Below are 56160 nucleotides of genomic sequence, written 5' to 3' on the forward strand. Positions count from 1 at the left end.
CTGCGGTTAGCGGGTCGGGTGGTGCGTAGTGCCGGGTCGTGGAATAGCGGACCGAGCGGCAGTGAGGGAGCATATGCCGCGAAAGCCCGGAACGGAGCACCGCCCGGCCCGCTACAATCTCGCCGCCCAGGAAGCCCAGTCGGCGTTCGCGATCACGTGAGTGCGTGGAGGGGCGTCGCTGATCCAGCGGAGATAGGTGTTCCACGGGTCCCGGCTGGCGGCGACCTCGGTGGTGTGTGCGAGGAGTTCGGGGCTGGCAGTGAACCACTCGCCTCCTTCGCGGAGGTGGGTGAATTGTTCGTGGCGGTTGTGTTCGACGTGCGGCCGCCGCGTTCGAACGCGAGAATCTCCTCGTGCCGGTCAGTCGGTCGTGAGGGCCATGAGATCTCGAACGAAGCTGCGGCGATCGGCGGTGGGGTCGGTGATAAGTTGGCGGATCCGGTCGCTCAGGCCACGGCGGTGTGGGAGGAACTGGTCGCCGAGGGGCTCGACGCACCAGTCGATGTCTTCTTGGATGCTGTAGCCGGGTTCTTCCTGGTGTTTGGTGGGGTACCAGGAGAATGCCGCCACGGCGGTGCGGTAGATGACGGCTTCTGCGTCTGCGCGGTCAAGCATGGTGGTATGCCTTCCTGGTTGTCTTCAGTGTCACAGCCCGAGGCCTCTCCCCGGTGTTGCGGGTCCGGCGTGGGGGCCTAGCGCGTCGGGTCGGCGATTGGGGAGGCGCGGTGTGTGGCGGAGAGTGTCGTTGACGTTGCGAGCGATCTCATCCAGCCGGGCATCCTCCGCAGCCTGTGCGGCGTCCCTGCGGGCCTGCTCGCGTTCACGAGCGATCCGTCGAAACACCTCCTTATCCGTCGGGTCCACGAATTTGTGTCCGATCGTCGGTTGACCGGCCAGGTAGACGTCAGCGCGAGCCCGTTGGCAGTCCCGTTCCCAGGCCGCGATCATCGCCGTGCTGACCGCACATTCTTCCTTTAGTCGCGCGATCTGTTCCGGAGTGCGCGGGGTGGTGAAGAACGCGGTCGCGGAGGCGCGGTTCTCCGCGCGTTCCGCACTGCTGGTCCCGTGCAGTCGCTCAGTGGGCAGCCCGCCCTGTTGGCGGTTCTTCTCCCGCCGACGCCACGCCGCCGCCGCCGTTTTCGCTCGTTCCTTGTTCGCCTGGTAGCGATCGCGGCTTTTCGCTTTCACCTCATCTTTGTGCCGTTCGTAGTAGTCCCGTGCGGCAGCTCGGCGGGCGTCGGGGTTGTCACGGTGTGCGTCGCGTTTCGCGGCAAGTCGTTCCTCGCGGTGCCGCTGATAGTCCGCCGCGTTATTCGCGCGGCGCCGCTCGCGAAACCCGTCCGGGTCCTCCGCCCGTTGTCGAGCGACGTATGCGCGGGAGTATCCGACCCACTTGTCCTTATTCGCCGCGTAGTACTGCCGGGACTGCTCCGCACGCCTCGCATGCTTCTCCTCCTCCGCGCGTCTCCGCTGCGCCTGGGCGCGCATGTATTCGCGGTTGTAGGTGCGGACGTGTTCCCGGTTCCGCTCCTTATACGCCGCCTGCAACTCCCGCCGCCTGTCCCGGGTGAGTTCCCGATACCACTTGCCCTTCTCGCGCTGATACTCGGGGCCGTGGATGGGCAGGCCGTCGCGTTCACGCTGGTCCTTCCACTCCTGCAACTCAGGCGATTCCTTGCTCCGGACCCGCCGGGGTACGCGCGGTCGTTCGTCGTCGGTCATGACATGCCCATCCCTGCGGTGACGGAGGCCAGCGCAACGCCGGGACCATGTGGTGCATTCCGCGTCAGCTGGTTGAGGGATGCGAGGTGGTCGATGCGGTCGGGGCGGAAGCCGGACCAGTGATGTTCGGGCTCACCGTCGACAATGACCACGGGTGCTTGGCTGTAGCCGAGTTCGTCGGTGACGTAGTCACGGGCCGCGGCGTTGGCGTCGAGGGTGAGATCGATCTCCGTGTAGCGGATACCCGCTTCGTCGAGGCGTCGGCGAGTGAGCCGGCACTGCACGCACGCCGGCCCCGTCGTGTAGACGGCGACGGTGACCATCACGACACCTCCCCTATCGCTCCCCCGCCCGCGCGGTGTGCGGATGTGCTGGAGTCCGTGAGTCCGGTGGTAACGGAGCGTCGGAGAGCTTCCTCAGTGGACCCGGTCAGGAGGTGCTGGTGGGTGAGGAGCAAATCGATCGCGACACGGATGAGGGTGTTCTCCGTGATCCGTTCTGCCCGCACTGTCCGGCGGCGCATCAGCGTTCGCGCGAGGGCGGAGAGCGCGGCGTACTGGTCTTCCCGCACGCGTGCTTCCTTGCGGGTCAGCCGCGCGAACATCGGCACCGACGGATCCGTGTCCTCCGCGTGTGCCCAGGTTCGGGTGTCGGTGAGGGTCGCGGCGAGGTCGATGCGCGGCATGGCACTCACCAGCTCCCCACGGGTGCGGGCTCGAGCATCCCGGACAGTTCGTGGCCGAGTCGGGTGACGTCCGCGATGACGCCCGCGGTGGACCGGTTGTCGCGAAGCGTTGTCACGACCTGTCCGAGTACGGGTGCGTCGGCGTGGGTTTTGTATTGCCGCAGGTGGGTGTCGAAACGGGGGATGCCCCACGTGAAGTCCAGGAGAGCCTGCCATGTGGACAGTTGGGTGGGGATGCGCGGATCGATCCGGTTCAACACCACGGCGTGCCGAACATGCCGCGGTTCGATCAGCGTCGTGATCGTCCGAATGGTCGGTTCGACCGCGAGCGGCTCCGGCGTGAGCGGGACGATGGCGAAGTCTGCCGCATCCAGGACCGTCTCCACCGGCTTGGTGTCCTCCAGCATCCTGGGGGTGTCGACCAAGACGACGCCGTACGTCGCGTGCAGCTCACGCAGCCGAACGAGGACGTTCGGATGCTGCCTGCCCGCGAAATCGAACGGCAGCCCGGCGCGGGCATTGCCTGCCCACCAGACGCTGGACTGCTGCGGGTCCACATCCACCACCAACACCCGACACCGCCGGGACAGGGTCGCCGCGAGTTGAATGGCGATAGTCGACTTCCCCACCCCGCCCTTCTGGTTCACGACCGCAACGATGCGCAGGGACTGGTTAGCGTCCACGAGAGCCTCCGGGGAATGTGTGGCTGGCCACCCACGACGTCAGCGGCTCCAGCGGGTAGACGACAGTGCGGCCGAGACGGCAGAACGGTGGACCCTGCCGTCGGTGCCGCCAGATCGCGAGCGCGTTCTCCGTCACACCGGGGAGCTGCTCTGCGACCTGCGCGGGCGTGAGGTACACCTCGGGAAGCCCGATCGTGGGCCGGTCCGCTGTCATTGCCATCTCTCAACCTCTCCTGCATTTCCAACAGTGGGATTGACAAGAGTGTTGTACTTAGATATTCACTTAGTCAAGGGGTTCTCGTGAATCCGTAGCGCGGTAAGGCAAACTAAGGAGGTGAAGGTCGACGTGAAGACACCCAACGGCGACACCATGACCGCCCTGGCAGCGACACTGCCCGTCGGGTCCGCGCTGCGCATAGCCCCCCAATTCATCGCCACAGCCGTGAACCAGGACACCGGAATCGAAACCGCGATCGAAGCGAAATACGTCCCCGACGCCGGCCGATACGTGATGACCACCGTCGTCAACCGGGCCGTCGGAGACGACTTCGACGAAACCGCACTACGCCGCGTGGTAACGCAGGCAATCCTGCAAGCCGCGATCCCGCACTGCATCGCCCTGCAACTGTCCGATTCGGATGATGGGGCGTGGATCACCGTCGCGGATCTCACCGCAAGCGACGGACGAGTCATCCCAGAATGGATGGCCGAAGCAGTCGTCAAGCGCGGCATGAAAGCCGAACGCCTGGACGTCATCGAAATCCTCTACGGCACCGCAGCCCTCGCCGGACTACCCCCCGTCAAAGCCGTCCAAGTCGAACTCGGCGTCCCCCACCGCACCGCCGCGGACTGGATCTACAAAGCCCGCGCCGCAGGACGCCTCGAAGGAATGAGCTACACGCCCGGCCGACAGGCGGATGGGTAGCGTCCACCCTTACAAGACGAAAGAAGGCAAGCGGTATCTCGTCCGCTTCAAGAAGCCCGATGGCCGCCAAGGCAACAAGCGCGGCTTCCGTACCAAGTTCGACGCCGAAGAGTTCCTCGCAACTGTCACCGTATCGATCTCAAGCAGCCAATTTATCGATCCGGTCGACGGCAAGATCACGATCGACGAGCTCGGCACAACCTGGCTGCAGGACCAGGCCGCGGTACTGAAGCCTTCCTCCTACCACCCACTCCAGTCCGTGTGGCGGGTCCACGTGCAACCGCGCTGGGGCCGGGTGCAGATCGGTGCCGTGCGCTACAGCGATGTGCGGTCGTGGGTCACCACGCTCGCCGGCAAGCGGGGCGCGACCACCGTCATCAGGGCGTACGGCATCCTCTCCTCGATCCTCGACATCGCCGTGCGCGATCGGCGCATTCCCGAGAACCCCGCGCGCGGCATCCGGTTACCGAAGAAGCGCGCGAAGCGGCGGGTTTACCTGACTCACACGCAGGTGGACCTTCTCGCCCGCCAGTCGTTGTACCCGGAGGTCATCTACTTCCTCGCCTATACCGGCCTGCGGTGGGGAGAAGCGACGGGTCTGCGGGTAAGAGATGTCGACATCAGCCGTGGCCGCGTGCAGGTGCAAGAGAATGCCGTGATGGTCAATGGCACGATCCATACAGGTACTCCCAAATCACACGTCACCCGATCAGTGCCCTACCCCGAGTTCATCGAGCCAATGCTTCACGCCAAGATGATCGGCAAGTCTCAAAGCGATCTCCTGCTCGGCGATGGCGCATCCCACATGCTGTTGCCGAACTCGCAGGACGGATGGTTCGCTGGGGCGGTCCGCCGCGCTGGTGCGATCGACCCCACCTTCCCTCATGTCACACCGCACGACCTGCGCCACACCGCAGCCAGCCTTGCTATCAGCGCCGGAGCGAACGTGAAAGCCGTCCAGCGCATGCTCGGACACGCCTCCGCCGCGATGACCCTCGACACCTACGCCGACCTCTTCGACGACGACCTCGACCTCGTCGCACACGCACTCAGCCGCGCACGCGACGCACGCACTGTCACTCTTCATGAGTCGCCGAGAACCTCGCCGAGCGACCCGCACGCAACAGGCCCGTACATCCCGCCCGGAATCGCTCCAGGCAGCTACAACCCTGCCCGCTAAACGACACCTCGAGCTGTTCTCGCGCGTCGTTCCGGGCGCCCGGAACGCTCCGAATAGGCCGCTGGGAAGCACGTTCTTTCCCAAATCTTTCCCACAAGCCGAATTCGTGAAAGACAGAAGCCCCGCGATCCCAGTGTTTCCAAGGGTTCGCGGGGCTTCGACGATGGCGGTGACGGTGGGATTTGAACCCACGGTAGGGGGTTACCCTACACAACTTTTCGAGAGTTGCACCTTCGGCCGCTCGGACACGTCACCGCGGAATAGCTTACGTGCCCACGTGTCGCGCCGCCAATCGCAAACGACGAGGACCGTCGTTCCCGGCTACGTGCGCGTGTCACACCGCCGCCCAACCGCCGTCGACCGCGAGGATGGCGCCGGAGACGTTGGAAGCGTCGTCGCTGAGCAGCCAGGTGATCGCCGCGGCCAACTGCTCGGGCTGCGCGACTGCGGGTATGTTCGTCTGCAGCAACGGCCCGATTCGCTGTGCTGCCCACTCGGAGCGGAACGGGGCCTCGATGCTCGTCGCGACGGGTCCGGGGGCGACGACGTTGCAGCGGATTCCCTTCGGGGAGTAGTAGAACGCGGTGCTCTGGGAGAAGCCGTTCACCGCATGCTTCGACGTCGTATAGGGCGTTCCCGCGGCCGAACCCCGCTGGCCAGCCTCGGATCCGACGTTGACGATACTGCCCGCACTTGCCTCGAGCATCCTCGGCAGCACCGCACGGGTCAGGCGCATCATCGCGGTCACGTTTACGGCCATGACCCGCTCCCAGGTCTCGTCCGCGATCTCCGCGGTCGGCTCGAATCCGTCCATGATCCCCGCGACGTTCGCGAGCCCGTCGATGCGGTCGCCCGCCACCTCCACCACTCGGCGCACCGTCTCTTCGTCCGTCAGGTCGCCCGCGACGGTGACGACGTCTCCGCCGACCTCGGCGGTCAGCAATTCCAGGCGGTCGGGCGAGATGTCCACCGCGACGACCCGCCCGCCCTCGCGTGCGAGCCTCTCGACCGTAGCGCGGCCGATTCCGGCTCCTCCCCCCGTGACGATGACGGTGCGACCCTCGAAGCGTGCCGTGCTGTTGGTCATGATGTCTCCTCTTCTCGAGGTCAGTCCAGCGGCAATCCGCGCGGCCACACAGGGTCGTTGGTCCCGTCACGCATCGCGGCTCAATGCGGACCCGCACCCCCTGGTCGCGGGCTAGGTTGGCCCCATGGCCCCCACGATGACGACACAGCAGCGCCTGGTCCTGGCGGTCGCGGTGCTCGCGTCGTTCGTGGCGTTCCTCGACGGAACCGTCGTCACGGTCGCACTACCCGCGATCGACCGCGAACTGGGGGGTGGCCTCACCACACAGCAGTGGGTCGTCGACGCGTACCTCATCACACTCGGCGCGCTCATCCTGCTCGCGGGGTCGGTGAGCGACGCGTTCGGGCGCATCCTCGTGCTGCGGATCGGGCTGATCGGCTTCGGCGTCGCCTCGGTCGCGATCGCCCTCGCACCCGACCCGGTCGTACTGATCGTCGCCCGCGCGATCCAGGGCGCGGCCGGGGCGTTCCTCGTGCCCAGCTCTCTGGCCCTGATCACCTCGACCTTCCGCGACGCCGCACAGGGCCGGGCGATCGGTATCTGGACCGCCCTCACCACTTGCGCGATGCTCGCCGGACCCGTCATCGGCGGCCTCTTCGTCGACCTGCTTTCCTGGCGCCTGGTGTTCCTGATCAACGTCCTGCCGATCGCGGTCACGCTGTGGCTGCTGACACGCCTGACGCACCGCGACGTGCGACGACCGGATGCCTCGATCGATTGGCTCGGCGCGGCGCTCTGCACGCTCGGGCTCGGCGGTTTCGTCTTCGCACTCATCGAACAACCGAACCTGGGCTGGGGCTCGCCCATCATCCTCATCCCCGGCATCGCCGGGCTCGCCATGTTCGTCGCGTTCCTGTTCCGTCAGCGCACGGCGACCACGCCGATCCTCCCCCTCGGCCTCTTCCGCGTCCGCAACTTCTGGACGGGCAACGTCGCGACCGCCTTCGTCTACGGCGCACTGAGCCTCAACGGCTTCGTCGTCGGGGTGTACCTGCAGCAGGGCGCCGGCCTGAGCGCGACGCTCGCGGGGCTCGCGAGTCTGCCCGGCACGGTCCTGCTCATCCTGCTCAGCTCGCGCGTCGGCGCTCTCTCGGGACGTTTCGGCCCGCGGTTGTTCATGACCGCCGGGCCGCTCGTGATGGCGGCGGGGGCGCTCCTGCTGCTGACCGTCCGCGACGACTTCTCGTACTGGACGCAGGTTCTGCCGGGCATCCTGGTATTCGGCCTCGGCATCTCGCTCACCGTGGCGCCTCTGACATCCGCGATCCTCGGGTCGATCGACACGGAACGCTCGGGCATCGCCTCCGCCGTCAACAACGCCGTCTCGCGCGTCGCCGGGTTGATCGTGATCGCTCTGCTCGCGACGATCGTCGGCGGATCGCTCGACCTCGACGGCTTCCACCGCGCCGCGATCGTCACGGCGGCCCTCATGGCGGTCGGCGGGCTCGTCTCTTTCGCCGGCATCCGCAATCCGCCGCGCGCCGCGATGGCGAAGGCCGAACCGCGGTCGGCGAGCGAGAACGATCGTTAGTTCTGGCGCCGCTCTCTGCCCTTCCGGTCGGCCCCCTGCGAGACTGGCCGCATGAGCGCAATCGAGAACGCGAAACTCACCGTGGTGGGCGCCGGAAGTGTCGGTGCCAGCGTCGCCTACGCGGCACTGATCCGGGGATCCGCACGGCACGTCGCCCTGTACGACATCGCCGCCACGAAAGTCGAGGCCGAGGTGCTCGATCTCGCCCACGGCACGCAATTCACGGGCGCGAGCGACATCACGGGCGGCAGTGACATCTCGGTCGCCGCGGGATCGCACGTCGTGGTGATCACAGCCGGCGCCAAACAGAAGCCCGGGCAGTCGCGCATCGAGCTTGCCGAGGTCAATGCGGGCATCCTCCGCTCGATGATGCCGGACCTGCTCGCGGTTGCTCCCGATGCCATCTACGTGATCGTGACCAACCCGTGCGACGTCCTGACGGTCCTCGCACAAGAGGCTACGGCGCTGCCGCCCGAGCGCATCTTCGCCTCGGGAACCGTGCTCGACACGTCGCGTCTGCGCTGGAAGCTCGCCGAGCGCGCCGGGGTCTCGACGTCGAGCGTGCACGCGTACATCGTCGGCGAGCACGGTGACACGGAGTTCCCCCTCTGGTCCAAGGCCACGATCGGTGCGGTGCCGATCCTCGACTGGGTCGCGCCCGGACACCCGCGGATGTCTCAGGACGAGCTCGACGCGATCGCCGTGGATGTGCGGGATGCCGCATACAAGGTCATCCTCGGAAAGGGCGCGACCAACTACGCGATCGGGCTCTCCAGCGCGCGGATCGTCGAGGCGATCCTCCGGGATGAGCATGCCGTCATGCCGGTCAGCACGGTGCTCCATGACTTCCACGGCATCGACGGGGTCGCCCTCTCCGTGCCCTCGATCGTGAGCTCCCACGGCGCGGTTCCGATCCGCGAGACGGTCTTCTCGGACAGCGAGCTCGGTCTGCTCCGCAGCTCGGCGAGCGCCCTGCGCACGGTCGCGGATTCGCTTCGGACCTGAAACGAACAGAGCACGCCCTGCACGATTCGCCTTCGATATCGCACAGATGCACATCGGGCTTCTTCCCCGGCAGGGGAGCCAGTACGTCGCGCCGCCCCGAATGCCAGGATGGGACGCAACTCACGGCGGGAGGGATCAGGCATGGTCGATGGAGATCGTGACGACGAACGCGCTCGCGCGGCTCTGCGCGCCGCTCAGATGTACTACGTGCAGGACCTCACGATGGAGGCGATCGCCAGCGACCTGCACACCTCGCGCTCGACCGTGTCGCGGTTGCTCAGCCATGCGCGCTCCAGCGGACTCGTCGACATCCAGATCCGCTCGCCCTTCGACGCCGCGACCGAGCTCGAGCGCGATCTCGAGGCGCGCTACGGGATCGCCGTCCACGTCGTCCCCTGTCCCCAGAACATCAGCGACGTCGACCGACTCGACCGCGTCGCTCTCACCGCGGCACGCCTACTGGCCCGATTCGTCGACTCGAACATGACGTTGGGGGTCGCGTGGGGCTCCACCGTCAGCGCGATCAGCAGGCACCTGGTCCCCAAGGACACGCACAATGTCACCGTCGTCCAGATGAACGGTGCCGGAAGCTACCTCACGACCGGGATCGACTACACGAGCGAGATCCTGCGCCGTTTCGGTGATGCTTATGGCGCGAAGGTTCAGCAGTTCCCCGTTCCCGCGTTCTTCGACGACCCCGAGACCCGGTCGGCGCTCTGGCGCGAGCGCAGCACCCGTCGCGTCCTCGACATCCAGTCCCGAATGGACCTGGCGTTGTTCGGTCTCGGCTCACCCTTCGCGGGAGTTCCGAGCCAGGTATACATCGGCGGGTACCTGGACGAGGCCGACTTCGCGAGCCTGACCGAAGACGAGATCGTCGGCGATGTCGCGACCGTCTTCTACCGCGCCGACGGGAGCTGGACGGATGTCGCGCTCAACCGCCGAGCTACGGGCCCGGCCTTCGACGAGCTGCGGCGCGTCGCCCGCCGCATGTGCGTCGTCGCGGGTGAGCAGAAGGTGCCGAGCCTGCGGGGCGCGCTGGCCGCCCGCCTCATCACCGATCTCGTGATCGACGAGGCTGCCGCCCGCAAGCTCGCGGCATCGTGATCGCACCTCGGCGCACGTTCGTGCATCGGCTGGCAGAAGGCGTGCACGCCTCCGTAATCTGGTCCCGGCCCACTGACGGGTTCCGACGACGAAGGAGTACACGTCGATGACATACATCCTCGCCCTGGACCAGGGCACGACGAGCACCCGCGCGATCGTCTTCGACCACGCGGGCGGCCGTGTGTCGGTCGGCCAGCTGGAACACCGGCAGATCTTCCCCCGGGCCGGATGGGTCGAACACGACGCCCTGGAGATCTGGCACAACACCCAAGAGGTGATCGGCGTCGCGCTCGCCCGCGCCGACATCACCCGCCACGACATCGCCGCCGTCGGCATCACCAACCAGCGCGAGACCGCCATCCTCTGGGATCGGCGCACCGGCACACCCGTCCACAACGCCATCGTCTGGCAGGACACCCGCACGCAGGAGATCGTCGATCGGCTGGCCGCGGACGGGGGCGTCGACCGATTCCGGGCTCGGACGGGCTTGCCCCTCGCCGCGTACTTCTCCGCGACGAAGATCGCCTGGGTGCTCGAGAACGTCCCCGACGCGCGTGAGCTCGCGCACGAGGGGCACCTCGCGTTCGGCACCCCCGACACCTGGCTGCTGTGGAACCTCACGGGTGGTCCCGAGGGCGGCGTGCACGCCACCGATGTCACGAATGCGAGCCGTACCCTGCTGCTCGACCTGGAGACGCTCGACTGGCACCCCGAGCTGCTCAGCGCCTTCGACATCCCCGCGTCGATCCTGCCCGAGGTGCGCTCGTCGTCGGAGATCTACGGCACCGTCGAATCGTCCAGCCTGCTGCGCGAGGTACCCATCGCCGGAATCATGGGCGACCAGCAGGCGGCGACGTTCGGGCAGGCCGCCTTCGCTCGCGGCGACAGCAAGAACACCTACGGCACGGGCAACTTCCTGGTGATCAACACGGGAGACACCCCCGTCATCTCCCGCAACGGGCTTCTCACGACCGTGGCCTACCGGCTCGGATCCGGCGAGACCGCCTACGCGCTCGAGGGCTCCATCGCGGTGACCGGGTCCCTCGTGCAGTGGCTACGCGACAACCTGGGCATCATCTCGTCGGCGAGCGAGGTGGAAGACCTCGCACTGGCCGTCGACGACGCGGGCGGCGTCATCATCGTCCCGGCGTTCTCGGGCCTCTTCGCGCCCCACTGGCGCCCGGATGCCCGCGGCGCGATCATGGGCCTCACCCGCTTCTCCGACCGCCGTCACATCGCTCGTGCCGCGCTCGAGTCCGTTGCCATGCAGACGCGCGAGGTCGTCGATGCGGCCGCCACGGACACCGACGCTCCGATCACCGAGCTGCGCGTCGACGGCGGCATGGTCGCGAACGACACCCTCATGCAGATGCAGTCCGATGCGCTCGGCATCCCCGTCGTTCGCCCCGCGATCTCCGAGACGACGGCGCTCGGAGCCGCGTTCGCTGCCGGGCTGGCGGTCGGCTTCTGGTCGGGCCTGCCCGAGCTGTCCGAACTGTGGCAGGAGGATCGCCGTTGGGAGCCGCGGTCGTCGGAGGCGGAGCGGACCCGGATGCTGGAGCGCTGGCAGAACGCGGTCGCACGAACGCTCGACTGGCCCCAGGAATAGTCCTCGCCGCTCAGCGCGAGGCGCGCCGTCGCTGCCCGGCTCGCTCCGCCACCGCGCGCGGCGCGACGCCGTGAGCGACCCGGAGCTCGGCGAGCGAGCGGGAGCGCTCTTCCTCGATGCGCGCGGCATCCCATCCGGCAGCGTCCGCGAACGCGGCGAGCGTGTGTTCGAAGACGTCGTCGGTGAGGTCGCCTGTGTAGGTCACGTCGGTGCGCCGCAGAAGGACGTCGTTCAAGCGCGTGGCCTTCTCCTGGTCAACGAAATAGGCCACTTCGCGCGAGGACAGGCGGTCGCCGAGGATCGGCTCGTCGTGTGCCAGGGCGAGGAAGTTCACGACATCCCGGGCCTTGGTCCCGTAACGCTCCAACAGAACGCGCCCTCGCTCGCGCGACACGCCACCCAGCTCGGAACGGATCCAGGCATCCTTCGCATCCGGCCGCGGATAATCACGACCCCCGCCGATGGGGAGGTCCTCGGTCGACACGCGGCGCTCGCTCTGCAGCAGCGCGAGCACGCGGTCGGTCAGCTGCTCGCCGAGCGCCCGGAACGTGGTCCACTTGCCACCGACCAGGTTGAGCATCGGCGCCCCGGGACCCTGCGTGTCGACGACGCGGTAGTCACGCGAGACGAAGCCCGGCACCATGTCGTCGTGACGGGGCAGGGGACGGATGCCCGAGAACCGGTACACGATCTGCGAGCGGTCGACGGTCACGTCGGGGAACACCTGAGCGACGAGTTCGAAGAAGTAGTCCACCTCTTCCTCGGTGCAGACAGCGGGTTCGCCCGGGTCCGCGTCGAGGTCGGTCGTTCCGACGAGCACGCGTCCCTTGAGCGGGTACACCAGCACGATTCGGCCGTCCTGGTGCTCGAAGAAGATCTCGCGCCCGCCCGTCGCGGCGAGCAGCTCGGGGTTGTCGAGAACGATGTGTGATCCCTTGGTGCCACCCATCAACGTGCTCGGCTGCCCGAGGGCACGGGCCGTGAGGTCGGTCCACGGCCCGGACGCGTTCACGATCACGCGTGCCGTGATGATCTGCTCCCTGCCGGTCAGGACGTCGCGCACCATGACGCCGTTCTGGTCGCCCCCGACGGCCTCGACGTAGTTGAGTGCCGTGGCATCGCCCGCGGCTTCACCATCGAGCGCGACGTCGAGGGCCAGGCGCTCGGGGTCACGCAGCGATGCGTCGTAGTAGGTCGCGGTGAAGCGGAAGTCCGGGGCGAGTTCGGGTAGCTCGCGACGCGACGCGCGACGCCCACGGAAGCGGTGGCGCGGAACGGAGCCGCCGTCGCGCGAGAAGAGATCGTATATCGTCAGGCCGATCTTGATGAGCACAGCGCCACGGGCCTTCGGCGTGCGTTGCTTGTGCGTCAGGAAGCGCAGCGGTGCCGCGAGGATCCCCGACAACACGCCCTGGATCGGGATCGTGGTCGCCAGGGGAACGACGTGATGCGGGGCGATGCGCAGCAGACCGTTGCGCTCGCGGACCGACTCGCGCACGAGACGGAACTCACCGTTCTCGAGATAGCGGATGCCCCCGTGGATCATGTGACTCGACGCCGCGCTCGCGCCCGAGGCGAAGTCGTTGCGCTCGACGAGCAGCACCCGGACGCCCTGCAGGGCGAGGTCGCGGAAGGTGGCGAGACCGTTGATTCCTCCGCCGATGATCACCACGTCATAGTCGGGACGTTCGAAAACCTCTCGCACTTCCGGGCGCACGGTCATGGGCTTCCTTTCTCCTCGTCCAGGCTGGCCGGTGCGGAACAAATGCGCAAGCTCTCTGCACTAACGTGCACCGTGCTTCCGTCGACGCACACTCGCCCACATCGGCCTCCGCGTCGAACCCACGACGCACGCGTCCTTCGACGGCGGATGTCCGGGCCCGCACGTACGCTGAGGCCATGGCAACCCGCAAACCCAGCACGGCCTACCGCTGCACGGAATGCGGGTGGACGAGCGTCAAGTGGGTGGGGCGCTGCGGCGAATGCCAGCAGTGGGGCACGGTCACCGAGGTCGCGGAACAGACCGGCATCCTGCGCGGATTCACCCCGCACGCGCCGACCGCCGATCGCGTCGCGCGTCCGATCACGGATGTCGCGACGATCGAGGCACCGCGTCGCCCGACGGGCGTGGGGGAATTCGACCGCGTGCTCGGCGGCGGGCTCGTCGCGGGCGCGACCATCCTGATCTCGGGCGAGCCGGGCGTCGGCAAGTCGACCCTGCTGCTCGAGGTCGCCGCGCGCGCCGCCCGTTCCGGCCGACGCGTGCTGTACGTGAGCGCCGAGGAGTCGACGGCGCAGGTGCGGTTGCGTGCCGAGCGCACGGGCGCCCTGCACGACGAACTCTTCATCGCGAGCGAGACCGACCTGGCGACCCTCGTCGGGCAGATCGACCAGGTCGTCCCGACGCTGCTGATCGTCGACTCGGTGCAGACCGTGTCATCCTCGCTCAGCGAGGGCCTTGCGGGGCATCCGAGCCAGGTCCGCGAGGTCGCGGCAACGCTCGTGCGCATCGCCAAAGAGCGCGACCTGCCGGTGTTGATCGTCGGGCACGTCACGAAGGACGGCTCGATCGCGGGCCCGCGCCTGCTCGAGCACCTCGTCGATGTCGTCTGCCACTTCGAGGGTGACCGCCAGACCGCCCTGAGGTTCGTGCGCGCCCTCAAGAATCGGTTCGGACCGACGGACGAGGTCGGATGCTTCGAGATGACGGGCGACGGCATCGCCGAGGTTCCCGACCCGAGCGGTCTGTTCCTCGGGCACGGCACCCCGGTCAGCGGCTCGTGCGTGACGGTCGCACTCGAGGGTCGTCGCGCCCTGCCCGTCGAGGTTCAGGCCCTGGTCAATCCGAGCTCGACCCCCAACCCGCGACGGGTCGTCAACGGCGTCGATTCCTCCCGCGTCGCGATGATCCTCGCCGTCCTCGAGCGGCGCGCGGGGCTCAAGCTGAGCGCCCTCGATGTCTATGTCTCGACGGTCGGGGGCGTGCGCCTCACCGAACCCGCGGCCGACCTCGCCATCGCACTGTCGATCGCGAGCGCCCTGGGCGAGTTCGCGATCCCGCACGAGGTCGCGGCGGTCGGCGAGCTGAGCCTCTCGGGCGAGATCCGAGCCGTCGCTCAGCTGTCGCAGCGCCGCGGCGAGGCATCCCGTCTCGGGTTCGTCCACTTCGTGGATGCCGCGTCGAAGCACCTGCCGGCGGCGCTCGAGACGGTGCGTGCGCATGCCGACCGCGCGGCGCGTGGCGGGCGCGGGCCGCTCGACCGTCAGGGCCGCGGACCTCGCGACGTTCCGGAGTTCTGAGCCGGCTCCGGAGACGCAGCCCGCACCCCGCTGCGTGCTTCAGTCGGCGAGCGCGTCGATCAGATCAGCGGGCGAGGCCTGCATCGGGTGCGGTCCGGCGATATCGAGGAACACCGTCGTGATCGCATCGCGATGCGTACGGAGGAAGGCGAGCAGCCAGCCGGGCGACTGCAGACCGATCGCGGGAGGCAGGTTCTCGGGTTTGTTGGCCGCATCGCTGAAGAGCAAGAGCGCGATCTCACCCGTGTCCGGGTCGCGGTACGTCCAGACCTCGCCGACGTCCAACGGATTGTCACGGTTCGTCGGCGCCATCAGCGGCACGACCGTGTTGCCGTTGCGGAGTGCCAGCGCGACCGCGGCCATATCCTGCTTCTCCAGCGCCTGCGCGAGCGCCTCGGATCGGAACATCGCGGCACCCGCCTTCTTCACGCGTCCGTCGGACGTGCGCCGCTTGCCGCTCTCACCGCTCTGCCGTGCCACCCTTCCAGGGTAGCCGGGCGTCAGTAGAGCAGGATCTGCCGCGAGGTCAGCGAGGGGATGCCACCGATCGAGACGTCCAGGTGGTAGGACGCTCCCCCGCCCGTCGCTCGCGGACGGTCACCCTCGCAGGTATCGACGGACGAACGTGTGCGGTCCCAGGCGATCGGTGCCGAACTCTCCACGACCTGTCCCGCCGCGAGCGTCACGACCATGTCGCTCGGTGCCGCCTGGCAATCCGTCGAGCGCCACCAGACATCGCTGCCGCTCGTGATGGTGAAGCTCTGCTGGGTGGTTCCCACGTTGATGGTGCACGGCGTGGCGCTGGTGTTGGTCAGTCGCATGCTGAGCTGCGGCTGCTCGCCGGACGCATAGGACTCTTTGTCGGTGAGCGCCTCGACCAGCACGCTGTCGGCCGTGCAGGCCTCGGGGGTGAGCCCGGCCGCCGTATCCGTCGTCGCGGCTTCTTCGGGCAATGCGTCCGCGGGATTGGAGCCGCCCGTCGCAGCCGGGTCCGGCAGAGTCGGCGTCGTACTGCTCGGCGAAGCGGACGACGACGCCTGCGCCGGCGGATTCGCTGCGTCGCCCGACCCGCGCCACGGCTGTGCGATCAACAACCAGACGATCAGCGCCACGACGAGGAGCAGACCCACAAGCACGACAGCGCGTCGCCGTCGGTACACCGCGGGCGACGGGCGACGTCGACGCGGGCCTTCGCTGCTCATATGTCCAGGCTAAGCGCGTCTCGGCGCGTCCCCACCGCGGCGCGCCCGGCACGACTGTAGGAGGATTCCGCGCCCACCCCTTCCATTCGGCACCGAGTGTCATTAGCATCTTTTACACCCGCAGGGTGCCGACACAGATGTCCGCCCATAAGGAGCATCCGATGGATATGCAGACGACATCGTCAGAGATTCCCGATCGTCTCTTCGCTCCGCTCGGCGCACGCAACGAGTGCCCGGTCCACGGATCCGGAGGCGCCCGCACCGTCTGATCCGTCCCCGACTCCCTCCGCGGCGCGCTGACGCGCCGCCCTCGGTCTCGTGAACCCACAACCGAAGAGAGACCCGCCGACGCGCGGGAAGAGAGAGGAGTACGCCATGGGAAGGGTCGAAGGCAAGGTTGCCTTCATCACAGGAGCCGCACGCGGGCAGGGACGCTCGCACGCGGTTCGTCTCGCACAGGAGGGCGCCGACATCATCGCGGTCGACGTCCTCGAGGAGATCCCCGGAGCGCCGTACGGACCGGCGACCGAGGAAGACCTCGCCGAAACCGTCGCACAAGTCGAGGCTCTGGACCGTCGCATCGTCGCCCGTAAAGCGGACGTGCGCGACCAATCGGCACTGACGGCCGCGCTCGACGCGGGCGTCGCCGAACTGGGCCGACTCGACATCGTCTGCGCGAACGCGGGGATCTCGACCTCGATGGCCCCGGCGCAAGACCTGCCCGAGGAGATCTGGCTCGACATGATCGACGTCAACCTCAGCGGCGTCTGGCGCACGTGCAAGGCCGCGATCCCGCACCTGAAGGCCGCGGGAGGCGGGTCCATGATCCTGACGAGTTCGGACGCGGGGCTGTTCGCGTTTCCGAACATCGCGCACTACGTCTCGGCGAAGCACGGGGTCGTCGGTCTGATGCGCACCCTCGCCCTCGAGTTGGCGCCGGACATGATCCGCGTCAACAGCGTCCACCCGACGGTTGTGGACACCCCCATGGTGAACAACGAGGCGACGTTCCGGCTGTTCCGGCCCGACCTCGACAACCCGGGGGTGGAGGACTTCAAAGAGGCCGCCACGATGATCAACGCCCTGCCGATCCCCTGGGTCGAGGCGGTCGACATCTCCAACGCCGTGCTGTGGCTCGCCTCCGACGAGGCCCGTTACGTCACGGGTGTCGCGCTGCCGGTCGACGCCGGCGCGTACGCGAAGTAACGACAGAAAGGGAAACATCATGGGAAGACTGGACGGCAAGGTCGCCTTCATCACGGGAGCTGCGCGGGGCCAGGGTCGCTCGCACGCGATCCGGATGGCTCAGGAGGGCGCCGACATCATCGCGGTCGATATCTCGCGCCAGATCGAAACGGTGCCGTACGGCATGGCGACGGCCGACGATCTCGCCGAGACGGTGCGCCAGGTCGAAGCTCTCGACCGACGGATCGTGGCGAGCGAGGCCGACGTGCGCGATTACAACGCGCTGAGCTCCGCCGTGGACGAGGGCGTCGCGCAACTCGGGCGACTCGACATCGTCAGCGCGAATGCCGGGATCTTCTCCAGCGCGACCGCGGACGAGCTGACCGACACCGCGTGGGACGACATGATCGGCGTCAACCTCACCGGCGTCTGGCACACGGCCAAGGCGGCGATCCCCCACCTGAGGGCAGCCGGCGGAGGGTCGATGATCCTCACGAGCTCGACGGCGGGGATCAAGGGGTTCCCGAACTTCGTGCACTACGTCGCGGCGAAGCACGGGGTCGTGGGAATCATGCGCACGCTCGCACTCGAGCTGGCGCCCGACTTCATCCGGGTCAACTCCGTCCACCCCACGAGCGTCGACACCGACATGATCCAGAACGACTCGCTCTACGCGCTCTTCGCGCCCGACCTTCCGGTTGAGGAGCGCACGCGCGAGACGCTGGGCGGGCGGTTCCAATCACTCAACGCGCTGCCCATCCCGTGGGTCGAGCCGGTCGACATCTCGAACGCGGTGCTCTGGCTCGCCTCGGACGAGTCGCGCTACGTGACGGGCATCATGCTGCCCGTCGACGCCGGGTCTACGCAGAAGTGACGACGAACGAGGTCGCGACGGCGCCCACGGACCCCGCTGGACTGCAGCGCAGCCGCGAGCGCATCGCTCGCCACCTCGTCGGCCGCGAGCGTGAGTTGGAGCTCACGCTCGCGGCCGTCGCCGCGGGGCGCGACATCGTGCTGGAAGGACCGCCGGGCACGAGCAAGACGACGATCCTCGGTGCGATCACCGAGGAGTGGGGCATCCCGCTGCTCTTCGTCGAGGGCAACGCGGATCTAACGCCCGCAAAACTCGTCGGGCACCACAACCCGGCGAGGGTACTGCGCGAGGACTACTCGGCGGACAACTTCGTCCCGGGCCCCCTGGTCGAGGCGATGCAGCGCGGCGGTTTCCTCTACATCGAGGAGTTCAACCGCGCCCCGGAGGACACCCTCAATACGCTCCTGACCGCCATGGCCGATCGTTCCCTCGCGATCCCGCGGGTCGGCCGGATCCGGGCCGCACCGACATTCCGTGTCATCGCGTCGATGAATCCGTACGACAACGTCGGCACGACGCGGCTCTCGACCAGCGTGCACGACCGCCTCAACCGCCTCGCGGTGGACTACCAGGACGCGGATGCCGAGGAGCGAATCGTCATCCTGCGCACCGAGGCCGACGGCGAACTCGGTGCGCGCCTCGTCCGTGATGCGGTCGCCGTGACGCGGGCGACGCGCGATCACCCGGACATCCGGCAGGGTTCCAGTGTTCGCGGCGCGATCGACACCGTGCTCGTGGCCCTCCGTCTCGCCGCGTTGCGTGACCTCGATGACCCGGACTCACCCGGCTACCCCGAGCTCGTCTACGACGCGATGATCGTCGCCCTCTCCGGCCGTATCCACCTCGACGAGGCGGTGGACGCCACCCCCGAACGCGTGCTGCGCGAGATCTGGGAGGACCACTTCGTCCTCGCGCCGCACCGCGCCGATCCCGGCTGAAGAGAGGTCGCGGCCGACACACCCATCCGGGGTGGACGACGCGAGACGTCGACGCGCGGGGCTCCCCTGCGCCGGAAACCGAAGCTCCTGGACGAGCCGCCCACGCTCTTCGACGCGTCGACGGGCGCGGGCGGAATGGTCCTGCGCGGGGCCGGGCCACCCCGCAGCGCCGGCGCGTCGCGTCCGGGTGGCACCGCCCGAGGGGAGACGGACGAGGTCGGCGCACTGGTCCCGCTTCCCGACGAGCCGAGCGAGGTCGATCCGTCGGTGCGTGCGCGTGCACGCGAGATCGCGGCGCGGCTCGCCGTGCCGCGCGCGCGCCGTGACGCGACCGCGCACCGCGGGGTCGGCGACCTGGCGAGCCTGCCCTACCGCGGCGCCTCCGACGACATCGATCTGGACCGAACCATCGAGGTGCTCGCCGAACGCCCCGTGCCGGAAGACGAGGACATCGTCGTCCGCGAACGGGTGCGCGCACGCCGCTCGGTCGTACTCCTCGTCGACGTCTCGGGGTCCATGCGCGGGGAGAGGATCAAGACGGCCGCGGCGACCGTGGGTGCGTTGTCGGCGGAACTGTCCCATGACGACCTCGGTGTCATCGCGTTCTGGTCCGACGCGGCCGTTCTGCTGAGGCTGGGCGCGCCGGTCCGACCGGGCGAACTCGTCGACGCCATCCTCCGCCTGCCTGCCCGCGGGCTGACGAACATCGGCTTCCCCCTCGAGCTCGCGGCTCGCGACCTCGCGCGCGTTCCGGCACGGGATGCGCGGGTCATCCTGCTCTCGGACTGCGTGCACAACGCGGGTCCGGATCCGCGTCCCCTCGCGGCGCGGCTCCCCCGGCTCGACGTGCTGCTCGACGCGACCGGTGAGAAGGACGTCGAACTCGGCCGAGAGCTCGCCAAACGGGGGCACGGCCTCTGTCGCGTCATCCACGATCATCGCGATGTGGCGCCCGCGATCGGGCGGATCTTTCGCTCGTAGCTTCTTTCTGCACCTGGTGCCATAATCCGAGGGACGGCCCGATGACGAGCCTTCGAAATCTGACAGGGAGGTCACAACCATGACTGGTCGACTGCAGGGAAAAGTGGCATTCATCACCGGCGCGGCTCGAGGGCAGGGCCGGGCGCACGCCGTCAAGCTGGCGCGCGAGGGCGCGGACATCATCGCCGTCGACCTCGCCGGTCACATCGACTACGTGCCCTACGACTCCCCCACTCCCGAGGACCTCGCCGAAACCGTGCGACTGGTCGAGGCGGAAGACCGACGGATCGTCGCCACCATTGCCGACGTGCGTGACGGCGCCGCGCTACGGACGGCCGTGGACGAAGGTGTCGCCGCCCTGGGCGGCCTCGACATCGTCGTCGCCAATGCCGGCATCTGCATCCCGGAAGCCTGGGACGCCATCACACCCGAGACGTTCCGCTTCACGATGGAGACCAACGTCGACGGAGTGTTCAACAGCGTCGTCGCGGGAGCTCCGCACATCATCGCGGGCGGCCGCGGCGGCGCGATCGTCCTGACCAGCTCGTACGCGGGCAAGAAGATGCAGCCGTTCATGGTGCACTACACCGCCAGCAAGCACGCCGTCACGGGAATGGCCCGCGCCTTCGCCGCAGAACTCGGGCGCCATAACATCCGTGTCAACAGCATCCACCCGGGTGGTGTGAACACGCCCATGGGTTCGGGGACCATGGTCGAGGCACTGACGGCGGCGGGCGAGACGTCGCCGTCGCTCAACGGCATGGGAACCCCCTTCCTCCCCGTGTGGGCCGCCGAGCCCGAGGACATCGCCAACGCCGTGGCTTTCCTGGTGTCCGATGACGCTCGCCTGATCACGTCCGAGCACCTCAGCATCGATCAGGGCATGCATACCTTCTGATCACTGAGTTCGGTGGCGCCTTGATCTCGGTGCGGTCATGCTTCGGCCTCCGCGAGTTCCTCGATCAGAGGTACCGGAGAATGTCGTCGACTCTTTCCTTGGCGTCGCCGAAGAGCATCTGGGCGTTTTCGCGATAGAACAGCGGGTTCGGCACGCCGGCGTAGCCGGATGCCATCGACCGCTTGAAGACGATCACGTTGTGCGCCTCCCAAACCCGCAGCACCGGCATGCCGGCGATCGGGCTACTCGGGTCCTCCGCCGCAGCGGGATTGACGGTGTCGTTCGCCCCGATCACGAGCACGACGTCAGTCGTCGCCAGGTCGTCGTTGATCTCGTCCATCTCGAGCACGATGTCGTATGGCACCTTCGCTTCGGCCAGCAGCACGTTCATGTGACCGGGAAGGCGGCCCGCGACCGGATGGATGCCGAACCGCACATCCACGCCGCGTTCGCGGAGCTTCTGAACGAGATCGGCGACGCCGTGCTGGGCCTGCGCGACAGCCATGCCGTATCCGGGGGTGATCACGACGCTGGACGCCGAGACGAGCATGTCTGCCGCGGACTCCGCATCGATTTCACGGTTGTCGCCATAGTCCTCGTCGCCGGTGGTCGGCGCCTCGATGCCGAACCCGCCCGCGATCACCGACAGGAACGAGCGGTTCATCGCCTTGCACATGATGTAGCTGAGGTAGGCGCCGGACGAGCCCACGAGCGCACCGGTGACGATCAGCAGGTCGTTGTTCAGCAGGAAGCCGGCCGCGGCCGCAGCCCAGCCCGAGTAGCTGTTGAGCATTGAGACGACCACCGGCATGTCGCCGCCCCCGATCGAGGCGACCAGGTGCCAGCCGAGCGCGAACGCGAGCACCGTCACCAGCACGAGCAGCCACAGCTCGGGCGTGATCACGTACCAGACGGTGAGAGCGACGAACAAGACCAGGGCGCCGAGATTGAGGACATTCTTCCCGAAGAGGACGAGCGGCTTGGATGAGATACGTCCGGAGAGCTTGAGGAATGCCACGATCGAGCCGGTGAAGGTCACGCCGCCGATGAACACGCCGATGAATACTTCGGCGTGGTGGATGTCGGCCAGAGTTCCCTCGAGCCCGATGTCGTAGAGCGCTCCGTTCCAGCCGACGATCACGGCGGCGAGGCCGACGAATGAGTGCAGCAGGGCGATGAGCTCCGGCATGCCCGTCATCTCCACCACGCGCGCCCGCCACAAGCCGATCGCTCCGCCGACGAGTACCGCGACGACGAGGAGGGTCAGGCCGAACGCGGCCTGCGGTTGGGTCCACGCGCCCGCGACCGTGACCCACACCGTCGCGGCGAGCGCGATCGCCATGCCCACGATCCCGAATGCCACCCCGCGTCGGCTGGTCTCGTGCTTACGGAGCCCGGCGAGGCTCAGGATGAACAGCAGCGCCGCGACGATATAGGCCGCGCTCGCGACCGCGGTGGCCGTCTCGGGGGCGATCATCGATTCTGGCCCTTCTGGAACATCGCGAGCATTCTCCGCGTGACCGCGAACCCGCCGAAGATGTTGATGCTCGCCAGCAGCACGCCTACCGCGGCCAGGATCTGCACGGTGAGATCGGGCGCCATGATCTGCACCATGGCACCGACGATGATGATGCCCGAGATCGCGTTCGTCACGCTCATGAGCGGTGTGTGCAGTGCGTGGGCGACATGGCCGATGACGTAGAAGCCGACGACGACCGACAGCGTCAGCACGAGGAAGTGCTGCGGCAACGGCGGCGGAGCGAACGCGCAAACGGCGAACAGAACCGCGATGCCCGCCGCGACCAGCCACCCGCGCGCACGCGACGACATGGGCTTCTTCAGTTCCGCGGCAACGGACGGCGCGGCCACAGTCTTCTGCGGCGCGGCCGAAACCTGCACGGGCGGCGGCGGCCACGTGACCTCGCCCCTGCGGACGACCGTGACGGTACGCTGCACGACATCGTCGAAGTCCAGGTGCAGCTGCCCGTCTTTGCCGGGGGTGAGGAGCTTGATCAGATTCACGAGGTTCGTTGCGAACAGCTGCGAGGCCTGCTGCGGCAGCCGACCGGGCAGATCGGTGAAGCCGAGGATCACCACGCCGTTGTCGGTCACGACCCGCTCGCCCTCGACCGACCCCTCCACATTTCCGCCCTGCGCAGCGGCCATGTCGACGATGACACTGCCGGGCTTCATCCTCGCGACGTCGGCCGCCGTGATCAAGCGCGGCGCCGCGCGACCCGGGATCAGCGCGGTCGTGATGATGATGTCGACATCCGCCGCCTGCTCGGAGTAGATCTCCGCCGCCCGCCGGTCATACGCCGCAGTGGTCGCCTTGGCATACCCGTCGGTCGAGACCTCCTTGGCCTCATCGGGCACGACGACCTCGAGGTACTCCCCGCCGATCGACGCGACCTGATCAGCGACCTCCGGACGGGGATCGGTCGCCCGCACGATCGCCCCGAGGCTCGATGCGGCGCCGATCGCGGCCAGACCCGCCACACCCGCGCCGGCGACGAGGACCTTGGCAGGCGGAACCTTCCCGGCCGCGGTCACCTGACCCGTGAAGAAACGCCCGAACTCGTTCGCCGCCTCGATCACCGCGCGATACCCGGAGATGTTCGCCATCGAGCTGAGCACATCCATCGACTGCGCCCGAGAGATCCGGGGCACCGCATCCAACGCGATCGCCGTGATCTCCCGCGTAGCCAGCGACTCCACGAGGTCGGACCGCAGTGCCGGGCTCAGCAGGGCGATCAACGTCGCACCGTCCGCCAGCCGGGCGACCTCCTCGGGCGTCGGCGCGTCGACCTTCAGCACGATCATGGACGCCCACGCCTCCGAGGCCGAGACGACGGTGGCGCCGGATGCCGCATACGCGGCGTCCGGGAACGATGACGCCGCTCCTGCTCCTGCTTCGACGACGACGTCGTAGCCGAGAGCGATCAGCTTCGTGATGGTTGCAGGGGTCGCAGCCACCCGCTTCTCGCGGGGGCCTTCGGCAACGATGCCAATCTGTGACACGGGGGCCTCTCAATAAGTCGGTTCAATACGAGCATGCCGACTGGCCTTCGACGCGCGGGCATTGTGACGTTCAGCAAAGGAGTAAGTTCTTCGAAACTTGCGGATACGGAAATCTGATCCCTAGCCTCACGGCCCATGGCCTGACGAGAGCGTCTTGAGCATCCGGGTGTTGCCCAGGGTGTTGGGCTTGACATGAGCCAGGTCGAGGAACTCGGCCACGCCCTCATCGGGGCTGCGCAACAGCTGCGAGTACACATCCGGCGGCACGACCTGCTCGCCGATCGGCGTGAAGCCGCGGCCCGTGAAGAATTCGACCTCGAAGGTCAGGCAGAACAGGCGCGTCAGTCCCAGTTCCTGGGCGTTGCGCTCGAGCGCGTCGACGATCGCTCGTCCGACGCCGCGGTGCAGCCACTCATCCGTCACGATGAGGGTGCGTACCTCGCCGAGGTCCTCCCACATGACGTGCAGGGCGCCACATCCGACGAGGTGCCCATCGACCTCGGCGACGACGAACTGCTGCACCGACTCATACAACACGACCAGGTCTTTGCCGAGCAGGATGCGGCGCTGCACGAAGGGCTCGAGCATGTCGCGGATGCCGACGACATCGCTCGTCCGCGCCGCCCGCACCGTGAATTCGCCCATCCGTTCAGCCTATCCCCGCACCTCCTGTCGCCGACGGAGCGCGGTCTCGGACAATACTCCGGAACAATCCCGCTTCGCGGGGCGCCAGCGGTGTCCTCGGCCCAGAATCGGCCTGCTTCTCCGGAGTATTGTCCGCTCGCGCCTCCGCCCCGAAACGACGAAGAGCGGATGCCTGAGGCATCCGCTCTTCGTGTGTCCGAGTCGAAACCCGGCAGATTCAGTCGCTCGTGATCGCGAGGTCGGGCGTCGACGAGATCTCGCCCGAGGACGCTACACCCACGGCAACCTTCTCGCCGCGCGGCTTGGTCTCGAACACGAACTCGCCGTTCTCGACGTCGACCGTGATGTGGTCTCCCGGGTTCAGCTCACCGTGCAGGATGCGCTCGCTCAGCCGGTCCTCGACCTCGTGCTGCATCGCGCGGCGCAGCGGCCGGGCGCCGAGCGTCGGGTCGAAGCCGATCTCGATCAGGCGCTCCTTGGCCGACTGCGACAGGGCGATCGTCATGTCGCGGTCGAGCAGACGCTCAGCCAGGCGCTTGGTGAACAGATCGACGATCTGCACCAGCTCCGGCTTCGACAGCTGCGGGAACACGATGACGTCGTCGAGACGGTTGAGGAACTCGGGCTTGAAGTGGCGCTTCAGCTCCTCGTCGACCTTGCCCTTCATCCGGTCGTAGCTCGTCTGCGCGTCGCCCTCGACCTGGAACCCGACGGGTCCACCGGCGATCGCCGAGGATCCGAGGTTCGTCGTCATGATGATGACCGTGTTCTTGAAGTCGACGACACGACCCTGACCGTCGGTCAGACGGCCCTCCTCGAGGATCTGCAGCAGCGAGTTGAAGATGTCGGGGTGGGCCTTCTCGATCTCATCGAACAGGACGACCGAGAACGGCTTGCGGCGCACCTTCTCGGTGAGCTGCCCTCCTTCTTCGAACCCGACGAATCCGGGAGGGGCACCGAACAGCCGCGAGACGGTGTGCTTCTCGCCGAACTCGCTCATGTCGAGCGAGATCAGCGCGCCCTCGTCGTCGAAGAGGAACTCGGCGAGCGCCTTGGCGAGCTCGGTCTTTCCGACACCCGTGGGGCCGGCGAAGATGAACGAACCCGAGGGGCGCTTCGGGTCCTTGAGGCCCGCGCGCTGACGACGGATCGTCTTCGACAGAGCGGCGATGGCCTCTTCCTGGCCGATGACGCGCTGGTGCAGCGCCTTCTCCATGAAGACGAGGCGGCTGGTCTCCTCCTCCGTCAGCTTGAAGACGGGGATGCCGGTGGCCTGCGCCAGAACCTCGGCGATCAGGCCCTCGTCGACGACCGCGTGGGATGCGACATCCCCCGAGCGCCACTGCTTCTCGAGACGCAGGCGTTCGGCGAGCAGGGACTTCTCCTCGTCCCGCAGCCCGGCGGCCTTCTCGAAGTCCTGCTCCTCCGACGCCTGCTCCTTCTGCTGACGAACGGCGGCGATCTTCTCGTCGAACTCCCGCAGCTCGGGGGGCGACGACAGGATCGACAGGCGCAGGCGGGCGCCGGCCTCGTCGATCAGGTCGATCGCCTTGTCGGGCAGGAAGCGGTCGCTGATGTAGCGGTCGGCGAGGTTCGCGGCGGCGACGATCGCGCCATCCGTGATCTGCACCTTGTGGTGCGCCTCGTACCGGTCGCGCAGACCCTTGAGGATGTTGATCGCGTGGGGCAGCGACGGCTCCGCAACCTGGATCGGCTGGAAGCGGCGCTCGAGCGCGGCATCCTTCTCGAAGTGCTTGCGGTACTCATCGAGGGTGGTCGCACCGATCGTCTGCAGCTCTCCGCGGGCGAGGAGCGGCTTGAGGATCGATGCGGCGTCGATCGCACCCTCGGCGGCACCCGCACCCACGAGGGTGTGGATCTCGTCGATGAAGACGATGATGTCGCCGCGCGTGCGGATCTCCTTCGTGACCTTCTTGAGGCGCTCTTCGAAGTCACCGCGGTAGCGGGATCCGGCGATGAGCGAGCCGAGGTCGAGCGAGTAGACCTGCTTGTCCTTCAGCGTCTCGGGCACGTCGCCCTTGACGATCGCCTGGGCGAGGCCCTCGACGACCGCGGTCTTGCCGACGCCGGGCTCGCCGATCAGCACGGGGTTGTTCTTGGAGCGACGCGAGAGGATCTGCATGACCCGCTCGATCTCCTTCTCGCGCCCGATGACCGGGTCGAGCTTGTTGTCGCGGGCCGCCTGGGTCAGGTTGCGGCCGAACTGGTCGAGCACGGCGGAACCTCCTTGCGCTGCCTGGCCCGACTCGTTGGCCGCGCCGCTGACGGCCGCGGGCTCCTTGCCCTGGTATCCGGAGAGCAGCTGGATGACCTGCTGCCGCACCTTGTTGAGATCCGCGCCGAGCTTGACGAGCACCTGGGCGGCAACGCCCTCGCCCTCGCGGATGAGGCCGAGCAGGATGTGCTCGGTACCGATGTAGTTGTGGCCGAGCTGCAGGGCCTCACGCAGCGAGAGCTCGAGCACCTTCTTGGCGCGCGGCGTGAACGGGATGTGGCCCGTCGGCTGCTGCTGGCCCTGGCCGATGATGTCCTGCACCTGCTCGCGGACGGCATCGAGCGAGATGCCGAGGGACTCGAGCGCCTTGGCGGCGACCCCCTCGCCCTCGTGGATCAGCCCGAGCAGGATGTGCTCGGTACCGATGTAGTTGTGGTTGAGCATCTTCGCCTCTTCTTGGGCGAGCACAACCACACGACGGGCACGGTCGGTAAATCTCTCGAACATTGCAGGCTCCTCGGCATCGGCCGCACGCGTCCCTACGGCTCGCGTGTTACATCGAGGGTAACCAGCGGACGGATGCCTCACGCCTGTGTTCGCCGTGGGCGTGACGCCCGGCGGGGGTTGACTCCGCCGGGGATCGGACTTATCGTTTTTCGTTAATAACGTTTATCGATATGTGCGAGCGAGAGGAATGCTTCGATGACACGCACCCCCGAACTCCAGGCGCGGCGTGACCGCGGCGATCTGTGGACGGCGATCATCGTCGGAGCCGTGGTCGCGATCGGGATCGCCGCGGTCGCCGTCCGCGCCATCGTCGAGATGTTCAGCGTGCCCGGTTCTCTGACCGCGACCATCCCCGTCGACCCGCAGACGTTTCCGCTCTCGGTCGGCGCGGGCATCGCGGGCACCGTGACGTCCGCTCAGGTGTCGGTGCCCGGCGTATCGCCCGTCGCCACCGCCTGCTTCGTAATCGCCGTGGTCCTCTCGTCCGGAGGATTGATCGTTGCGACGGCGCTCGGCTCGCTGGTCTGCCTCCGGATGCTCCGAGGAGCCGTTTTCAGCAGGCAGAACACGCGGGCCCTCTTTGCGATCTCGATGCTTCTGCTGTTCGCTCCTCTCGCGGGCTCCTTCTTCCGCAACATGGGACTGAACGGCCTCTTCGCGACCCTCGGCGGCGAGTACGACGGGCAATGGGGTGCGTTGTCCGTCCTTTTCCCCTGGTTCCTGGCCGCCATCGCCGTGGGGGTGCTCGTGATCGTGTTCCGCCGTGGCGAGCATCTGCAGCGCGAGACCGAGGGGTTGGTGTGAGTCCCGCCGACGACGAGGGGCCGAGCGGGATCCACTGCCGACTCGACGAACTCCTCGCGGAGCGCGGCATGACGCTGACCCGGCTATCGGAGCTGGTCGGCGTCTCGATCGTCAACCTCTCGGTGCTGAAGAACGACCGGGCCCGCGCCATCCGCTACTCGACGCTCGCGGCGATCTGCCGCGCGCTCGAGTGCGAGGTCGGCGACCTGCTCGTCATCGCCGACTGACCCGCCCATGGTGCAAGCCGCGGCCGGATCAACCGGGCAAGACGCGCGGGGACGGCGCCGTTGCCGCTTCCCCCGCGCGCGGTCTAGTTCGAGCCGTAGATCGGCACGCGAACGTTGTCGAAATCGTCGCCGACCAGAACGGCCGTGATGCCGCTGTCACCGTCGCTGTCATCGCCGAGGCCCGAGACCGACGTGATCAGCGCGCGCGGCACCATGTCCATCGTGCAGACCTGGTCGGCGGGCGGATCGACGAACGTGACGGTCACCTCGGCGGCGCCGGACACGGCGGTCGATTCGACGACGGGAACACACGTCGAGCTGCCCCAGGTCACGATCACGAACGAGTCGTCCGTGTCGATCCATCCGGCGCTCGGCGCGTACTCCGAGGCCGTGTTCGAGGGGTCGAGACCCTGCACGGCATCGAGTTCGGTGTCGCCCGTGTATCCGTCGCCCGCGACCGTGATCTCGAGGTCGACCGCGGGGTCCATGTCGGGCAGCGCCTCGACGAGCGCCACGCGCGGAACCATGTCCGCCGTACACACGGTGTCTTCGTCGGGGTCGGCGAGAATCACGGCGAACGTCCCGTTGTCTTGCAACGCGGCGTCCTCGACCACCGGGATGCACGTCGACGAGCCGTACGTGATGATGCCGATCATCCGGCCGTCGTCGAGCCAGGTCGCGTCGACCTCGACCTCGGACACCTCGCCGCCGGTCGGCACCGAGCTGCTGCTCCCGGGTGATGCGGGCGCGGTCGTGCAACCCGCGAGCGCGAGGAGCATCACGGCTCCGGCGCCGAGTGCGGTGAGCGCGTTGCGTACTGCCACGATGAAACCCCTCCGGGCGGGATGCCTCGTCCCGTACCCTGCGGACGTGCTGCCGACCGCTCATCCATCCTGACCGATGGCGCTGAGCGCATCATCCGTGGACGGTGACAGCGTGATAACGATCGACGCTCAACTCGATAACGCTGAGCCCACCGCGCAACCGCGGCATCACGGAAAGCGCCGCGCCGCTACTGCAGGGCCGAGGTCAAGCGGGCGAGGTTGTCGAGAACGGTCGAGCGGAGCGGCTGCTTGTTCCACTCCTCCAGCGTCAGTTCGCGGCTGAGCGAGCGGTACCGGTCTTCGACGGCGCGCATCTGATCGGCGAACTCGCTCCCCCGCACCAGTAGCGAGATCTCCATGTTCAGACCGAACGATCGCATGTCCATGTTGCTCGACCCGATCACGGCGGTCTCGTCGTCGATCGTCAGGCTCTTCGAGTGCAGGATGTAGGGCCTCCGGTACATCCAGATCTTCACGCCCGCGCGCAACAGCGCCTCGTAGTAGCTGCGCTGTGCGTGATACACGATCGCCTGGTCGCCCTCTTCGCTGACGAAGAGTTCGACGTGAACACCCCGATGGCACGCGGTGGTCACGGCCAGCAGCAACGACTCGTCCGGCACGAAGTACGGGCTCACGATGATGACCTTGCGCTCGGCCGCATAGAGCAGTCCGAGGAACAGGCGCAGGTTGTTCTCGGAGTCGAACCCGGGACCGGATGGCACGACCTGCGCATCGAGATCGCCCGGTCCGGTGTCGAGGTTCTCGACGTCGAACTCGGCGGAGAGCTCTTCGTCAGTCTCGCTGTACCAGTCGGAAAGGAACACGGCGTTGACGCTCGCGACGATCGGTCCCTGCAGTCGGACCATCAGGTCGACCCAGTGCAGACCCCGACGGATGTTCTTCGGCAGGTTGTAGGTCGAGTCGGTCACGTTCTGGGAGCCCATGAAGGCCACTTCGCCGTCGACGACCAGCAGCTTGCGGTGGTTGCGCAGGTCGGGGCGCTGGTACTTGCCCTTGAGCGGCTGCACGGGCAGCATCAGGTGCCACTGCGCACCCATCGCGTCGAGACGGCGGAGCGTCGCCTTGTAGAACGGCTTGCCTCGGTTGGCCCAGTGATCCAGGAGCACGCGGACGGTCACCCCCCGGGCGCACGCCTCTTCCATGGCTCGGAACAGATTGTCGGTCGCGGCATCGGACTGCAGGATGTAGAACTCGATGTGCGCGTAGTGCTGCGCCCCGCGCACGGCCCCGGCCATCGCGTCCAGGCTCTCCTGGTATTCGGCGATCAGGGTCACGGTGTTGTCGCCCGCGAGGGGCATGGCGCCGAGGTTGCGGTTCATCGTGACGAGCGATGTGAACCACGCCGGAGCATCCGGCCGCAGCGACCCGAACTCGAGGTTCTCGGTCGCGTCGTGGATGTACTGGTTGATCCGGCGCTGCTTACGACGGCGAACGCGCGGCAGCCGCGGGTTGCCGATCAGGAAGAACAGCAGCAGTCCGATGAACGGGATGAAGTAGATGGCCAGCAACCAGGCGGTCGCGGCCGTGGGGCGGCGGTTTCGCGGGATGACGATGATCGCCCACACGCGGATGCTGAGGTCGAAAATGAGGACGGCGACCAGCCACCACGTGATGTCGAAATTGAGGACGAGCACCCGTTTCCCTCCGCTGGCTCGTGCTCAGCGTAGCGGGATGGGTCAGCGTGCGGCGGGACGCGGCTCTTCCGGCGCGGGAGCCATGCCGCGCTTGGCGCGCTCTTCGGCCTCGATCCGCGCGTAGACACGGCGTTCGGTGCGGTCCATGCGGATGATGCCGCGGAGCACGAAGAAGAAGACCGCCGAGACGACGAGGGTCGGCAGAATCGACCAGATCAGTGCCGCCCAGTAGCCTTCCACCCCTCCAGGATACGTCGGCTGGAGCGTCAGGGACGATCGGATGTCTCCTCCCCACCGCAGCCCGCGGACCGGTCGTCCCCGAATCGACGGCATCGGGCACCACGCGGGCCGCCCGAACACCACGCTGGCCACATGCCCACCATCATCAAGGCCTCCGATGCCGCAGACTTCCTCGCCCTCGTTCCCGCCCTGGCCGGGTATCGCCCCCGCCAGAGCCTCGCGCTCGTGCTGTTCCGCGGTAACCGGACGGCTGGTGTCATGCGCTACGACCTGCCCGAACCCGATGCTGTCGAGGCGATGGCCTCGACCACGATCGGGCTCGCCTGCAAGGTGGACCGGATCGACGGCGTCGCCATCGTGGTCTACACGGATGCTCCTCTCCGCGACGATTCGTCGGCACCGATCGTGTGGCACGAGCTGGTCGCCGCTCTCGAGAAGCGAGCGCACCTCTGCGGCCTGCGGGTCGTGGAGGCGCTGTGCGTCGCCGACGATGCCTGGGGTTCGTACGAGGAGGGCGAGGCCCGCCCGATCGCGGAGGTGCACGAGCGCGAGGTCGGCCTGCCGCTACCCGTGCCGTCGGGAGATCAGGGCGCGGGCGCATTCCTGCCCGAGGTCGATCTGGCCGAGAAGGAGCGCATCGCGCGTGCACTCCTGACGATCGACGATGTCGCCGAGGCTCTGTTGGCCGCACCGCCGAACGTCGAGGTGGCGGATGTACCCTCGCTGGCGCGGTTGGACCCGCGGGCGCTCGCGGCGACCCAGGCGCTCGATGATCTTCCCGAGCTGCTGGAAGATGCGCTGCTCTGGGACCCCGACGATCTGGAAGCGTTCTCGGGCGCCGCGCTGCTCTGGTGCCTGCGTCGCCCGGCGCTGCGCGATGTCGCTCTACAGCAGTGGGCCGGTGACATCCACGCGGGCGAGCTCGCCCTCTTCGCGCAGCTGCGTTGGGAGGCCGGGCAGGACTATCCGGAAGAGCTCGGCGCGCGATTCTGCGGCGCGGGGCCGCGGCCCGATCCTGCCCGCTTGCACCGCGCCCGCGATCTGGTCCGTCGCATCGCGGCCGCGTCCCCGCGGGCGGCACGGCCGGGTCCCCTGGCGGCGGCGGCCTGGCTCAGCTGGGCCCTCGGCGGATCGACGCACGCGGGTTGGTACGCCGAGCAGGCCCTCGAGATCGACCCGGCGCACGGCCTGTCGCAGATCGTTCTGAGCATGTGCGCGGCCTCGCACTTGCCAGAGTGGGCGTTCGCCCGCGAGTGAGCACAGGGGCGTTCGCCCGCGAGGGGGCGTTACTTGACGAGCGGGAAGAGGATGGTTTCGCGGATGCCGAGCCCGGTGATCGCCATCAACAGGCGGTCGATGCCCATGCCCATGCCCCCCGAAGGCGGCATACCGTGCTCGAGCGCACGCAGGAAGTCCTCGTCGATGCGCATGGCCTCGACGTCGCCGCGCGCCGCGAGCACGGCCTGCTCGACGAAACGCTCGCGCTGGATCACGGGGTCGACGAGCTCGGAGTATCCCGTGGCCAGCTCGAACCCACGGACATACAGGTCCCACTTCTCCACGACGCCCTCGACCGAGCGGTGGGCCCGCACGAGCGGGCTCGTGTCCACCGGGAAGTCCATGACGAAGGTCGGGCGCTCGAGGCCGCCCTTGACGAAGTGCTCCCACAACTCCTCGACGAGCTTGCCGTGCGTGACGTGCGCGGGCTCGACGACACCGGATGCCGCGGCGAGCGCCAACAGCTCGTCGACGGATGTCTCGGGGGTGATCTCGTGGCCGCTCGCCGCCGACAGCGAGTCGTACATCGAGATGCGGTCCCACTCGCCGCCCAGGTCGTACTCGGTGCCATCGGCCCAGGTCACGGTCGTCGAGCCCGAGACGGCGCGCGCGGCGTTCTGGATGAGCTCCTGCGTCAGGTCGGCGATCCCGACGTAGTCGGTGTACGACTGATACGCCTCGAGCATCGCGAACTCGGGGCTGTGCGTCGAGTCGGCGCCCTCGTTGCGGAAGTTGCGGTTGATCTCGAACACCCGGTCGAGGCCACCCACGACGGCGCGCTTGAGGAACAGCTCGGGGGCGATGCGCAGGAACAGCTCGGTGTCGAACGCGTTCGAGTGCGTGACGAACGGCCGGGCCGCGGCGCCGCCGTGCTGCACCTGCAGCATGGGAGTCTCGACCTCGAGGAAGCCGTGCCCCGAGAACGTCTCGCGCAGGCTCGCGTTGACAGCGGCACGGGCACGCACGGTCTGGCGGGCCTGATCGCGCACGATCAGATCGAGGTAGCGAGCGCGCACGCGGCTCTCCTCGTTGAGTTCGGAGTACATGTTCGGCAGCGGCAGGATCGCCTTGGCCGCGATCTGCCACTCGTCGACCATGATCGACAGCTCGCCGCGGCGGCTCGAGATGACCTCGCCCGCGACGAAGACGTGGTCGCCGAGGTCGACGAGCTCCTTCCAGCGCTGCAGGGATTCCTCGCCCACCCCGGCGAGCGAGACCATCGCCTGAATACGGCTGCCGTCGCCGGACTGCAGGGTCGCGAAGCACAGCTTGCCGGTGTTGCGACTGAAAACGATGCGACCGGCGATCGCCGCGCGCACGCCCGTCGCGGTGTCGGCTTCGAGGTCGCCGTAGTTCTCGCGCAGCGCGGGGATCGTGTCGGTCACCGGAACGCTCACCGGATAGGCGCCACCCGAGGCATCCGTCCGCTCGTCCTGCAGGCGCTCGCGCTTGGCGAGCCGCACCGCCTTCTGCTCGAAGACGTCTTCCTGGTCGGCCAGGCCTTCCGGAACAGAAGCGTCGGATGCTGCCACGGCAGGCGGAACGGAAGAATCGGTCATCTGCGGGGGCTCCTCGAAAGTCGACACAAGTCTATCCGCGCAGATTGGCGCGTCTCGGCTGCGTGTGTGCGCAGACGAACGAGCGGATCAGCGGATGTACACCTCGGCGTTGTCGATGAACCGGTGCCCCGCGACCGTCGCCGCGATCAGAACCAGGGCCGCACCCTCGTGCCCCTCGTCGGCGGGCAGGAAGCTCTCGGGGTCGACGACGCTCAGGTACTCGAGCCGGATGCGCTCCTCGCCCATGAGGGACGACTGTGCCGCGGCGATGCAGGCGTCGACGCCGCGGTCGGCGTTGGACGCCGCCGCCTCGAGCGCGGCCACGAGCTTGCCTGCCGCTTTGAGGTCGCGCTCTTCGAGCATCCCGATACGTGTCGAGATCGGCAGGCCGTCGTCATCACGAACCGTGTCGGTCTCGAGTACCTCGACGTCGAGGTACAGATCGCGCACCATGCGACGCACAAGGAAGATGCGCTGGGCGTCGCGTCGTCCATAGACCGTGAAGTCGGGCTGGACGAGGTTGATCAGCTTTGCCTCGACCGTCAGCAGCCCGTCGAAGTACCCCGGACGCGCCCGACCCTCGAAGCGCAGACCGAGGTCGCCCGCCGTGACCTTGGTCGTCTGCGCGCCGCCGGGCAGCAGCTCCTCGGCGCTCGGCGCGAAGACGACGTCGACCCCGAGCGATTCGAGCAGCGCGGCATCCGCGTCGGGCGTGCGCGGATAGGCCTCGAAGGCCGCCGTGGTGGCGAAGCGCAGCGGGTTGACGAAGACCGATACCACCACGATGTCGGCGCGTTCCCGGGCCAACCGGATGAGATCGATGTGCCCGTCGTGGAGCGCGCCGATGGTGGAGATGAGTGCGACGGTGGGCTCGGCGGAATCATCTCGCGCCGTGTCCCCCGCCGTCCGTGCTGCGCTTCTGGCGTCGGCCAGTCGGGTGCGCAGCTCGGCGATGGAGCTGATCATCTTTGGATGCTACCCCGGCGGCTCGCCCAGATCGTCGAGGCCGTCCCGGCTGACCCATCCGGCATCGCCCATGCCGGCCCGCGCGATGCCGTCCCAGTCCAGCGTCGTCTCGAGGGTGAGTGCGTGGTCCACCGTCGACCGGACGAGCGCCGAGAGGTAGCCGCCGGGGTTGTCGATGCCGATGCCGCGCAGCAGCGAGGTCGACTGCTGCACGACCGCGCGGGAGAACTCGGTCGCGGTTGCGATCGCCTCGGCGTACGCGGCGCGGTCCGCCTCCGCGACGACGACGGGCTCGCAGCCGAGCTCGACCGCGAGAGCCTGGGCGATCGGCAGCACGGCCGCGGGAGCCGTGACGGCGGCGTACCCCGCTTGCAGCTGACGCAGGTCGATGCTCGTACCCGTGAAGGTGATCGCCGGATGGACGGCGAGCGGGATGGCCCCCTGCAGAACGGCGGGACGCAGGATGTCCGTGCCGAACCGCGCGTCGGTGTGCAGAACGAGTTGGCCCGGCTGCCACGCCGATACCGCGGCGAGTCCGGCGACGAGCTCGGCGAGCTGATCGCTCGGTACCGCGAGCACGACGAGTTCGCTACGTCGCACGATCTCGGGCGGGTCCAGGTGCGGCACACCCGGCAGGATCGCCTCGACGCGGTCGGGATCGGACCCCGCGGTGATCCCCGTCAGCGCGTGCCCCGCGCCGCCGAGCGCCGCACCGATGATCGGGCCCACGCGGCCGGCGCCGATGATCCCGACACCGAGGCGCCCCGCGCGGCTCACGATGTCGCCTCCCGCGTCGGCTCCGGCACCTGGTCCGGCTCCGCCCACCGGTGGCTCCGGTCCGCCGTGGAGGCGGCCGAGGCCCGGGCCGTGACATCCGCGAACGCCGCGAGCGCGTCGTCACGATCGAGTGCGGCGACCGAGCCGTAGACGGGTCCGGCGACCGTGTGCGGACGCAGGGACGCGACGCGCAGGGATCGGTCGAGCGGACCCTGGTGCAGGCCCACGCTCTGCATGCGGGCGAAGGGGAAGATCGCGAGCGACCGCCAGATCTGCCCGCGTCGCAGCAGGAGCGCGTGCGGCGAGACGAGGAATCCGTTGCGTCGCCACGACAGCGGCCGGATGAACCAGGCACGGCGCGGGGTCTGCGAGAACGGGTCTTCGTCGCGGGGGCCGAGGATGCCGTGGTCGAAGAGCAGCGACCACTCCTCGTCACGGGTGCCCGGCAGAATCAGGCGCAGGACGCGTTCGACGTCCGCGCGCGTACCCACGGGCAGGACCGTCGTGAACTGGTCGGTCGCGGTGTCACCCGCGCTTCGTCCCGTCAGGCGGTTGATCTTGATCAGCCACCATCCGAACGGGCGCCAGAAGATCGACTGCCGCACCTCGATCGCGTGCACGCGCCCCGGCGGAATGATCTCGGTCACCGTCGTGAAGAGCCCGAAGGTCACCCGCAGGCCGTGGCGTGTGGGCGCGATCGAGTACCGCAGCGACTTCAGGATCTGCGAGACCCAGTAGGCCCCGAAACCGAGCAGTGCGGGGATCAGGCCCAACAGCACCCACGGCGAACCCCAGATGCCGCCGGCGATCGCGACGCCCGTCATGACGAGCAGAGCGACCGTGCCGCCACCGAGCACCTGCGAGGCGATCAGCCGACCGGGAGGGATGTGCACCACGCTCTCGGGCTCGCTCGCCGGCCCCTCGGCCCCCGCGATGAGTCCCGTGATGCCCTCGCTGACGGCGACGGACACGCCCCGTGCGCGGGATCCGGATGCGGCGGCCCCGGATGGAGCGACCCCGGCCGCTTCGGCGAGCTGTCGCCCTGACGCGAGACGCAGGATGTCCGCGCGCACACGCTCCGCGCTGCTGGTCGACAGGTATTCGAGCTTGACGTTCGCATCCGCACCCGCACCGACGACCTCGAGCTTCACGAGACCGACGAGGCGCGCAACCAGCGGGCGCGTGAGGTTGACGCCCTGCACACGGTCGAGTGGCGCGCGCCGCTGCGAGCGGAACAGGATGCCCTGTCTGACCTCGACGTCGTCGTCCGTGATCCGGAAGGTGTGGAAGCGCCACGACAGGTAGAACCCGCCGACGACCAGCACGAGCACGCCGAGAGCGGCGAGGGACGCCGCGAGCAGCAGTCCGTGGTCGAGGACCCAGTCGACGGGATCACCCGAGTTCCACTCGCCGCCGTCTGGCAGCTCCGGCAGCAGCGACGGCAGGAAGATCGCCACCAGCCGGTCGCGCAGGTTTGCGATGACGATGCCGACGAGCACGACCAGGAAGATGCCGCCGCGGAAGATCGGCGACAGCGGATGCATCCGGTGCCACTCGCCGTCACTCAGGTCGCTGCGCGCCTCGAACGGTTCGTCTGGGGCCTGTGTGGGTACCCCGGGTGGCGTGGCGGTCGGCTCGGACTCGGTCACAGTCCCGTCCGTCGCGACTCGGCGACCTCGACGAGCAGGTCGCGCAGGTGTTCGGCGGTCTCTTGCTCCAGTCCGGGGATCGTGACCCCCGTCGATGCGGCGGCCGTGACGAACTTCAGCTGCGCGATGCCGAACCCGCGGTCGAGGGGGCCGTGGGTGATGTCGATCAGCTGCATCCGTCCGTATGGCACGGCCACGAGCCGCTGCCACAGGATGCCGCGGCGGAAGACGAGGTCGTCTCGGCGCAGACGGTAGCCGATCGAACGCGCCTGTCGCGGCACGACGGCGGTCGTCGCGATCAGGATCGCCAGGATGATCCCGCCCGGGATGTAGGCCCACGTCTGGCGGAAGAACAGGGCGACGAACAGCATGACCGCCGCGACGAGCACGATCATCACCCCGCTCGAGATCAGCTGAACCCACACGTACTGGGGCGAGATCTGATGCCAGTCGCCCGCGTCGAGTTCGAGACGGGACGGCGAACGCGGCTCGACCAGCGCGGTGAAGGTGCCACGATCGAGCGAGTCGTCGAGCGGGTCGGTGGGCGAGTCGTCGATCGGGCGCCCGGGAGTCGACACGTCCACGACCTCACCAGGGGTGGGCGTCGCCTCCGGCGGCGGGCTCGGGGGGTTCGTCATCGTCGTCCTTCCGGATGATGCACATGTTCTCGGCGACGAGTGCCGCGACGACGAGGATCGCCCCCGCGACGGCGGTAGCGATGACCGCCGTGATCGAGCCTAACGGCGGCGGCACGGGACGGGACAGCAGGTACGCGGCCAAGCCCACGCCGACCCCACCGATCGCCGCCCCCACGATGCTCGACGCCTTCGCCAGAATCGCGATGCGCAAAGCCCGGAACGGGTTGACGGGCATTCCCGATGCCGACCGTGATGCCGATGGCGATCCCGTCGGCATCACGCCGCGCTGCCGACGAGGGCCCCGGATCGCTCGGCGAATCGGCAGCGCCAGGACGACCACGATCGCGCCGAGCAGCAACAGCATGATCGGCAACGAGATGAACGGCGTGAAGGTCGGTCGCCCGGAGACGGTCAGCAGGTGATCGAGCAGGAAGCCCGCGAGGGCGCCGAGTACGGCGGCCGAGAGCAGAACGAGCGGACTCGTGCGCTTCACGCGCGCTCCCCGTCCGAGGCATCCGGCTGATCCTGCGCCGCCCGTGGGCGCAGCCGATCGACGAGATCCCGCACCGCGCCGTGACCGACGAGCACGGCATCGGGGTCGGCCTCGAGCCAGGGCTCGAGCACGAAGTCGCGCTCGGCGGCGCGCGGGTGCGGCAGCGTGAGGTTCGGATCGTCCGACCGCACGTCCCCGTACGCGATCAGATCGAGGTCGAGCGTGCGGTCGCCCCAGCGCTCGTGACGCTGACGCCCGTGCTCGGTCTCGATGCGATGCAGCATCGCCAGCAGAACGCTCGGGGCCAGCCGCGTCGAGACGAGGGCCACGGCGTTCAGGTACGCGGGTGCCGAGGCATCCGGACCATCCGGTCGCAGCGCGATCGTCTCGCGCGTCGGCGAGATCCGCACGTGATCGACCAGGGGCAGGCGGGCGATCTCGCGCACCGCGTCCTCGAGCGTCGCCCCGCGGTCGCCGAGGTTGCTGCCGAGAGCGACGACCGCGACGGTCGTCTCGTGGTCGGGCTTCGCCTCGCGGGGCGGCAGTTCTTCGGCCAGTCGACGGCTCATGGGGTGCTCCGGGGGAAGTCGATCGCGGCTCGTTCGATGGTCACCGAGACGTCCGAGAACTCGGCTTCGATCGGCGCACTCGGCTTGTGGACGGTCACGCGAACCGACGCGAGACGGCGGTCGGCGAGTACCGCGACGGCGATGCGCTCGGCGAGCGTCTCGATCAGGTTGACCGGCTCGCCCGCGACGATCGCGACGATCGTGTCGGCGACCTCGCCGTAGTGCACGGTGTCGCGCACATCGTCCGTGCGGGCCGCTTCTGTCGTGCGCAGCTTCAGCACCACGTCGATCACGAAGTGCTGGCCCCGCTCGCGCTCGAAGTCGAACACCCCGTGCCGACCGAACACGCGCAGGCCGGTCAGCGTGATCTCGTCTAGGCCGTCCACGATGCCCCCGTTCGCCAGGCCGCCGAGATCGCCAGGGCATCGCGCGTCGCCGCGACGTCGTGTACACGCACACCCCACGCACCCGCCCGCTCGGCCAGCACGCTCGTCACGGCCGTCGCGGCGTCGCGGCGGGCGACGGACGGAACCTCTGCGGATGCGGATGCGGATGCGTCGCTCAGCGCCGCTGTCAGGAACCGCTTGCGCGAGGTTCCGACGAGGACGCGCGGCCCGAGCGCGACGAGATGCTCCAGGCCGGCGAGCATCGCCCAGTTCTGTTCCGCGGTCTTCCCGAAGCCGATGCCCGGGTCGAGCACCACCCGGGATGGATCCATTCCCGCTCGCGCAGCCTCGCGCAGACGCTCCGCCAACTCGACCGTGACGTCGCGCGCGACATCGGCGTACGCGGCGCGGGCGTACATGTCGGACGACGGACCGCGCCAATGACCCAGCACGAAATCCGCGGATGTCGCGGCCACGGCGGCGAGCATGTCGGCGTCGGCGAGGCCCCCCGAAACGTCGTTCACGATCCGCGCGCCCGCGTCGACCGCGGCGACGGCCGTCTCGGCGTTCATCGTGTCGATGCTGACGACGATGCCGCGCTCGGCGAGCGCCGCGACGACCGGCAGAACCCGCCGAGTCTCTTCCGCGGTCGGCACGCGCTCGGCACCGGGCCGGGTGGACTCGCCCCCGACATCGATCACACCCGCACCGTCGCCGACGAGCTCGAGGGCGTGCGAGATCGCGCGCTCGGGGTTCAGGTACCGGCCGCCATCGCTGAACGAGTCGGGCGTCGTGTTCACGATCCCCATGATCACGGTTCCCACGGTGTTCGCGGGGCTCACGAGCGAACGCCGCCGATCAGGGCGATCAGCTCGGCGCGAGCCGCGGGCTCGGCGAGCTCGCCGCGGGCCGCGACGGTGACGGTCGAGGCATCCGGCTGGCGACCGCCACGCATGTTGACGCATCCGTGACGTGCGTCGAGCACCACGAGCACGCCGCGGGCGTCGAGTTCGTGCTGGATCGTGTCCGCGATCTGCTCACCGAGTCGCTCCTGCACCTGGGGGCGCGACGCGAGGATGTCGACGACGCGCGGCAGGGCGCCGAGCCCCACGACTGTGTCGCCCGGCAGATAGGCGACGTGTGCCACACCACGGAACAGAAGCAGGTGGTGCTCACACACCGACCGGAAGGCGATGTCGCGCAGCAGCACCGCTCCCGACGCGACCGTCTCGGGCTCGGGTCCGCGCGCGACGGAAATGGGCTTGCCCAGCGGCTCCGCCGGGTCCTGATCGAGGCCCGCGAAGAACTCGGCGTACGCCTCGGCGACCCGCTGCGGGGTGCGCTTCAGGCCCGGACGGTCGGGGTCCTCGCCGATGGCGACCAAGATCTCACGAACAAGCGCCTCGACGCGCTGTGTGTCGACGGCCATGGGCTATGCCGTGGCCGGGCGTGCCTGACCCGAGGGACGACGATGCGGCTGCTTCTCGGCGACGACCGCCTCGGCCTGCACATCGGCGGCGAGGCCCTCCGGAAGCTTCTGCTTCGGAACCTCGACGGGGGGCAGAGCCGAAACGGGGCGCTTCTCGCTCGAGAGCCACTGCGGGCGCGGCGGCAGGCGTCGCACGTCCGTGAAGATCTCGGCGAGCTGCAGGTGGTCGAGCGTCTCTTTCTCGAGCAGTTCGAGAGCGAGCTTGTCGAGCACGTCGCGGTTGTCGCTGATCACCTGGTACGCCTCGTTGTGAGCCTGCTCGATGAGCGCCCGCACCTCGGCGTCGACGCGTTCGGCGACCGACTCCGAGTACTCGCGGCCGTGCCCCATGTCGCGGCCCATGAATACCTCGCCGCTCGCGGCGCCGAGCTTCACGGGACCGAGTTGCATGGTCATGCCGTACTCGGTGACCATCTTGCGGGCGATGTTGGTCGCCTTCTCGATGTCGTTCGAGGCACCCGTGGTCGGGTCGTGGAAGACGATCTCTTCGGCGACGCGGCCGCCCATCGCATACGTCAGCTGGTCCTGCAGCTCGTTGCGGGTGACCGAGTACTTGTCGTCCAGCGGCAGCACCATCGTGTAGCCGAGGGCCTTGCCGCGGGGAAGGATCGTGACCTTCGTGACGGGGTCGGTGTGGTTCATCGCGGCCGCGGCGAGTGCGTGCCCGCCCTCGTGGTACGCCGTGATCAGGCGTTCCTTGTCTTTCATGACGCGCGTGCGGCGCTGCGGGCCCGCGATGACGCGGTCGATGGCCTCGTCGAGCGCGCGGTTGTCGATGAGCTGGGCGTTCGAGCGGGCGGTCAGCAGGGCCGCCTCGTTGAGGACGTTCGCGAGATCGGCACCGGTGAAGCCGGGCGTCTTGCGGGCGACGACCTCGAGGTCGACGCCGTCGGCGAGCGGCTTGCCGCGGCCGTGCACCTCGAGGATGCGCTGGCGACCCTTCAGGTCCGGCGCGTCGACGCCGATCTGACGGTCGAAGCGGCCGGGACGCAGCAGGGCCGGGTCGAGGATGTCGGGGCGGTTGGTCGCCGCGATGACGATGACGTTGACCTTGGGGTCGAAGCCGTCCATCTCGACGAGCATCTGGTTGAGCGTCTGCTCGCGCTCGTCGTGCCCGCCGCCCATGCCGGCACCGCGGTGACGGCCGACCGCGTCGATCTCGTCGATGAAGATGATGGCCGGGGAGTTCTCCTTGGCCTGGTTGAACAGGTCGCGCACGCGGCTCGCGCCGACGCCGACGAACATCTCGACGAAGTCCGAGCCCGAGATCGAGTAGAAGGGCACGCCCGCCTCACCCGCGACGGCGCGGGCGAGCAGGGTCTTACCGGTTCCGGGAGGGCCGTACAGCAGCACGCCCTTCGGGATGCGGGCACCGACGGCCTGGAACTTCGTCGGGTCTTTGAGGAAGTCCTTGATCTCCTGCATCTCTTCGATGGCCTCGTCAGCGCCCGCGACATCCGCGAACGTGACCGTGGGCGATTCCTTCGAGACGAGCTTGGCCTTGGACTTGCCGAACTGCATGACCTTGCTGCCGCCGCCCTGCGCCGACGAGAGCAGGAACCAGAAGAGCAGACCCAGCAGAAGCAGCGGGATCATGAGGGAGAGGAAGCCGTCGAACCAGGATGCCTGGGGCACGACGTCGTTGAAGCCATCGGACGGGTCCGCGGTGTTGATCGCGTTGACGACCTCCTCCGCGCGAGCGGTCACGTAGTAGAACTGAACATCCGTCGCGCCCTCGTACGCCTTCGACAGGGTCATGTCGACGCGCTGGTCGCCGTCGGTCGTCACGACCTTCTCGACGGTCCCCCCGCTCAGAAGCGAGAGGCCCTCCTGCGTGGTGATCTGCTTCGCTCCGCCGAGGCTCGAGATCAGCGTGAATCCCACGATGAGGAAGACCCCGATCAACAGCACATAGATCAGGGGATTGCGGGTGAGCTTCTTGAAGTCCATGGTGGCGGGGCGAGCCCGGAGCCTTTCGTCGACGTGCCGCACCAGGGCGGTTCAGACAGGGTATCGCTCCCGCGCTTTGCACCGGCTGTGCATTCGCCCACGGCGTACATCCCCCGCCCGGCCCTTGATGTCCCACTTTCTGCCGGTTTGGCGACCCCTTACCGGTCGAAAGTGGGACACACGCGCCCAAGAGTGGGACATGGCGATCAGGAGATCAGGAGTAGACGTGCGGCGCGAGCACCGCGACGTCGCGGAGGTTCCGGTACCGCTCGGCGTAGTCGAGGCCATAACCGACGACGAACTCGCTCGGGATGTCGAACCCGACGTACTTCACGTCGACGTGCACCTTGACCGACTTGGGCTTGCGCAGCAGCGCGAGAACCTCGACCGATGCGGCACCGCGGACGAGGAAGTTCTCGAGCAGCCAGCTCAGGGTCAGGCCCGAGTCGATGATGTCCTCGACGATCAACACGTGCTTGTCGTGCAGGTCGGTGTCGAGGTCCTTGCGGATCTGCACCACGCCGCTCGACTTGGTTCCGGCGCCATAGGACGAGACGGCCATCCAGTCCATCGGCACGAGCATCGGCAGCGCGCGGGCGAAGTCGGCCATGACCATGACCGCGCCTTTCAGCACTCCGACCAGCACCAGGTCCTTGCCCTCGTAGTCGCGGGCGACCCGGGTGGCGAGCTCCTGGAGCTTGGCGAGGATCTGCTCCTCGGTCACCAGGACTTCGGACAGGTCGTCGGCAAGATCGGCAGCGCGCATGCGGTCGAGTCTAGGCTCTGGGGCCGGTCGGCCCGAGGGCCCACCGCATCCGTCGGTCGCCTCAGGTGCGGGCCGTGAAGACGAGCCGGGTACCGCGCCGGGTCGCCGTGCAACCGGGAAGGTCGATCGGCGCCTGGCCGTGCCAGTCGGTCACGAGCCGCGCCACCTCGAGCGTCTGCGCGCGAGTCAGGCTCACGCCGAACTCGCTGTTCACGACGTGCCGGATGACCCGATGGCGCAGCGCCGCGGGGTTGGCGGCGAGCGCCGGGACCGACACCGAGATGCCCGCCTCGGCGTGCTCGACGATGTCTTCGATCGTCTCGTCGATCATGTCGCGGAACGCCTCGGCGTCTTCGCGAAGCTGCTCCGCGGTGCGGGCGAGGGCCTCGGCGACGCCCGGGCCGAGCTCGTCCTCCAGCACCGGCAGCGCCCTGGTCCGGACCCGCACGCGGGTGAAGCGCGGGTCGAGGTTGTGCGGGTCGTCCCAGACCGCGAGCCCTTCCGCGGCGCAGGCCGAGCGAGTCGTCTCGCGACGCACGGCGAGCAGCGGGCGCAGCCAGAGCACACCGGATGCCTCGTCCCGGCGCGCGGGTGCCATACCCATCAGGCTCGAGCTCCCCGAGCCCCGCGACAGGCCGAGGAGTACCGTCTCGGCCTGGTCGTCCAGGGTGTGCCCGAGCAGCACCGCAGCGGCGCCGCTGCGCTGGGCCTCGGCGCGCAGCCCGTCGTAGCGCGCGTCCCGTGCCGCGGCCTCGGGCCCGCCGTCGGACGCGACCTCGACCGCGATCACCGTCGCCGCGAGCCCGAGGGCCCGCGCGGCGTCGGCGGCAGCGGATGCCTGAGCGCTCGAGGCATCCTGCAGCCCGTGGTCGATCACGACGGCGGATGCCTCGATGCCGAGCCGCGGCGCCTCGAACGCGACCGCTGCGGTGAGCGCGAGCGAGTCGGCGCCGCCCGAGAGCGCCACGATCACGCGGGGCTCCGGGGCGCCGGGCTCACTACTCAGGGGCGTGAGCGCGGCGCGGACCGCGGACCGCACGGCCGCTACGGCGGGGTCGAGACGCCCGCGGAGGGCGCTGGAATCGGGAGTCTCGGGCACGCCCCCACCGTACCCGGGCCTGTTGCTCCGGCCTCGGCGAAATCTCGAAGGATCCGTGTGACGCAAGCAGCCAGATGAGGCCCCACAGCGCCTCATGCGGGCGATCGCACCTCTGAGATGTTCGCCCCGGCCGGTTGACTAGGCTGGAACGCGGCGATCAGCAGTTCCGCCACTCACTTTTCGCACCATCTCTATCGAGGAGCCACGCATGGGCGCTTACGACGCAGTCATCGAGATCCCCCGCGGCAGCCGCGTCAAGTACGAGGTCGACCACGGCACCGGCCGCGTCTTCCTCGACCGCGTGCTGTTCACGCCGATGGGCTACCCCGCCGACTACGGATTCTTCGAGAACACGCTCGGCGAGGACGGCGACCCGCTCGATGTGCTCGTGCTGCTCGATGTCACCCTCTTCCCGGGCGTCATGGTCACCGTGCGCCCCGTCGGCGTGCTCAAGATGAGCGACGAGGCCGGTGGCGACGACAAGCTCGTCGCCGTGCTGGCGAAGGACCCCCGCTGGGCCCACATCCAGAACGTCGACGACATCCCCGATTTCACGAAGAAGGAGATCGCGCACTTCTTCGAGCACTACAAGGACCTCGAGCCGAACAAGTGGGTCAAGGTCGATGCGTGGGGCGACGTCGACGAGGCCGAGCGCCTGGTCGAAGAGTCCATCGTGCGCTTCGAAGAGCACGAGGGTCGGACCAAGACGCAGGGTGAGGGCGAAGCGCCCCGCTCGGTCTGATCCGGCCCCGACTCCGGCGCGTACATCAGTCGTCGCGCGCCGGATCCGCCAGCGGATGCTCGCGGCTGTCGCGGTCTTCGGACTGAACCACCGGAATCGCGGCGGTGAACTCCGAGGCCCTTGCCTCGCCGTCCGCCGTACCTGAGAACAGCCCCGCGCGATCCCGTGCGTCCGACGATCCCTCGGCAGCCGGTACGTGGCGCCGCCCTTCGCCGGGGTCGCCGACGAGCACGCGCTGCACAGGCAACGACGAGACATCCTGGTCGCGCACCCACTCGACGAGTGATTCGCGCACGACGCACCGCAGGTCCCAGAGGGCGGCGGAGTCGGCCGAGCTCACCAACACCCGCACGCGCACCATGCCGCCCGTCGCATCCGTGACCTGCAGCACCTCGGTGCGGCCGTCCCACAGGGGCGTCTCGGCCAGCACCTGCGAGAGTCGGTTGCGCATGCCGTCGGTCGACACCCGCCAGTCGACGTCGAACTCGACCGCGCCGACCAGTTCGCTGCCGTACTTGGTCCAGTTCTGGAACGGGGTCGAGGTGAAGTAGCTGCAAGGCAGCACGACGGTGCGCTGGTCCCACGTCATCACGACGACGTAGGTCAGGGTGATCTCGTGGATGCGTCCCCACTCGCCGTCCACGACCACGACGTCGTCGACGCGGATCGCTTCCGAGAACGCCAGCTGCACGCCCGCGAACACGTTGGCGAGCACCGACTGGGCGGCAAGACCGGCGACGATCGACACGATTCCCGCGGATGCGAGGACGCTCGCGCCGACGGCGCGCACGCCGTCGAAGGTCAGCAGGATGGCGCCGATCGCCACGATGACGACGATCACGACGACCAGCCGGCGAACGATCTGGAGCTGCGTGTGCAGGCGCCGCGCGACGCGGTTGTCGGGCACGTCGATGCGGTAGCGGCTGAGACTGACGTCGGCGGCGAAGAGCAGCACCTGGCAGACGAGCCAGGCCCCGGCCGAGATCAGGGCGATCAGCAGGGCGTGATCGGCAACGGCTCGCCACGAGACATCCGCAAAGCTCAGCGCGACCGCGATCCACACGCCGACGATGAGCAGCGCGACCCGGAACGGCCAGCGTGCCCGGCGGATCAGAATCGCGGCCCAGTCGCGGCCTCGGGCTGCGACGCGGACGATGAGCGATGCCAACGCCGAGACGACGAAGACGAGGACGAGCGCGCCGACGAGGGCGAGAGAGAAGGTCAGAAGTGTTGACCAGGGTTCGGGCATGGGATCTCCGATCGGGTCACCACCAGGCTAGGCGCGACCCCCCTGCCGCACGCAAGCCGACCCGGCGGAGTCTCAGGCGTCAGATCGAGATGCCCCGCGCGCGCATGAAGACCTCGGGGTTGGTGCGCCCGCCGTTGATCCACACTTCGAAGTGCAGGTGGCATCCGTAAGAGAGACCGGTCATGCCCTCGCGGCCGATGAGCTGGCCGGCGCTCACGTTCGCGCCGTAGCCGACCATGAAGCCGCCGTCTTGGATGTGCGAGTACCGCGTCACGACGCCGCCGCCGTGATCGATGTGGATCTGGTTGCCGCTCTGGCCGTTGCGCGCGGCATAGGTCACGCGGCCGCTGTACGCGGCGAAGACTCCGGCGCCGCAACCGGTCGACATGTCGGTGCCGTTGTGGAAGCCGGTGCATCCGTAGTTCGGGGTACACAGAGTCGCGCGGGAGCCGTATCGGTCGCTCGGGCGGCCGCTCGAGGGACGCGCCCAGCCCGTCGTGCCGACCTGTCCGCCGCCGCCTCCGCCACCGCCGCCTCCGCCTCCGTTGTTGGCGTTCGCTGCGGCCTCGGCGGCCAGACGCCGCGCTTCTTCTTCGGCACGCCGACGGGCCTCTTCTTCGGCCTTGCGCTTGGCTTCGACACCGGCCTGATACCCGGCGATCGTCTGCGCGGTGGTGTCCTTCAGCGCCGCGAGCTGCGCCTCGAGCTCGACGAGGTGCTGGGACTGCGCCTCCAGCGCGGCCTGGGCGGCGTCCGCGGCGGCCTGAGATTCGGCCATCTTCTGTTCGGCGACCTGCTTCAGGCGGTCGCGTTCGTCGCGGGCGACGGATGCCTGGTCGCTCAGCGACTGCGCCGAGTTCTGGGCCGTGACAGCGGTGGCGAAGGTGTCTTTGTTGCGCTCGAGCACCTTGTCCATGCGGCCGAGGCGTCCGAGTAGGTCGTCTGCTCCCGTCGCCGAGCCCGCGAAGAACAGCTCGAGCGAGGTGTCGTCGCCGCCGGTGCGGTAGAGCTGCGAGGCGACGCGGCCCGCGCGCTCCGAGGCCGCGGTCGCGGCGGCGCCCTGCGCATCGGCCTGCGCCTGCAGGTCATCGGCGATCATGACCGAGTTGAGGTACTCCTCTTCGGCCTGGAAGTACTCCATCGAACGCTGCTCGGCGATCGCCTGGGTGGCCACGACGTTGGCCTGGAGCTGGTTGATGAGGCCCTCGATGCGAGTGACCTCGCTCGCCTTCGAAGCCTCATTGCCCTTGGCGCGCTGGACGTCATCCCACGACGGGTACGTCGCGGCAAAGGCTGCGGGGAGCATCGGTCCGCCGATCGCACCGGCCGCGACCAGACCGAGAGCACCGGCGCCGAGGAGCCAGCGGCGCGACACGGACCGCTTGGCCATCGCGGCGTTCGCCTGGCGTTCAGCCGGCGTCGGGGCGCATCCGCAGTCCGGTTCCGTCTCGGAAGCGCCGCGCAAAAAGGCATCGCCGTGCAGATCTGACACGTCGCCCTCCCGCTCAGTACGTCAGTAACATCATTCACACTAACAACATCCGTCACATCCGCAACGGATTGGAGGGATGTTGTGCCGCAATCAGCCGCCTGGACCCCGCGAGCCCTCGGCCACTGCGCCAGGGCCACCCGCGCATGCTCCGACGCCCAGCATCCCCCGCTCGCGGGCTGACGCACGGCGGACGCGCCCGCGATTGGCGGTTTGGGCGTGAAATGCGTATGCTTGAGCGTCGGTAAGCCTGAGCCCTTGGGTTCTTTCGGCCCCATCGTTTAGCGGCCTAGGACGCCGCCCTTTCACGGCGGTAGCACGGGTTCGAATCCCGTTGGGGTCACTCGTACAACTAAATAGCATGGCCCTGTAGCGCAGTTGGTTAGCGTGCCGCCCTGTCACGGCGGAGGTCGCGGGTTCAAGTCCCGTCAGGGTCGCTCTAAGCGACGGGCCCTTTCTTTGAGAGGGCCTTTCGTCTAGATCGCGGCAGATTCTGCTTTTCGAAGCGGATGCCGCGAGGCTCTGTAGCTCAGTTGGTAGAGCGCACGACTGAAAATCGTGAGGTCACGGGATCGACGCCCGTCGGAGCCACTGAAACCCTCGTGAGGCTTCTACTCGCGGGGGTTTCTCTAATTCCCTGACTAGCTGGCATTTATCGCTGACCGTCCGCACCGGACACTAAGCCCTCCAGTCAATTCAGCATCCTTTTGTACCCGCACGTCTGGGCGTCATGTGCCGGGAATGTGCCGGGAAGACGACGAGAACGCATGCCGGCTCGCCCGAGGCGACGAAGGGGCCCGAAGGCGCGAATTGACCGGAGTGACTCGAGAGTGCATCCAAATATTTTTTGGGTTCGATCGTTGTCGTCGCGAAGGCACAAGCCGAGCTAGACGGGCAGCATACGGACTGGGCGTATCGGCGCTCCCCATCCGGGTAGATATCCTTGAGCACGGCGAGTCCAAAAATCCGAGGCTGGTTCTCGCCGGCCCCGTCCGGTCACAGCACCTGGCGGGGCATTTCTGTTTGAGCGGCAGTCGAACACCACCGCCCATGTCGTGAGTCCTCCCCCACCTGGTGCGGCTATCCACTGCGGAGCGCTCCGACGTAGCGCGCGCACGGGGATGACGGCTTCGCTGCGGGGCCCCCTTGCCTGGTCGTATCGCCAGGGTTATTCTCGGGGTGTCACGGAGGCTCGTGCGCAGGTCAGATTTGACTTTGGGAGTGAGCATGTCAGTGTGTGATAGCCCCCGATTCGAGTTGCGTCGTCTCACGGCGACGGAGTCGATCATCCAGGATCACTGGTTTCCGCACAACGATCCGCGATGCGCAGTGGCGTGCGTCGCGGAACTTACCGAGGTCGTGTGGTTGCGTGACCTAGTGCTTTCCTCTCGGTACACGTCGGTGGGCGAAGTACTCGACGAGGTCATGCGGACCCTCACGACGGCGGACACAATCCCGCACAGGCATCCACATCTGGGTCACGCGACGAAGTCAGATAGCTTGGCGTCCGATCCGTCTAAGTCGGCGGTCCATCCGTCGTGAGCATCGTCGGATGAAGGTTGGAGATCACTGACGCACCTGTGAAAACGCACGTACCCCCAGTGTCTTCGAGCCCAGCCAGCATGCTGCTCTCCATATTCGCCAGTTCGCGAACGATTCGAGGGATGCGCTTGAGCCGATGCGAGACAATGGACGCAGATTCGAGGGGCGTCCTAATGAAGGTCCGGAGGCCCATCAACGTCATGCCGAGTGGTCGGGGGGGGGTTTCGGTTCGATCGGGCGGAGTCGTGAAATTCTGAGCACCCGGCCACAACTGCAAGAGGAACTTGCCCCAGCAGCTCGCCAATGCAATTCAGGAAGGCGCTGACGCCGAAGGATCGCTCGTAGTCATCAAGGCCCGGCCTTCATATATTGCTGACCGCGGCCCACGCGAAGCGGCATCGAAACTCATCGTGGTGGCCGCTTCAGGGTCTCTACGCGATACCAACTGCCGCGCATCCGCCCTCATGTGCCTTCGCGATAGCAGCACACTTTCCTCTGATCGACACGAGACCTTCCCTCGATGGTGCGGATGCGACGCGCCGCTTCGTCGGTCTGGCCGGCCGTGGATTCGCAGAGTGCTCGCCCGAGGGGACACTTGGCGGACCAATCCATCTGAGCCCCAACTCTGTCACCGCCGCGCGGCTTGCGATGATAGTGGCGCGTACGCTCAACCGACGTTTGCCGACGGAGGAACCGTGGGTCGTGGTATCGCCGATCGTGGAGCAGCCGAGCTGCTGCGAAGGACACCCTCGCATTTCGATTTCGTCGGAGAGTCACGGACGTAGCGCGCGAGACCGTTGCTCGTCAGCCTTGCGCGAGTTCAGCCACGTCCTGCCATTCCTCCCACGTCTTGAGCCGCGCTGCGTAGTCCGCTTCCGCGATTGGTCGGGGAGCTGTCCCGAAAAATACTCGCAGCGGCGGCTTCTCGGCGTCGACGATTCGCATCATCGCCGCCGCGGATGCTTCGGGACTTCCAGGGACCTGCGATTGGCGTTGCTGCTGACGCCGCTGGCGAGCTCCGTCGTATGCAGCAATCGGCGTCGAGCGGCTGGCGCTTGCCCCACTCCAGTCAGTCGCGAATCCACCTGGCTCAATCAAGGTCACGTGAATGCCGAACTCGGCGACTTCCTGCGCGAGCGATTGCGAGAAGCCCTCGAGCGCCCATTTCGACGCGTGATAAATTCCGAGGTTGACGAACGCTGTGATTCCTCCGATCGAGGACACTTGGATGATGTGGCCGTACCCCTGCGCCCGCATGATCGGCACGGCCGCCTGGGTGATCCAGAGCGCGCCGAAGACATTCGTCTCGAACTGGTCTCGCGCTTCGCTCTCGGTCACCTCTTCGACCATCCCAAATTGGCCATAGCCAGCGTTGTTCACGACGACATCGAGCCCGCCGAAGTGCGACGCGGCGGAGGAGACCGCCGACAGGTCAGACTGCCGATCAGTCACATCCAGTGCAATGGGCAGGATGGTATCGCCGAACCGCTCGACGAGATCATCGAGGGTCGAGATATCTCGCACCGTGGCGGCCACCCGGTCACCTCTCTCGAGCGCTGCGATAGCCCACTGGCGGCCGAAGCCGCGAGACGCGCCAGTAATGAACCAAGTCTTCTGAGGCATACATTCAGCCTACGGCCGAGAAGGGCACGAAAACCGACGGATAGGCTGATACTGTTCCGGGCACCGCGCGGGAACCAGGGGAAAGAGTGAGTACGATGCCTCGTGAAGGCCGGTCCAAGCCTGGCGGCGAAAAGCTCCTTGACGATGACCGCTCGCTGACCGCCCCACAGAAGGTCTTCGCCGTCCTCGATGCCCTTTACCGGACACGACGACCGATGTCGCTGTCTGCGATCGGCCGATCGACCAGTCTTCCTCTTACGACCGTGCACCGCATTCTCGGGGAGCTGGTCGACTGGGGGGGCCTCGAACGCGACGAGAACGGGGTGTACCGCATCGGCCTGCACCTCTGGGAACTCGGATCGCTTGCTCCGCGCAGCACCGGGCTGGTTGATGCGGCCCTGCCGTTCCTCGAAGACCTATATGAGGCCACTCATGGAAACGTGCGACTCGGCGTAAGAGAAGGCACCGAAGCGATCTTCGTATCGCATCTCTCCGGTCATGGCTCAGTACCGCTCCGTACAAGGGCCGCAACCCGACTGCCGATGCGCACAACGGGTGCGGGGCTGGTGCTGCTCGCCCACGCCCCCGCAGATGTGTTCAACGATGTGGTCGAGAAGTCGCTGCCGCGTTTCACACCGTTCACTATCGTCGACGTCGGCTCGCTTCGTCGGATCCTTGCGGACGTGCGTCGCGACGGATACGCCATCTGCGATCGACAGATGACAAGCGAAGCGGTCTCCGTTGCGGCTCCGATCAGATCGACATCCGGAGACGTCATCGCCGCCGTCTCGGTCGCGGTCCGCGGTGAAGGTACACCGGCGGTGCGAGAACACATACCCGCCGTGTTGATGGCTGCGCGAGGCATATCGCGCGCACTTGCCGATCAACCTCCCGCATGGCTGCAAGCATCTGCGGCATCGGCCTGATTAAGCCCGAAGGCGGTCGAGTCTTACAGTCACGAATACTGTGCAACGAAGGTATGTTCGCGGATGGTCTCGGCGAAGGCGCCTGGGGCCTCGAGGTGCAGCATGTGTGCGCCAGGGAGCTCCACATAGCGTGCGCCCGGAATGCCTCTAGCGAGTGCTTGCGCGGCGGGCCGAGGAACCGAGAGGTCGGCTCGACCCGCGACGATCGTCGTGAACACGCGAATTTCGCTTAATCGTGTCCGCACATCATGCTGCGAAATTAGACGCCAGAAGTGTGCAACAACACGCGGGTCGTTGGCGAGCAGCATCCTCGCTGCCGTGTCGACAAAATCCGGGGTGTGCTCGAGAACGTCGGCGCTGAACCAGCGCTGCAGTGTTGAGGGCATCATCCCGCGCATGCCTAGTCGCTCCGTGTCGGCCGCCCGCTGGAGCATCGCGTCTGCCGGCGACAACGCAGGGGCACATGCCACCACCAGAGACCGTATTCGCTGAGGGTGCCGGAGCACGGCGTGCAGCGCCACCATCCCGCCAAGTGACAGCCCGACGACATCCAGGGGTCCGAGCTCGAGCGGAACCGCCTCGAGTACGGCATCGGCGACATCGTCGAGGCTCGGTAGCTCAGCACCGGGAGCCCCACCGTGACCGGGCAGATCGACAGCCAGCGCGTTGTCGATCGCTACACCGTCCCACGTATGCCGGTCCAGTCCGATCGGGTGGAGCAGAAGCGTCGTCACGGGCCGGCCGGCTCGCCTTGCGGAGCCGGATCGTGTAGCTCGATGTATTCGACGCGTGTGATCGTCGCCATCCGACCCACTGCCTTCGTGCGCGCGGTGCTGTTCTCGATCACGTACCGGTATTCAGAGGTCTCGAGCGCCCCGATGCCGTCGAGCTCGTAGAGAGCGACGAACTTCGGAGAGCCATCGGCCATCTGGAAGCGCCGCGCAGACAGGAACCCCGGACAGGCGAGGCGCTCAGGGATGTGCTCCTCCCAGTACCAGGCATCCAGTTCTGCGACATCCTCCGGTGCGACCTCCATCTGCACCATCAGCAGTCCCTTGACCTGAGTGTCGGTCATGCGCTCCTTCTCTCTGATTCACGTGCGCCGTTGGCCGCGCGTTGGAGGTCATCGACCCAGTCGAGATGCTCCAGTACCGTCTCGCGGAATCCCCGGGGGTTGTCGAGGTGTACCATGTGTCCGCCGGGAATGCGGCGCACGCGATGGTTGACGAACAGGGCGGCGAGGCGCTCGGCTGCACCGATCCCGACATGATCGTCCTCTCCGATGATGACCGTCACCGGATGAGTATTACCCTCCAGCGCCGCCACGAGATCGTGATCGGCCATCGCTCGCTGGACGTTCGCGAGACCGTTCCACGAGATCGTTTCGAGCACGTCACGGAGGTATCGCACGGCGTCGCCGTCATCTGCGATCGTGGACGGCCGCAGCCAACGTGCGATCAGCTCGTCGACCTGCGGGCCGGTCGCGGCGGTCGCCTCGGCTCGTTCGATCAGCGGAGACCGGTCCGACACGCCGGCCGGAGTGTTTGCGAGGACTGCCGAGCGGACTCTGTGCGGATGTCGGACCATCACATGCTGCGCGATAATACCGCCCAGCGCCACGCCGACGAGGTCGAGCCGGTCGACTCGTCCGCGGAGGGCCTCATCGGCCAGCCCGTCCAGAGTGACGACCTGCGACTCGCGGTCGCCATGCCCGGGATACACGTATGCCTGCTCCTGCGGGAAGCCAGTCAGATCGTAAGCGCGTGCATCCTGGGCCATCCCGGGGAAGAGCAGCAGCTGTTTCATCCGGACTATGCCTCCAGCCGCGGGATTTCGACGTAGACCCGACGGATGTTCGTGTTGAGCATCCGTCCGATCTCTTTCGTCCGCGGATCGGGGGGATTGATGAGCCGCTGATACTCCGGGCTGTCCAGCACCGACACATCCTCGAGGTCGTATATCGCGAGGTACTTCGGCGGGCCGCCGTCGACGATCTCGAACCGGCGCCCGCTCAGGAAACCCGGAACAGCGAGTCGCTCGGGAAGATGCTCCCGCCAGTACCACGTGTTCAACTCGTCTTCGTGCTCGGGCGCGATGTCCATTTGCACGTGCAGCAGGCCCCGACGCTTCTCTTCTGTCACGGTCTTCTCCTATTCCTGTGTTGCGGATCCCGGTGTCGTCGGAAGAATCGCACCGGCCTTCTCGTAGATTCGATCTAGCAGACGCATCGCACGTGCCGCGTCGCTGAGGTCGAACGCAGGCTTGTCTCCCCGCAAAACCCGCTCGATGGCATCGTTCACGAAGAACGGGTAGGTCTTCATGTTCATGGTGCTGACCGCCCACGTCTCGATGCCCCCCTCTGGCGTGGTCACCTGCACTTCGGTGGGGGTACGAGCGACGTAATACGAGGCGGCCGTCCGCACCGAGAAGTGCATATCCATGTACTCGTCCGGCGAGGTGTAGCGGTAGCCGGTCTGGATCGTCGCAAGACTCGTGCCGACCTTGAGGATCACCGACGCGAAATCCTCGATGGAGAGGTCCCAGGCCGTGTTCGAGATCGCGGCGCCCACTACCTCGACCGGCTCGTCCGGCACCAGGTAGGGGATGAGGTCGAGAAAGTGGATGCCCAGATTGATAAGCGCTCCGCCTCCGGAACGGGCGCGGTCTAGCACCCAGCTCGACGCTATCCGTTCGTACTGCTGCGGCGGCCGCCCGATCATGGTGAACGAGAGATGGTCGAAGCGCTCGCCGGCCGAGTGTTCCCGCATCCGGGTGACCCATCCGTTCTGACGGAAAACGAACGGTACGGCCGCGAACGCGTCGCGCTCGGCGGCGAGTTCCGCGATGTGTGAGACCTGCGCGCCGTTCAGTCCCGCCGGCTTCTCGATGATGAATGGGATGCCGCGTTCGATGAGAAACTCGGCCGTCGCCGCCATCTCGGCATGGATACCGAGCACGAGCGCGAAGTCCGGCTTGGTCTGCTCAACGAGTTCGCGGTAGTCCGCGAGGGCGATCGTCCCGAGTCGTTCGGCGACCTTCTGCGCACCGGCGAGATCGGGGTCGGAGACGCCTACATAAGAGAGGTCATCGCGTTTCTGCATCGGCTCCAGGAAGAGCGGCAGATGCCAGTGGGTTACGCCGATCAGGACTGTGCGAAGCATGTCGAGTTCTTTCCCTTGTGAACTGTTATCGGATGTCCGCCGATGGATCAGGCATAGGCCGCGGCTGACCCTTCGTGGGGTGCAGCGAGGGTGATCGCGCCGCCGGACGAGAGCTTCCGGAGCTGATCATCCGTCAGGCCCGCTACGTCTCGCAGCACCGACTCGGTGTCTTCGCCGAGTCGGGGCGGGGCGATATGACGGGTGCGGCCTCCGTGGGTCTTGATCGGGTTGCCGACGGCACGGATGCTGTCCCCGCGGCCTTCGAGTTGCAACACCATGTCGCTCTGGACCACCTGGGGGTCGGCGAGGGCGGCATCGACGGTGTTCACCGGCGCCGACGGTACACCGTTTGCCGCAAGCCTCGCCAGAGCCTCGGCGGCATCCAGCTCGCCAACGGCCGCCTCGAGCGCCGCATCGAGTTCGTCGCGATGCTCCCTGCGAAGGTCATTGTCGAGGAACCGTTCATCGGCGACTAGGTCTTCGCGCTCGAAAGCACGCGCGAGACCCTGCCAGAACGGCTGCGTGTTCGCGGCCACGACGATGTCTTTGCCGTCTCGGCAAGTGAACGCCCGGTAGGTGGGGATGCTCATGTGCCCGCGACCCTGACGACCAGCGACGTCGCCTGAGGCGAGGTAGTAGCTCGCGACGTACGAGAGCATTGACACCTGTGCGTCGAGCATCGAGACGTCGATGCGCATGCCAATGCCCGTCCTGCCCACCTCGAGCAGGCCGGCGAGC

At 67.7% G+C, this 56160-nt stretch carries 56 protein-coding genes and 4 tRNA genes (1 of these 60 cut by a window edge); 20 read left to right on the forward strand and 40 right to left on the reverse strand.

The features are described from left to right. Positions 1–360: 360 nt before the first annotated feature. Genes CGU35_RS14445 through CGU35_RS14470 form a run of 6 tightly spaced genes read right to left on the reverse strand, consistent with a single transcriptional unit; the run spans position 361 to position 3310 of the window. The gene (locus CGU35_RS14445; protein WP_100812239.1) at positions 361–615 is read right to left on the reverse strand and encodes a hypothetical protein; all 255 of its coding nucleotides are present in this window, start codon (positions 613–615) and stop codon (positions 361–363) included. Positions 616–645: 30 nt separating this feature from the next. Then, positions 646–1722 carry a hypothetical protein gene (locus CGU35_RS14450; protein ID WP_157811272.1) on the reverse strand — a complete coding sequence of 359 codons (1077 nt, stop codon included), beginning with the start codon at positions 1720–1722 and terminating at the stop codon, positions 646–648. Beyond that, positions 1719–2045, reverse strand: a complete 327-nt coding sequence (locus CGU35_RS14455; protein ID WP_100812241.1) for a glutaredoxin family protein — start codon at positions 2043–2045, stop codon at positions 1719–1721. The genes CGU35_RS14450 and CGU35_RS14455 overlap by 4 nt, the downstream gene beginning before the upstream one ends. Then, on the reverse strand, positions 2045–2416 hold the full coding sequence (locus CGU35_RS14460) for a hypothetical protein (protein ID WP_198517743.1): 372 nt from the start codon (positions 2414–2416) through the stop codon (positions 2045–2047). The genes CGU35_RS14455 and CGU35_RS14460 overlap by 1 nt, the downstream gene beginning before the upstream one ends. Beyond that, on the reverse strand, positions 2413–3090 hold the full coding sequence (locus tag CGU35_RS14465) for a ParA family protein (RefSeq protein WP_100812242.1): 678 nt from the start codon (positions 3088–3090) through the stop codon (positions 2413–2415). Before CGU35_RS14465 ends, CGU35_RS14460 begins: the two co-directional genes overlap by 4 nt. Further along, positions 3080–3310 carry a DNA-binding protein gene (locus tag CGU35_RS14470; RefSeq protein WP_100813982.1) on the reverse strand — a complete coding sequence of 77 codons (231 nt, stop codon included), beginning with the start codon at positions 3308–3310 and terminating at the stop codon, positions 3080–3082. The genes CGU35_RS14465 and CGU35_RS14470 overlap by 11 nt, the downstream gene beginning before the upstream one ends. A 114-nt stretch (positions 3311–3424) precedes the next feature. Between CGU35_RS14470 and CGU35_RS14475 the strand changes: the two genes are divergently transcribed. Next, positions 3425–4015, forward strand: coding sequence for a hypothetical protein (locus tag CGU35_RS14475; RefSeq protein ID WP_232711328.1), 591 nt, complete (start codon positions 3425–3427; stop codon positions 4013–4015). Beyond that, complete coding sequence (locus tag CGU35_RS14480; RefSeq protein WP_100812244.1) at positions 4008–5195, forward strand: site-specific integrase; 1188 nt, start codon at positions 4008–4010, stop codon at positions 5193–5195. The genes CGU35_RS14475 and CGU35_RS14480 overlap by 8 nt, the downstream gene beginning before the upstream one ends. Before the next feature lie 164 nt (positions 5196–5359). Here CGU35_RS14480 and CGU35_RS14485 read toward each other — a convergent pair. Together CGU35_RS14485 and CGU35_RS14490 are read right to left on the reverse strand one after the other, a co-directional pair. Further along, positions 5360–5450: transfer RNA gene (locus CGU35_RS14485), tRNA-Ser, on the reverse strand. A gap of 79 nt (positions 5451–5529) precedes the next feature. After that, positions 5530–6282 (reverse strand): SDR family NAD(P)-dependent oxidoreductase, encoded by a 753-nt coding sequence (locus tag CGU35_RS14490; RefSeq protein ID WP_100812245.1) that lies wholly within the window; start codon positions 6280–6282, stop codon positions 5530–5532. A gap of 124 nt (positions 6283–6406) precedes the next feature. On the opposite strand from CGU35_RS14490, the gene CGU35_RS14495 reads away from it, so the two are divergent. The 4 genes from CGU35_RS14495 (at position 6407) to glpK (ending at position 11534) form a co-directional block, all read left to right on the forward strand. After that, positions 6407–7813, forward strand: a complete 1407-nt coding sequence (locus CGU35_RS14495) for an MFS transporter (protein WP_100812246.1) — start codon at positions 6407–6409, stop codon at positions 7811–7813. A gap of 51 nt (positions 7814–7864) precedes the next feature. Beyond that, on the forward strand, positions 7865–8818 hold the full coding sequence (locus CGU35_RS14500; RefSeq protein ID WP_100812247.1) for an L-lactate dehydrogenase: 954 nt from the start codon (positions 7865–7867) through the stop codon (positions 8816–8818). Positions 8819–8959: 141 nt separating this feature from the next. Beyond that, positions 8960–9925, forward strand: coding sequence for a sugar-binding transcriptional regulator (locus CGU35_RS14505; protein ID WP_100812248.1), 966 nt, complete (start codon positions 8960–8962; stop codon positions 9923–9925). 106 nt (positions 9926–10031) lie between these two features. After that, positions 10032–11534 carry a glycerol kinase GlpK gene (gene glpK / locus CGU35_RS14510; protein WP_100812249.1) on the forward strand — a complete coding sequence of 501 codons (1503 nt, stop codon included), beginning with the start codon at positions 10032–10034 and terminating at the stop codon, positions 11532–11534. A gap of 10 nt (positions 11535–11544) precedes the next feature. On the opposite strand, the gene CGU35_RS14515 is transcribed toward glpK, so the two are convergent. Continuing rightward, complete coding sequence (locus CGU35_RS14515; protein ID WP_100812250.1) at positions 11545–13257, reverse strand: glycerol-3-phosphate dehydrogenase/oxidase; 1713 nt, start codon at positions 13255–13257, stop codon at positions 11545–11547. A gap of 176 nt (positions 13258–13433) precedes the next feature. Between CGU35_RS14515 and radA the strand changes: the two genes are divergently transcribed. Continuing rightward, positions 13434–14834 (forward strand): DNA repair protein RadA, encoded by a 1401-nt coding sequence (gene radA / locus CGU35_RS14520; RefSeq protein ID WP_100812251.1) that lies wholly within the window; start codon positions 13434–13436, stop codon positions 14832–14834. Between the two features lie 39 nt (positions 14835–14873). Here radA and CGU35_RS14525 read toward each other — a convergent pair whose 3' ends face one another. After that, entirely contained in the window at positions 14874–15242 is a 369-nt protein-coding gene (locus tag CGU35_RS14525; RefSeq protein ID WP_100812415.1) for a dehydrogenase, read from the reverse strand. A 92-nt stretch (positions 15243–15334) separates the two neighbouring features. Next, the gene (locus tag CGU35_RS14530) at positions 15335–16036 is read right to left on the reverse strand and encodes a hypothetical protein (protein WP_198519609.1); all 702 of its coding nucleotides are present in this window, start codon (positions 16034–16036) and stop codon (positions 15335–15337) included. Positions 16037–16411: 375 nt separating this feature from the next. On the opposite strand from CGU35_RS14530, the gene CGU35_RS14535 reads away from it, so the two are divergent. The 5 genes from CGU35_RS14535 (at position 16412) to CGU35_RS14555 (ending at position 20912) form a co-directional block, all read left to right on the forward strand. Beyond that, positions 16412–17242, forward strand: a complete 831-nt coding sequence (locus tag CGU35_RS14535; RefSeq protein WP_100812252.1) for a mycofactocin-coupled SDR family oxidoreductase — start codon at positions 16412–16414, stop codon at positions 17240–17242. Positions 17243–17261: 19 nt separating this feature from the next. Continuing rightward, entirely contained in the window at positions 17262–18095 is an 834-nt protein-coding gene (locus tag CGU35_RS14540; RefSeq protein ID WP_100812253.1) for a mycofactocin-coupled SDR family oxidoreductase, read from the forward strand. Next, entirely contained in the window at positions 18092–19033 is a 942-nt protein-coding gene (locus tag CGU35_RS14545; RefSeq protein WP_198519610.1) for an AAA family ATPase, read from the forward strand. Before CGU35_RS14540 ends, CGU35_RS14545 begins: the two co-directional genes overlap by 4 nt. A 135-nt stretch (positions 19034–19168) precedes the next feature. After that, the gene (locus CGU35_RS14550; RefSeq protein WP_100812254.1) at positions 19169–20014 is read left to right on the forward strand and encodes a vWA domain-containing protein; all 846 of its coding nucleotides are present in this window, start codon (positions 19169–19171) and stop codon (positions 20012–20014) included. A gap of 79 nt (positions 20015–20093) precedes the next feature. After that, on the forward strand, positions 20094–20912 hold the full coding sequence (locus CGU35_RS14555; protein ID WP_100812255.1) for a mycofactocin-coupled SDR family oxidoreductase: 819 nt from the start codon (positions 20094–20096) through the stop codon (positions 20910–20912). A gap of 64 nt (positions 20913–20976) precedes the next feature. Here the strand turns inward: CGU35_RS14555 and pntB are convergent, their stop codons facing one another. From pntB to CGU35_RS14575, 4 genes are all read right to left on the reverse strand, one after another. Next, positions 20977–22389 (reverse strand): Re/Si-specific NAD(P)(+) transhydrogenase subunit beta, encoded by a 1413-nt coding sequence (gene pntB, locus CGU35_RS14560; protein ID WP_100812256.1) that lies wholly within the window; start codon positions 22387–22389, stop codon positions 20977–20979. After that, positions 22386–23933, reverse strand: coding sequence for a Re/Si-specific NAD(P)(+) transhydrogenase subunit alpha (locus tag CGU35_RS14565; RefSeq protein WP_100812257.1), 1548 nt, complete (start codon positions 23931–23933; stop codon positions 22386–22388). The genes pntB and CGU35_RS14565 overlap by 4 nt, the downstream gene beginning before the upstream one ends. A 126-nt stretch (positions 23934–24059) precedes the next feature. Further along, positions 24060–24578 (reverse strand): amino-acid N-acetyltransferase, encoded by a 519-nt coding sequence (locus CGU35_RS14570; RefSeq protein WP_100812258.1) that lies wholly within the window; start codon positions 24576–24578, stop codon positions 24060–24062. 217 nt (positions 24579–24795) lie between these two features. Then, positions 24796–27321 carry an ATP-dependent Clp protease ATP-binding subunit gene (locus CGU35_RS14575; RefSeq protein ID WP_100812259.1) on the reverse strand — a complete coding sequence of 842 codons (2526 nt, stop codon included), beginning with the start codon at positions 27319–27321 and terminating at the stop codon, positions 24796–24798. Between the two features lie 195 nt (positions 27322–27516). Between CGU35_RS14575 and CGU35_RS14580 the strand changes: the two genes are divergently transcribed. Further along, a complete protein-coding gene (locus CGU35_RS14580) occupies positions 27517–28125 on the forward strand; it encodes a hypothetical protein (protein WP_100812260.1) in 609 nt (202 codons plus the stop codon). Further along, the gene (locus tag CGU35_RS14585; RefSeq protein ID WP_100812261.1) at positions 28122–28352 is read left to right on the forward strand and encodes a helix-turn-helix domain-containing protein; all 231 of its coding nucleotides are present in this window, start codon (positions 28122–28124) and stop codon (positions 28350–28352) included. Before CGU35_RS14580 ends, CGU35_RS14585 begins: the two co-directional genes overlap by 4 nt. A gap of 83 nt (positions 28353–28435) precedes the next feature. Here CGU35_RS14585 and CGU35_RS14590 read toward each other — a convergent pair whose 3' ends face one another. The 3 genes from CGU35_RS14590 to CGU35_RS14600 form a co-directional block, all read right to left on the reverse strand. Further along, on the reverse strand, positions 28436–29176 hold the full coding sequence (locus CGU35_RS14590) for a hypothetical protein (protein WP_232711329.1): 741 nt from the start codon (positions 29174–29176) through the stop codon (positions 28436–28438). Positions 29177–29364: 188 nt separating this feature from the next. Continuing rightward, the gene (cls, locus tag CGU35_RS14595; RefSeq protein WP_100812262.1) at positions 29365–30831 is read right to left on the reverse strand and encodes a cardiolipin synthase; all 1467 of its coding nucleotides are present in this window, start codon (positions 30829–30831) and stop codon (positions 29365–29367) included. 42 nt (positions 30832–30873) lie between these two features. Continuing rightward, positions 30874–31071: a hypothetical protein gene (locus CGU35_RS14600; RefSeq protein ID WP_100812263.1), complete on the reverse strand. Its 198-nt coding sequence runs from the start codon at positions 31069–31071 to the stop codon at positions 30874–30876. Between the two features lie 132 nt (positions 31072–31203). On the opposite strand from CGU35_RS14600, the gene CGU35_RS14605 reads away from it, so the two are divergent. Then, positions 31204–32328 carry a DUF4192 family protein gene (locus CGU35_RS14605; RefSeq protein WP_100812264.1) on the forward strand — a complete coding sequence of 375 codons (1125 nt, stop codon included), beginning with the start codon at positions 31204–31206 and terminating at the stop codon, positions 32326–32328. Between the two features lie 29 nt (positions 32329–32357). On the opposite strand, the gene lysS is transcribed toward CGU35_RS14605, so the two are convergent. The 13 genes from lysS to tilS form a co-directional block, all read right to left on the reverse strand. Beyond that, on the reverse strand, positions 32358–33908 hold the full coding sequence (lysS, locus tag CGU35_RS14610) for a lysine--tRNA ligase (protein ID WP_100812419.1): 1551 nt from the start codon (positions 33906–33908) through the stop codon (positions 32358–32360). A gap of 87 nt (positions 33909–33995) precedes the next feature. Beyond that, a complete protein-coding gene (gene panC, locus CGU35_RS14615; protein ID WP_100812265.1) occupies positions 33996–34874 on the reverse strand; it encodes a pantoate--beta-alanine ligase in 879 nt (292 codons plus the stop codon). Between the two features lie 9 nt (positions 34875–34883). Then, complete coding sequence (locus tag CGU35_RS14620) at positions 34884–35651, reverse strand: DUF2520 domain-containing protein (RefSeq protein ID WP_100812420.1); 768 nt, start codon at positions 35649–35651, stop codon at positions 34884–34886. Next, on the reverse strand, positions 35648–37300 hold the full coding sequence (locus CGU35_RS14625; protein WP_232711330.1) for a PH domain-containing protein: 1653 nt from the start codon (positions 37298–37300) through the stop codon (positions 35648–35650). The genes CGU35_RS14620 and CGU35_RS14625 overlap by 4 nt, the downstream gene beginning before the upstream one ends. Then, positions 37297–37938, reverse strand: a complete 642-nt coding sequence (locus CGU35_RS14630) for a PH domain-containing protein (RefSeq protein WP_100812266.1) — start codon at positions 37936–37938, stop codon at positions 37297–37299. The genes CGU35_RS14625 and CGU35_RS14630 overlap by 4 nt, the downstream gene beginning before the upstream one ends. Next, on the reverse strand, positions 37889–38431 hold the full coding sequence (locus CGU35_RS14635) for a DUF3180 domain-containing protein (protein WP_100812267.1): 543 nt from the start codon (positions 38429–38431) through the stop codon (positions 37889–37891). Before CGU35_RS14635 ends, CGU35_RS14630 begins: the two co-directional genes overlap by 50 nt. Then, complete coding sequence (folK, locus tag CGU35_RS14640) at positions 38428–39000, reverse strand: 2-amino-4-hydroxy-6-hydroxymethyldihydropteridine diphosphokinase (protein ID WP_100812268.1); 573 nt, start codon at positions 38998–39000, stop codon at positions 38428–38430. Before folK ends, CGU35_RS14635 begins: the two co-directional genes overlap by 4 nt. Then, positions 38997–39386, reverse strand: coding sequence for a dihydroneopterin aldolase (folB, locus tag CGU35_RS14645; RefSeq protein ID WP_100812269.1), 390 nt, complete (start codon positions 39384–39386; stop codon positions 38997–38999). Before folB ends, folK begins: the two co-directional genes overlap by 4 nt. Next, complete coding sequence (gene folP, locus CGU35_RS14650; protein ID WP_100812422.1) at positions 39374–40195, reverse strand: dihydropteroate synthase; 822 nt, start codon at positions 40193–40195, stop codon at positions 39374–39376. Before folP ends, folB begins: the two co-directional genes overlap by 13 nt. A gap of 29 nt (positions 40196–40224) precedes the next feature. Next, positions 40225–40815, reverse strand: a complete 591-nt coding sequence (folE, locus tag CGU35_RS14655) for a GTP cyclohydrolase I (RefSeq protein WP_100812270.1) — start codon at positions 40813–40815, stop codon at positions 40225–40227. 3 nt (positions 40816–40818) lie between these two features. Further along, positions 40819–42825, reverse strand: a complete 2007-nt coding sequence (gene ftsH, locus CGU35_RS14660; protein ID WP_100812271.1) for an ATP-dependent zinc metalloprotease FtsH — start codon at positions 42823–42825, stop codon at positions 40819–40821. Positions 42826–43039: 214 nt separating this feature from the next. Beyond that, positions 43040–43591, reverse strand: a complete 552-nt coding sequence (gene hpt, locus CGU35_RS14665; RefSeq protein ID WP_100812272.1) for a hypoxanthine phosphoribosyltransferase — start codon at positions 43589–43591, stop codon at positions 43040–43042. Between the two features lie 61 nt (positions 43592–43652). Further along, positions 43653–44690 (reverse strand): tRNA lysidine(34) synthetase TilS, encoded by a 1038-nt coding sequence (gene tilS, locus CGU35_RS14670; protein WP_232711331.1) that lies wholly within the window; start codon positions 44688–44690, stop codon positions 43653–43655. A 208-nt stretch (positions 44691–44898) separates the two neighbouring features. Between tilS and ppa the strand changes: the two genes are divergently transcribed. Next, a complete protein-coding gene (gene ppa, locus CGU35_RS14675; protein ID WP_100812274.1) occupies positions 44899–45432 on the forward strand; it encodes an inorganic diphosphatase in 534 nt (177 codons plus the stop codon). 25 nt (positions 45433–45457) lie between these two features. Here the strand turns inward: ppa and CGU35_RS14680 are convergent, their stop codons facing one another. Further along, positions 45458–46681 (reverse strand): mechanosensitive ion channel family protein, encoded by a 1224-nt coding sequence (locus CGU35_RS14680; protein ID WP_100812275.1) that lies wholly within the window; start codon positions 46679–46681, stop codon positions 45458–45460. A gap of 79 nt (positions 46682–46760) precedes the next feature. Continuing rightward, on the reverse strand, positions 46761–48173 hold the full coding sequence (locus CGU35_RS14685; RefSeq protein WP_181003455.1) for a peptidoglycan DD-metalloendopeptidase family protein: 1413 nt from the start codon (positions 48171–48173) through the stop codon (positions 46761–46763). A 267-nt stretch (positions 48174–48440) separates the two neighbouring features. Here CGU35_RS14685 and CGU35_RS14690 point away from each other — a divergent pair. The 3 genes from CGU35_RS14690 (at position 48441) to CGU35_RS14700 (ending at position 48761) form a co-directional block, all read left to right on the forward strand. Next, positions 48441–48513: transfer RNA gene (locus tag CGU35_RS14690), tRNA-Glu, on the forward strand. Between the two features lie 20 nt (positions 48514–48533). Continuing rightward, positions 48534–48607: transfer RNA gene (locus tag CGU35_RS14695), tRNA-Asp, on the forward strand. Between the two features lie 81 nt (positions 48608–48688). After that, positions 48689–48761 (forward strand) — tRNA-Phe (locus CGU35_RS14700). A gap of 1755 nt (positions 48762–50516) precedes the next feature. Here CGU35_RS14700 and CGU35_RS14710 read toward each other — a convergent pair. Then, complete coding sequence (locus CGU35_RS14710) at positions 50517–51335, reverse strand: SDR family oxidoreductase (RefSeq protein ID WP_100812277.1); 819 nt, start codon at positions 51333–51335, stop codon at positions 50517–50519. Positions 51336–51430: 95 nt separating this feature from the next. On the opposite strand from CGU35_RS14710, the gene CGU35_RS14715 reads away from it, so the two are divergent. Next, positions 51431–52261, forward strand: a complete 831-nt coding sequence (locus CGU35_RS14715) for an IclR family transcriptional regulator (RefSeq protein ID WP_100812278.1) — start codon at positions 51431–51433, stop codon at positions 52259–52261. Between the two features lie 29 nt (positions 52262–52290). On the opposite strand, the gene CGU35_RS14720 is transcribed toward CGU35_RS14715, so the two are convergent. The 6 genes in view from CGU35_RS14720 to CGU35_RS14740 are tightly spaced (at most 47 nt apart) and all read right to left on the reverse strand, a layout consistent with a single transcriptional unit that may run on beyond the window. Beyond that, positions 52291–52995, reverse strand: coding sequence for an alpha/beta fold hydrolase (locus CGU35_RS14720; RefSeq protein WP_157814002.1), 705 nt, complete (start codon positions 52993–52995; stop codon positions 52291–52293). After that, positions 52992–53336 carry a DUF4286 family protein gene (locus tag CGU35_RS18250; protein WP_157814003.1) on the reverse strand — a complete coding sequence of 115 codons (345 nt, stop codon included), beginning with the start codon at positions 53334–53336 and terminating at the stop codon, positions 52992–52994. The genes CGU35_RS14720 and CGU35_RS18250 overlap by 4 nt, the downstream gene beginning before the upstream one ends. Next, positions 53333–54067, reverse strand: coding sequence for an alpha/beta fold hydrolase (locus CGU35_RS14725; RefSeq protein ID WP_100812280.1), 735 nt, complete (start codon positions 54065–54067; stop codon positions 53333–53335). The genes CGU35_RS18250 and CGU35_RS14725 overlap by 4 nt, the downstream gene beginning before the upstream one ends. A gap of 5 nt (positions 54068–54072) precedes the next feature. Further along, positions 54073–54402 (reverse strand): DUF4286 family protein, encoded by a 330-nt coding sequence (locus CGU35_RS14730; protein ID WP_100812281.1) that lies wholly within the window; start codon positions 54400–54402, stop codon positions 54073–54075. A 9-nt stretch (positions 54403–54411) separates the two neighbouring features. After that, positions 54412–55422 carry a Gfo/Idh/MocA family protein gene (locus tag CGU35_RS14735; RefSeq protein ID WP_100812282.1) on the reverse strand — a complete coding sequence of 337 codons (1011 nt, stop codon included), beginning with the start codon at positions 55420–55422 and terminating at the stop codon, positions 54412–54414. Positions 55423–55469: 47 nt separating this feature from the next. Further along, positions 55470–56160, reverse strand: the 3' portion of a protein-coding gene (locus CGU35_RS14740; protein ID WP_198517664.1) for a CaiB/BaiF CoA transferase family protein. The gene runs 569 nt beyond the window's last position; the window shows 691 of its 1260 coding nt (coding positions 570–1260); the start codon falls outside the window, past its right edge — the gene reads right to left on this strand; it ends in the stop codon at positions 55470–55472.

Source organism: Microbacterium sp. BR1, assembly GCF_002812725.1.
Classification (GTDB): Bacteria; Actinomycetota; Actinomycetes; order Actinomycetales; family Microbacteriaceae; genus Microbacterium.

What these genes read in the sequence shown, in the direction of transcription:
- CGU35_RS14445 (WP_100812239.1), bottom strand. Translation starts at nt 615, where the DNA reads ATGCTTGACCGCGCAGACGCAGAAGCCGTCATCTACCGCACCGCCGTG.
- CGU35_RS14450 (WP_157811272.1), bottom strand. Translation starts at nt 1,722, where the DNA reads ATGACCGACGACGAACGACCGCGCGTACCCCGGCGGGTCCGGAGCAAG.
- CGU35_RS14455 (WP_100812241.1), bottom strand. Translation starts at nt 2,045, where the DNA reads ATGGTCACCGTCGCCGTCTACACGACGGGGCCGGCGTGCGTGCAGTGC.
- CGU35_RS14470 (WP_100813982.1), bottom strand. Translation starts at nt 3,310, where the DNA reads ATGGCAATGACAGCGGACCGGCCCACGATCGGGCTTCCCGAGGTGTAC.
- CGU35_RS14480 (WP_100812244.1), top strand. Translation starts at nt 4,008, where the DNA reads ATGGGTAGCGTCCACCCTTACAAGACGAAAGAAGGCAAGCGGTATCTC.
- CGU35_RS14490 (WP_100812245.1), bottom strand. Translation starts at nt 6,282, where the DNA reads ATGACCAACAGCACGGCACGCTTCGAGGGTCGCACCGTCATCGTCACG.
- CGU35_RS14495 (WP_100812246.1), top strand. Translation starts at nt 6,407, where the DNA reads ATGGCCCCCACGATGACGACACAGCAGCGCCTGGTCCTGGCGGTCGCG.
- CGU35_RS14500 (WP_100812247.1), top strand. Translation starts at nt 7,865, where the DNA reads ATGAGCGCAATCGAGAACGCGAAACTCACCGTGGTGGGCGCCGGAAGT.
- CGU35_RS14505 (WP_100812248.1), top strand. Translation starts at nt 8,960, where the DNA reads ATGGTCGATGGAGATCGTGACGACGAACGCGCTCGCGCGGCTCTGCGC.
- glpK (WP_100812249.1), top strand. Translation starts at nt 10,032, where the DNA reads ATGACATACATCCTCGCCCTGGACCAGGGCACGACGAGCACCCGCGCG.
- CGU35_RS14515 (WP_100812250.1), bottom strand. Translation starts at nt 13,257, where the DNA reads ATGACCGTGCGCCCGGAAGTGCGAGAGGTTTTCGAACGTCCCGACTAT.
- radA (WP_100812251.1), top strand. Translation starts at nt 13,434, where the DNA reads ATGGCAACCCGCAAACCCAGCACGGCCTACCGCTGCACGGAATGCGGG.
- CGU35_RS14525 (WP_100812415.1), bottom strand. Translation starts at nt 15,242, where the DNA reads ATGTTCCGATCCGAGGCGCTCGCGCAGGCGCTGGAGAAGCAGGATATG.
- CGU35_RS14530 (WP_198519609.1), bottom strand. Translation starts at nt 16,036, where the DNA reads ATGAGCAGCGAAGGCCCGCGTCGACGTCGCCCGTCGCCCGCGGTGTAC.
- CGU35_RS14535 (WP_100812252.1), top strand. Translation starts at nt 16,412, where the DNA reads ATGGGAAGGGTCGAAGGCAAGGTTGCCTTCATCACAGGAGCCGCACGC.
- CGU35_RS14540 (WP_100812253.1), top strand. Translation starts at nt 17,262, where the DNA reads ATGGGAAGACTGGACGGCAAGGTCGCCTTCATCACGGGAGCTGCGCGG.
- CGU35_RS14550 (WP_100812254.1), top strand. Translation starts at nt 19,169, where the DNA reads ATGGTCCTGCGCGGGGCCGGGCCACCCCGCAGCGCCGGCGCGTCGCGT.
- CGU35_RS14555 (WP_100812255.1), top strand. Translation starts at nt 20,094, where the DNA reads ATGACTGGTCGACTGCAGGGAAAAGTGGCATTCATCACCGGCGCGGCT.
- pntB (WP_100812256.1), bottom strand. Translation starts at nt 22,389, where the DNA reads ATGATCGCCCCCGAGACGGCCACCGCGGTCGCGAGCGCGGCCTATATC.
- CGU35_RS14570 (WP_100812258.1), bottom strand. Translation starts at nt 24,578, where the DNA reads ATGGGCGAATTCACGGTGCGGGCGGCGCGGACGAGCGATGTCGTCGGC.
- CGU35_RS14575 (WP_100812259.1), bottom strand. Translation starts at nt 27,321, where the DNA reads ATGTTCGAGAGATTTACCGACCGTGCCCGTCGTGTGGTTGTGCTCGCC.
- CGU35_RS14580 (WP_100812260.1), top strand. Translation starts at nt 27,517, where the DNA reads ATGACACGCACCCCCGAACTCCAGGCGCGGCGTGACCGCGGCGATCTG.
- CGU35_RS14605 (WP_100812264.1), top strand. Translation starts at nt 31,204, where the DNA reads ATGCCCACCATCATCAAGGCCTCCGATGCCGCAGACTTCCTCGCCCTC.
- lysS (WP_100812419.1), bottom strand. Translation starts at nt 33,908, where the DNA reads ATGACCGATTCTTCCGTTCCGCCTGCCGTGGCAGCATCCGACGCTTCT.
- panC (WP_100812265.1), bottom strand. Translation starts at nt 34,874, where the DNA reads ATGATCAGCTCCATCGCCGAGCTGCGCACCCGACTGGCCGACGCCAGA.
- CGU35_RS14630 (WP_100812266.1), bottom strand. Translation starts at nt 37,938, where the DNA reads ATGACGAACCCCCCGAGCCCGCCGCCGGAGGCGACGCCCACCCCTGGT.
- folK (WP_100812268.1), bottom strand. Translation starts at nt 39,000, where the DNA reads ATGAGCCGTCGACTGGCCGAAGAACTGCCGCCCCGCGAGGCGAAGCCC.
- folP (WP_100812422.1), bottom strand. Translation starts at nt 40,195, where the DNA reads ATGGGGATCGTGAACACGACGCCCGACTCGTTCAGCGATGGCGGCCGG.
- folE (WP_100812270.1), bottom strand. Translation starts at nt 40,815, where the DNA reads ATGGCCGTCGACACACAGCGCGTCGAGGCGCTTGTTCGTGAGATCTTG.
- ftsH (WP_100812271.1), bottom strand. Translation starts at nt 42,825, where the DNA reads ATGGACTTCAAGAAGCTCACCCGCAATCCCCTGATCTATGTGCTGTTG.
- hpt (WP_100812272.1), bottom strand. Translation starts at nt 43,591, where the DNA reads ATGCGCGCTGCCGATCTTGCCGACGACCTGTCCGAAGTCCTGGTGACC.
- ppa (WP_100812274.1), top strand. Translation starts at nt 44,899, where the DNA reads ATGGGCGCTTACGACGCAGTCATCGAGATCCCCCGCGGCAGCCGCGTC.
- CGU35_RS14680 (WP_100812275.1), bottom strand. Translation starts at nt 46,681, where the DNA reads ATGCCCGAACCCTGGTCAACACTTCTGACCTTCTCTCTCGCCCTCGTC.
- CGU35_RS14710 (WP_100812277.1), bottom strand. Translation starts at nt 51,335, where the DNA reads ATGCCTCAGAAGACTTGGTTCATTACTGGCGCGTCTCGCGGCTTCGGC.
- CGU35_RS14715 (WP_100812278.1), top strand. Translation starts at nt 51,431, where the DNA reads ATGCCTCGTGAAGGCCGGTCCAAGCCTGGCGGCGAAAAGCTCCTTGAC.
- CGU35_RS18250 (WP_157814003.1), bottom strand. Translation starts at nt 53,336, where the DNA reads ATGACCGACACTCAGGTCAAGGGACTGCTGATGGTGCAGATGGAGGTC.
- CGU35_RS14725 (WP_100812280.1), bottom strand. Translation starts at nt 54,067, where the DNA reads ATGAAACAGCTGCTGCTCTTCCCCGGGATGGCCCAGGATGCACGCGCT.
- CGU35_RS14735 (WP_100812282.1), bottom strand. Translation starts at nt 55,422, where the DNA reads ATGCTTCGCACAGTCCTGATCGGCGTAACCCACTGGCATCTGCCGCTC.